Annotated in this window: 43 protein-coding genes; 24 read left to right on the top strand and 19 right to left on the bottom strand. The window is 74.0% G+C overall.

Annotation, left to right across the window (positions count from 1 at the left end; all coding sequences use genetic code 11):
• Nucleotides 1-117 precede the first annotated feature (117 nt).
• The 7 genes from ACWEPF_RS31515 (at nucleotide 118) to ACWEPF_RS31485 (ending at nucleotide 8,870) form a co-directional block, all read left to right on the top strand.
• Nucleotides 118-1,617, top strand: a complete 1,500-nt coding sequence (locus ACWEPF_RS31515; RefSeq protein ID WP_345289530.1) for a hypothetical protein — start codon at nucleotides 118-120, stop codon at nucleotides 1,615-1,617.
• Nucleotides 1,604-2,803 (top strand): DegT/DnrJ/EryC1/StrS family aminotransferase, encoded by a 1,200-nt coding sequence (locus ACWEPF_RS31510; protein ID WP_345289528.1) that lies wholly within the window; start codon nucleotides 1,604-1,606, stop codon nucleotides 2,801-2,803. Before ACWEPF_RS31515 ends, ACWEPF_RS31510 begins: the two co-directional genes overlap by 14 nt.
• A 208-nt stretch (nucleotides 2,804-3,011) precedes the next feature.
• The gene (mscL, locus tag ACWEPF_RS31505; protein WP_452175240.1) at nucleotides 3,012-3,455 is read left to right on the top strand and encodes a large conductance mechanosensitive channel protein MscL; all 444 of its coding nucleotides are present in this window, start codon (nucleotides 3,012-3,014) and stop codon (nucleotides 3,453-3,455) included.
• 246 nt (nucleotides 3,456-3,701) lie between these two features.
• Complete coding sequence (locus ACWEPF_RS31500; protein WP_345289526.1) at nucleotides 3,702-4,328, top strand: DUF6643 family protein; 627 nt, start codon at nucleotides 3,702-3,704, stop codon at nucleotides 4,326-4,328.
• Nucleotides 4,329-4,634: 306 nt separating this feature from the next.
• The gene (locus ACWEPF_RS31495; RefSeq protein WP_452175239.1) at nucleotides 4,635-5,486 is read left to right on the top strand and encodes an MOSC domain-containing protein; all 852 of its coding nucleotides are present in this window, start codon (nucleotides 4,635-4,637) and stop codon (nucleotides 5,484-5,486) included.
• Between the two features lie 140 nt (nucleotides 5,487-5,626).
• On the top strand, nucleotides 5,627-8,035 hold the full coding sequence (locus ACWEPF_RS31490) for a right-handed parallel beta-helix repeat-containing protein (RefSeq protein ID WP_452175238.1): 2,409 nt from the start codon (nucleotides 5,627-5,629) through the stop codon (nucleotides 8,033-8,035).
• 37 nt (nucleotides 8,036-8,072) lie between these two features.
• Nucleotides 8,073-8,870, top strand: coding sequence for a DeoR/GlpR family DNA-binding transcription regulator (locus ACWEPF_RS31485; RefSeq protein ID WP_452175237.1), 798 nt, complete (start codon nucleotides 8,073-8,075; stop codon nucleotides 8,868-8,870).
• Between the two features lie 68 nt (nucleotides 8,871-8,938).
• On the opposite strand, the gene ACWEPF_RS31480 is transcribed toward ACWEPF_RS31485, so the two are convergent.
• The 3 genes from ACWEPF_RS31480 to ACWEPF_RS31470 form a co-directional block, all read right to left on the bottom strand.
• Nucleotides 8,939-9,937, bottom strand: coding sequence for a GNAT family N-acetyltransferase (locus tag ACWEPF_RS31480; RefSeq protein WP_452175236.1), 999 nt, complete (start codon nucleotides 9,935-9,937; stop codon nucleotides 8,939-8,941).
• Between the two features lie 47 nt (nucleotides 9,938-9,984).
• Entirely contained in the window at nucleotides 9,985-11,088 is a 1,104-nt protein-coding gene (locus tag ACWEPF_RS31475) for a PLP-dependent cysteine synthase family protein (RefSeq protein ID WP_452175235.1), read from the bottom strand.
• Between the two features lie 176 nt (nucleotides 11,089-11,264).
• Nucleotides 11,265-14,459 (bottom strand): M28 family peptidase, encoded by a 3,195-nt coding sequence (locus ACWEPF_RS31470; RefSeq protein ID WP_452175234.1) that lies wholly within the window; start codon nucleotides 14,457-14,459, stop codon nucleotides 11,265-11,267.
• 331 nt (nucleotides 14,460-14,790) lie between these two features.
• Between ACWEPF_RS31470 and ACWEPF_RS31465 the strand changes: the two genes are divergently transcribed.
• Nucleotides 14,791-16,380 (top strand): helix-turn-helix domain-containing protein, encoded by a 1,590-nt coding sequence (locus ACWEPF_RS31465; protein ID WP_452175233.1) that lies wholly within the window; start codon nucleotides 14,791-14,793, stop codon nucleotides 16,378-16,380.
• Nucleotides 16,381-16,383: 3 nt separating this feature from the next.
• On the opposite strand, the gene ACWEPF_RS31460 is transcribed toward ACWEPF_RS31465, so the two are convergent.
• The gene (locus ACWEPF_RS31460) at nucleotides 16,384-16,656 is read right to left on the bottom strand and encodes a helix-turn-helix domain-containing protein (RefSeq protein ID WP_452175232.1); all 273 of its coding nucleotides are present in this window, start codon (nucleotides 16,654-16,656) and stop codon (nucleotides 16,384-16,386) included.
• 71 nt (nucleotides 16,657-16,727) lie between these two features.
• Between ACWEPF_RS31460 and map the strand changes: the two genes are divergently transcribed.
• Nucleotides 16,728-17,495 carry a type I methionyl aminopeptidase gene (gene map / locus ACWEPF_RS31455; protein ID WP_452175231.1) on the top strand — a complete coding sequence of 256 codons (768 nt, stop codon included), beginning with the start codon at nucleotides 16,728-16,730 and terminating at the stop codon, nucleotides 17,493-17,495.
• Between the two features lie 29 nt (nucleotides 17,496-17,524).
• Here map and ACWEPF_RS31450 read toward each other — a convergent pair whose 3' ends face one another.
• The 3 genes from ACWEPF_RS31450 to ACWEPF_RS31440 all read right to left on the bottom strand — a co-directional run bounded on the left by ACWEPF_RS31450 (nucleotide 17,525) and on the right by ACWEPF_RS31440 (nucleotide 20,125).
• A complete protein-coding gene (locus ACWEPF_RS31450; protein ID WP_452175230.1) occupies nucleotides 17,525-18,220 on the bottom strand; it encodes a hypothetical protein in 696 nt (231 codons plus the stop codon).
• A gap of 40 nt (nucleotides 18,221-18,260) precedes the next feature.
• Nucleotides 18,261-19,175: an AEC family transporter gene (locus ACWEPF_RS31445; RefSeq protein WP_452175229.1), complete on the bottom strand. Its 915-nt coding sequence runs from the start codon at nucleotides 19,173-19,175 to the stop codon at nucleotides 18,261-18,263.
• Nucleotides 19,176-19,264: 89 nt separating this feature from the next.
• A complete protein-coding gene (locus tag ACWEPF_RS31440; RefSeq protein WP_452175228.1) occupies nucleotides 19,265-20,125 on the bottom strand; it encodes a PhzF family phenazine biosynthesis protein in 861 nt (286 codons plus the stop codon).
• A gap of 164 nt (nucleotides 20,126-20,289) precedes the next feature.
• On the opposite strand from ACWEPF_RS31440, the gene ACWEPF_RS31435 reads away from it, so the two are divergent.
• From ACWEPF_RS31435 to ACWEPF_RS31425, 3 genes are all read left to right on the top strand, one after another.
• On the top strand, nucleotides 20,290-20,616 hold the full coding sequence (locus ACWEPF_RS31435) for a hypothetical protein (protein ID WP_452175227.1): 327 nt from the start codon (nucleotides 20,290-20,292) through the stop codon (nucleotides 20,614-20,616).
• 177 nt (nucleotides 20,617-20,793) lie between these two features.
• Nucleotides 20,794-20,979 (top strand): hypothetical protein, encoded by a 186-nt coding sequence (locus ACWEPF_RS31430; protein WP_452175226.1) that lies wholly within the window; start codon nucleotides 20,794-20,796, stop codon nucleotides 20,977-20,979.
• A 115-nt stretch (nucleotides 20,980-21,094) separates the two neighbouring features.
• Nucleotides 21,095-21,970 (top strand): hypothetical protein, encoded by an 876-nt coding sequence (locus ACWEPF_RS31425; RefSeq protein WP_452175225.1) that lies wholly within the window; start codon nucleotides 21,095-21,097, stop codon nucleotides 21,968-21,970.
• On the opposite strand, the gene ACWEPF_RS31420 is transcribed toward ACWEPF_RS31425, so the two are convergent.
• On the bottom strand, nucleotides 21,937-22,152 hold the full coding sequence (locus ACWEPF_RS31420; RefSeq protein WP_452175224.1) for a hypothetical protein: 216 nt from the start codon (nucleotides 22,150-22,152) through the stop codon (nucleotides 21,937-21,939). The two genes, ACWEPF_RS31425 and ACWEPF_RS31420, sit on opposite strands and share 34 nt — an antisense overlap.
• A gap of 59 nt (nucleotides 22,153-22,211) precedes the next feature.
• Here ACWEPF_RS31420 and ACWEPF_RS31415 point away from each other — a divergent pair, with 59 nt between their 5' ends.
• Together ACWEPF_RS31415 and ACWEPF_RS31410 are read left to right on the top strand one after the other, a co-directional pair.
• A complete protein-coding gene (locus ACWEPF_RS31415) occupies nucleotides 22,212-22,706 on the top strand; it encodes a tetratricopeptide repeat protein (RefSeq protein ID WP_452175223.1) in 495 nt (164 codons plus the stop codon).
• Between the two features lie 90 nt (nucleotides 22,707-22,796).
• The gene (locus tag ACWEPF_RS31410; RefSeq protein WP_452175222.1) at nucleotides 22,797-23,576 is read left to right on the top strand and encodes an NPP1 family protein; all 780 of its coding nucleotides are present in this window, start codon (nucleotides 22,797-22,799) and stop codon (nucleotides 23,574-23,576) included.
• A 99-nt stretch (nucleotides 23,577-23,675) separates the two neighbouring features.
• Here the strand turns inward: ACWEPF_RS31410 and ACWEPF_RS31405 are convergent, their stop codons facing one another.
• Complete coding sequence (locus ACWEPF_RS31405) at nucleotides 23,676-23,975, bottom strand: hypothetical protein (protein ID WP_449798200.1); 300 nt, start codon at nucleotides 23,973-23,975, stop codon at nucleotides 23,676-23,678.
• On the bottom strand, nucleotides 23,972-24,253 hold the full coding sequence (locus ACWEPF_RS31400; RefSeq protein ID WP_449798201.1) for a hypothetical protein: 282 nt from the start codon (nucleotides 24,251-24,253) through the stop codon (nucleotides 23,972-23,974). Before ACWEPF_RS31400 ends, ACWEPF_RS31405 begins: the two co-directional genes overlap by 4 nt.
• Before the next feature lie 157 nt (nucleotides 24,254-24,410).
• Between ACWEPF_RS31400 and ACWEPF_RS31395 the strand changes: the two genes are divergently transcribed.
• Nucleotides 24,411-24,791 (top strand): VOC family protein, encoded by a 381-nt coding sequence (locus ACWEPF_RS31395; RefSeq protein ID WP_452175221.1) that lies wholly within the window; start codon nucleotides 24,411-24,413, stop codon nucleotides 24,789-24,791.
• Between the two features lie 103 nt (nucleotides 24,792-24,894).
• Entirely contained in the window at nucleotides 24,895-25,620 is a 726-nt protein-coding gene (locus tag ACWEPF_RS31390; RefSeq protein ID WP_452175220.1) for an SDR family oxidoreductase, read from the top strand.
• A gap of 6 nt (nucleotides 25,621-25,626) precedes the next feature.
• Here ACWEPF_RS31390 and ACWEPF_RS31385 read toward each other — a convergent pair whose 3' ends face one another.
• From ACWEPF_RS31385 to ACWEPF_RS31375, 3 genes are all read right to left on the bottom strand, one after another.
• The gene (locus ACWEPF_RS31385; protein WP_452175219.1) at nucleotides 25,627-27,063 is read right to left on the bottom strand and encodes an aminotransferase class V-fold PLP-dependent enzyme; all 1,437 of its coding nucleotides are present in this window, start codon (nucleotides 27,061-27,063) and stop codon (nucleotides 25,627-25,629) included.
• A 290-nt stretch (nucleotides 27,064-27,353) separates the two neighbouring features.
• Entirely contained in the window at nucleotides 27,354-27,866 is a 513-nt protein-coding gene (locus ACWEPF_RS31380) for a DUF2199 domain-containing protein (RefSeq protein WP_452175218.1), read from the bottom strand.
• 11 nt (nucleotides 27,867-27,877) lie between these two features.
• Nucleotides 27,878-29,137: an ROK family protein gene (locus tag ACWEPF_RS31375; protein WP_452175241.1), complete on the bottom strand. Its 1,260-nt coding sequence runs from the start codon at nucleotides 29,135-29,137 to the stop codon at nucleotides 27,878-27,880.
• 179 nt (nucleotides 29,138-29,316) lie between these two features.
• On the opposite strand from ACWEPF_RS31375, the gene ACWEPF_RS31370 reads away from it, so the two are divergent.
• Complete coding sequence (locus ACWEPF_RS31370) at nucleotides 29,317-30,543, top strand: MFS transporter (protein ID WP_452175217.1); 1,227 nt, start codon at nucleotides 29,317-29,319, stop codon at nucleotides 30,541-30,543.
• Between the two features lie 214 nt (nucleotides 30,544-30,757).
• Here the strand turns inward: ACWEPF_RS31370 and ACWEPF_RS31365 are convergent, their stop codons facing one another.
• The gene (locus tag ACWEPF_RS31365; RefSeq protein ID WP_452175216.1) at nucleotides 30,758-31,282 is read right to left on the bottom strand and encodes a GNAT family N-acetyltransferase; all 525 of its coding nucleotides are present in this window, start codon (nucleotides 31,280-31,282) and stop codon (nucleotides 30,758-30,760) included.
• A gap of 35 nt (nucleotides 31,283-31,317) precedes the next feature.
• Nucleotides 31,318-32,166, bottom strand: a complete 849-nt coding sequence (locus ACWEPF_RS31360) for an alpha/beta fold hydrolase (RefSeq protein ID WP_452175215.1) — start codon at nucleotides 32,164-32,166, stop codon at nucleotides 31,318-31,320.
• A 168-nt stretch (nucleotides 32,167-32,334) separates the two neighbouring features.
• Here ACWEPF_RS31360 and ACWEPF_RS31355 point away from each other — a divergent pair, with 168 nt between their 5' ends.
• Nucleotides 32,335-32,904, top strand: a complete 570-nt coding sequence (locus tag ACWEPF_RS31355; RefSeq protein WP_452175214.1) for a HutD/Ves family protein — start codon at nucleotides 32,335-32,337, stop codon at nucleotides 32,902-32,904.
• On the opposite strand, the gene ACWEPF_RS31350 is transcribed toward ACWEPF_RS31355, so the two are convergent.
• Nucleotides 32,888-34,114, bottom strand: coding sequence for an alpha/beta hydrolase family protein (locus tag ACWEPF_RS31350; protein WP_452175213.1), 1,227 nt, complete (start codon nucleotides 34,112-34,114; stop codon nucleotides 32,888-32,890). The two genes, ACWEPF_RS31355 and ACWEPF_RS31350, sit on opposite strands and share 17 nt — an antisense overlap.
• A 115-nt stretch (nucleotides 34,115-34,229) precedes the next feature.
• On the opposite strand from ACWEPF_RS31350, the gene ACWEPF_RS31345 reads away from it, so the two are divergent.
• The 4 genes from ACWEPF_RS31345 (at nucleotide 34,230) to ACWEPF_RS31330 (ending at nucleotide 37,669) form a co-directional block, all read left to right on the top strand.
• Nucleotides 34,230-34,829, top strand: a complete 600-nt coding sequence (locus tag ACWEPF_RS31345) for a TetR-like C-terminal domain-containing protein (protein ID WP_452175212.1) — start codon at nucleotides 34,230-34,232, stop codon at nucleotides 34,827-34,829.
• Between the two features lie 53 nt (nucleotides 34,830-34,882).
• Nucleotides 34,883-35,827 carry an AraC family transcriptional regulator gene (locus ACWEPF_RS31340; protein ID WP_452175211.1) on the top strand — a complete coding sequence of 315 codons (945 nt, stop codon included), beginning with the start codon at nucleotides 34,883-34,885 and terminating at the stop codon, nucleotides 35,825-35,827.
• 79 nt (nucleotides 35,828-35,906) lie between these two features.
• Nucleotides 35,907-36,785: a carbohydrate-binding protein gene (locus tag ACWEPF_RS31335; protein WP_345289490.1), complete on the top strand. Its 879-nt coding sequence runs from the start codon at nucleotides 35,907-35,909 to the stop codon at nucleotides 36,783-36,785.
• Between the two features lie 116 nt (nucleotides 36,786-36,901).
• Nucleotides 36,902-37,669 carry a class I SAM-dependent methyltransferase gene (locus ACWEPF_RS31330; protein WP_452175210.1) on the top strand — a complete coding sequence of 256 codons (768 nt, stop codon included), beginning with the start codon at nucleotides 36,902-36,904 and terminating at the stop codon, nucleotides 37,667-37,669.
• A gap of 7 nt (nucleotides 37,670-37,676) precedes the next feature.
• On the opposite strand, the gene ACWEPF_RS31325 is transcribed toward ACWEPF_RS31330, so the two are convergent.
• Complete coding sequence (locus ACWEPF_RS31325; protein ID WP_452175209.1) at nucleotides 37,677-38,438, bottom strand: acyltransferase; 762 nt, start codon at nucleotides 38,436-38,438, stop codon at nucleotides 37,677-37,679.
• Nucleotides 38,439-38,533: 95 nt separating this feature from the next.
• Nucleotides 38,534-39,313, bottom strand: coding sequence for a nucleotidyltransferase domain-containing protein (locus ACWEPF_RS31320; protein ID WP_452175208.1), 780 nt, complete (start codon nucleotides 39,311-39,313; stop codon nucleotides 38,534-38,536).
• 186 nt (nucleotides 39,314-39,499) lie between these two features.
• Here ACWEPF_RS31320 and ACWEPF_RS31315 point away from each other — a divergent pair, with 186 nt between their 5' ends.
• Nucleotides 39,500-39,880 carry a hypothetical protein gene (locus ACWEPF_RS31315; RefSeq protein ID WP_452175207.1) on the top strand — a complete coding sequence of 127 codons (381 nt, stop codon included), beginning with the start codon at nucleotides 39,500-39,502 and terminating at the stop codon, nucleotides 39,878-39,880.
• A gap of 120 nt (nucleotides 39,881-40,000) precedes the next feature.
• Here ACWEPF_RS31315 and ACWEPF_RS31310 read toward each other — a convergent pair whose 3' ends face one another.
• The gene (locus ACWEPF_RS31310) at nucleotides 40,001-40,987 is read right to left on the bottom strand and encodes an ArsR family transcriptional regulator (protein ID WP_452175206.1); all 987 of its coding nucleotides are present in this window, start codon (nucleotides 40,985-40,987) and stop codon (nucleotides 40,001-40,003) included.
• Between the two features lie 79 nt (nucleotides 40,988-41,066).
• Between ACWEPF_RS31310 and ACWEPF_RS31305 the strand changes: the two genes are divergently transcribed.
• Nucleotides 41,067-42,347, top strand: coding sequence for an MFS transporter (locus ACWEPF_RS31305; protein ID WP_452175205.1), 1,281 nt, complete (start codon nucleotides 41,067-41,069; stop codon nucleotides 42,345-42,347).
• Nucleotides 42,348-42,533: the final 186 nt, after the last annotated feature.

Here is a 42,533-nt window from a genome sequence, read left to right as displayed (position 1 = left end):
TTGAGCACCGTGCCTGACACCAAGCAGCTGGCGCTGGCCCGGGCGGGGGTCGACCGGGCCGCCGAGCACCGGTTCGACGAGCCGTGGCTGGCCGCTCGGTGACCTGGAGGTCTTCTGATGCTCCGGCAGGCGCTGCGGTCGCCCGTCGTGCCCTGGTCGACCCTGGTGGCCGGCGGGCTGGTCTGCACCTACGTCACGGTCTTCGTGTTCACCATGGTGCACACCAGCTACGACACCTGGGGGGCGCTGCTGGTGCTGCCCGCCCTGATGGCGATAGGGACCCCGATCCTGGCCCGGGTGGCCGCGAACAACCCGCAGCCCAGGGTGTTCCGGCTGCTGATGCTGGCCATGGCCCTCAAGCTGCTCTGCGCGTTCCCCCGCTACCTGATGGCCTTCGTGCTCTACGGCGGCGCGGCGGACGCCAAGATGTACCACCAGAAGGGCAGCGAGCTCGCCTACTTCCTGGACACCGCGGACTTCTCGGCCGGCATCCACTACGACCTGGGCATGAAGGTGGCCGGCACCGGTTTCATCATCATCGTCACCGGCGTGGTGTACGCGATCACCGGCCCGTCCCTGGTCGGCGGCTTCCTGGTCTTCTCCTGGCTGGGCTTCTGGGGGCTGCTGCTGTTCTGGCGGGCGCTGCAGATCGCCTTCCCGGAGGCGGACACCCGGCGCTACGCCAAGCTGGTCTTCTTCCTGCCCTCGCTGCTGTTCTGGCCGTCCAGCATCGGCAAGGACGCCTGGATGATGTTCTGCCTGGGCCTGACCACCTACGGGGTGGCCAAGCTGCTGAGCCGTCAGTTCGGCGCCTTCGTCTTCATCGGGCTGGGCTCGCTGGGCACCGCGATGGTCCGTCCGCACGTCACCGTGCTGGCCGGCGCCGGGCTCACCGTGGCGTACGTGCTGCGCAAGCGGCCCAAGGAGGTCAGCGCGCTGGGCCCGCTGCGGATGGTGGTCACCGTGGCGGTGCTGGGCGCCATGGTGATGCTGATGCTGCAACAGGTGAACACCTTCTTCGGGACCTCCGGGCAGGGCGGCGGCGACGCCGTCAACCAGGTGCTCTCGGAGACCTCGAGACGCACCTCGCAGGGCAACTCGATGATCAACGCGCCGGCTCCGGAGGACGCCGCACCGGCCTTCAGCCTCAATCCGGCCGGTCTGCCGATGGCCGTGGTGAGCGTGCTGTTCCGCCCGTTCCCGTTCGAGGCCTCCAACATCCAGAGCCTGTTCCAGTCGGTGGAGTGCTTCGCGCTGCTGGTGATGTTCATCCGCGGCTGGCCGCGGATGCGCCAGCTCCCCCGGCTGTTCCTGAAACGCTCGTACATCGCGTACGCGCTGGTCTACACCCTGCTGTTCTGCTGGGCCTTCTCCACCATCAACAACCTGGGCATCCTCTCCCGCGAACGGGTCCAGGTGCTCCCGCTGGTGCTGGTGCTGCTCGCCGTCCCGCTGCCGGAGACCGACCGGGCGGCGCCGCGCCGCCGGGCCCGGGCTCCGGTCTGGCGGGTGCAGCCCGGCCAGTGGGGCACCGTGCCCGTCGCCGCCCCGGCCCGTTCCGAAGCCGCGCCACCACCTCGACCCTGGGGGGATCGAACCGACCATGACCACCACTGACACCGCAGCGCCCGCCTTCCTCGGCGGCACTCCCGCCTTCCCCGACGGCCTGCCGCTGACCCGCGTCCAGGTGCCGGACCGCGAGGGCCTGCTGGCCCGGCTCGGCACGGTGCTGGACAGCGGCATGCTGACCAACGGCCGCACCGTGGCCGAGCTGGAGGAGCGGGCCGCCGAACTCCTGGAGGTGCCGCACGTGGTGGCGGTCTCCAACTGCACGGCCGGCCTGATGCTGGTGCTCCAGGCCGCCGGGGTGGGCGGCGGCCGTCCGGTGCTGATGCCGGGCTTCACCTTCTCGGCCACCGCGCACGCCGCGCACTGGGCGGGCGGCACCCCGCTGTTCGCCGAGGCCCGCGAGCAGGACATCACCCTGGACCCGGCGGACGCCGAGGCCCGGCTGAAGGCGGCGGACGACCCGGCCGCCCTGATGGCCACCCACGTCTACGGCACCCCCTGCCAGACCGAGGAGATCCAGCGGATCGCCGACGCGGCCGGGCTGCCGGTGGTCTACGACGCCGCGCACGGCTTCGGCTCCAAGCGCAAGGGCGTCCCGGTGGGCAACTTCGGCCTGGCCGAGGTGTTCTCGATGAGCCCGACCAAGGTCGCGGTCGCGGGTGAGGGCGGCCTGGTGGCCACCCGGGACGCGGCGCTGGCCAAGACCCTGCGCACCGGCCGGGACTACGGCAACCCCGGTGACTACAACACGCTCTTCCCCGGTCTGAACGCCCGGATGAGCGAGCTGCACGCGGCCGTCGGCCTGACCTGGGTCGCCGGACTGCCCGAGCGGGTGGCCCACCGGGGCGCGCTGGTGGCCGAGTTCGCCCGGGCCACGGCCGGCCTGCCGGGCCTGCGGCTGGCGCTGCCGGAGGAGGGCGACGTCTCCACGTTCAAGGACCTCACCATGATCCTGGACGCCGAGGCCTTCGGTCTGACCGCCCTGCAGCTGGCCGCCGCGCTCAAGGCCGAGGGCATCGACACCCGGCGCTACTTCCACCCGCCGGTGCAGCGCCAGCAGTCCTACGCCCACCTCGGGCAGGCGGACGCGCTGCCGGTCACCGACCGGCTGGCCGACTCGGTGCTGACCGTCCCGCTCTGGACCCACATGGACGCCGCCACCGTGCGCCGCACCGCCGAGGCGGTGGCCCGGATCCAGCCGTATGCGGAGCGCCTGCGCGCCGCCGGGATCTGACCTCCGGTCAGCCCGCCCGTCCACCCGCCCGGGGCCGCCACGGCCCCGGGCGGGTGTGTTTTCGGGCCTCGCACACCGGTGCCCCGGTTACGCGGATCAGGTGAACTGGCTTGGACCACACGGGGGTTGAAGGGTCACAATGGCCAATCGGGCCCGCCGTGCACGGCGCGTGCGCCCCCTCTCCCCCTTCAACGATTTGGAGTTCCCGGTGTTCAAGGGATTCCGCAGCTTCCTGCTGCGCGGAAACGTGGTGGACCTCGCGGTCGGCATCGTGATCGGCGCGGCCTTCACCGCCGTGGTCACCGGCTTCGTCACCGCCTTCCTCACCCCGCTGATCGGCGTCGCCACCGGCGCGGTCGGCGACTACAGCAAGCGCACCTTCGAGGTCGGCGGCACCAGCTTCCCCTACGGCGGCTTCCTGAACGCGCTGATCGGCTTCGTCCTGGTCAGCGCGGTGATCTACTTCGCCGTGGTGGTCCCGGTCGGCAAGCTCCAGCAGCGCTTCGAGCCGGTCAAGGACGTGCCGGTGCCCAAGGCCGACTGCCCGGACTGCCTGAGCTCCATCCCGGCCGCCGCGGTGCGCTGCGCGCACTGCACCTCCGAGCTGGCCGGCCGCCCCGGCTTCCCGATCCAGGCACTCTCCACCCGCTGACGGGGGCTCACGCCACCAGACACGCGCCCCCCGGTTCACCGGGGGGCGCGTGCTGTCGGTCGGCCACGGAGTGTTCGCCCCTCGTTCGACGCTCCGTCAGCTCCCGGAGGTGGCCGGAAAGCGGCGTCGAAATGTCCGATCATCACACTTTCGAGCGAGTTGTTCCGGAGAAGAGTACGTAAACACTGGAACTCCTACGCCTCTCACTCTCCTCAGCAGGCACATTGTGGGCTTACGGTATGCCCCATGACCTCGCCCCGCTCCTACGACGGAGTCGGCTACCCCTCTCCGTCCTTCAGCTCCGGCACGCCCATCTACGACAGCCTGGTCGCAGAGCGCGGTGTCCCGCAGATCGCCCCCATCAATGTGCCGGCCGCCCTGCCGCCGGCCTCGTCGAGCTACGGCTACGGAACCAACTACGGCTCCACGTACGGGAGTACGGGCTTCGACAGCCCGGGCGGCAACCTCCCCGCGCTGCCCCCGGCCCGGCTGGCCCTGGGCCCCGGCCCGAGCAGCAGCGGCCCGGCCACCCAGTACATCCCGGCCCAGCCGACCCCTGCGGTCTACACCTCTCCGCAGCCCCAGGTGCCGGGTTACGGCCAGACCGGACAGCTGCCGCAGCAGCGCCCGGCCGGCGGTCCCAGCCCGGCCTTCCAGCAGTACCAGCCGCAGGGCTACGCGACGGCTCCCCAGATGGCCAATCAGGGGGCGTACGCCGGAGCACCGCAGGGCTTCGCCGGGGCCGCCTCGGTCCCGCAGGGCTTCCCGGACCAGAGCTTCGGCGGCAACCAGTTCCGCCCGGCCGCCCCGGTCCGCCCGGTGGCGCAGCAGCCCCAGTACCCGCAGTCCGGCTACCAGGGGAACGCCTACTGAGCCGTACCGCTCCACCTGCGTCCACGATCCGGGGGGATCGGGACCGAGCAGGGCACGACGGTCGTCCCGAGGGGCCGCCCGGACCACACCGGTCCAGGCGGCCCCTCGGCGTATGCGCGGAGCGCCACCCGCGGAAGCGCCCCGCAGGGGCGCGAGGAACTGCGCGAGTCCGGAAGGCGGAGCGGCGTGAGATCGGGGCATGCGAGCCAGTTGCACGTGTTGCCGTTCCCCAGCGCGCAGTTCCCCGCGCCCCTGCGGGGCGCTCCCGCGCCCAAGGGCGCCGCCGAGCTCTGGCAGGATGGGCGCATGCCTCAGCTGACGGGTCTGCACATCTATCCGATCAAGTCCACGTACCGGCTCAGCCCGGAGAGCGCCCAGGTCGAGCCCTGGGGCCTGACCGGGGACCGTCGGTGGATGCTGGTGGACGAGGGCGGCAAGGCCGTGACCCAGCGGGACGAGCCGACGCTCGGTCAGTTCCGCGCCCTGCCCTCCCCCGACGGCTCGCTGACCGTGACCGCGCCGGACGGCGAGCGGATCGAGATCGCCGCCCCCGCGGGCGAGCCCTCCGTCAAGGCCGAGGTGTTCGGCACCTTCTTCACCACCGCGCTGGCCGCCGAGGAGGCCAACGCCTGGTTCGCCGGGTACTTCCCCGGCGTGCGCCTGGTGCACCTGGACGACCCGCTGGCCCGCCCGGTGAAGCCGGAGCACGCGGGCCCGGGCGACACCGTGACGATGGCCGACGGCTTCCCGCTGCTGCTCACCACCACCGGCTCGCTGGCGGAGCTGAACGCCCGGATCGCCGAGGACCACCCGGAGGACGAGCGCAAGGCGGCCCCGATGCCGATGGAGCGCTTCCGCCCCAACCTGGTGGTGGACGTGGACGAGCCCTGGGCCGAGGACGACTGGCTGCGGGTGCGGGTCGGCGAGGTGACCTTCCGGGTGGCCAAGCCCTGCGGCCGCTGCGTGGTGACCACCACCGACCAGGAGACCGGCGAGCGCCGGGGCCCCGAGCCGCTGCGGGCGCTGGGCCGCCACCACCAGCTGGGCCAGAAGCTGGTCTTCGGCCAGAACCTGATCCCGGAGCGGCCGGAGGGCTTCACCGGCCTGATCGGCACCCTGCACCTGGGCGACCGGTTCACCGTCCTGGAGCGTCGCTGACCACCCGCGCGCAGCGGGCGGAACCCGTGCCGCGCCCGGTCGTTGTACCGGTCGTGGCGGTCCGGCGTCTCCCGGTGCGGCAAGCACGGCAAGCTCCGATACAGACAGCCCGTTGACAGAGGTGGGGATGGCGGATCGTCATGGCTGAGCACAGGGTCCGGGTCACCCAGGACAGCGCCTCGCGCTGGCGGCGCCGGGCCGGCGAGTACCAGACGCTGGCCGAGGCGGTGGCGGCCGCCGAGCCGGGTGACACGCTGACCGTCCGGGCCGGGACGTTCCGGGAGAACGTCGTGCTGGACAAGGCCGTCACCCTGCGCCCGGCGGACGGGCCCGGCACCGTCCGGCTCGACCCGCCCGCCGGGGTGCCGCTCACCCTGGCCGCCGACGCGGTGGTGCAGGGCCTGGTGATCGAGGGCTCGGAGCGCGCGGCCCCGGCCGTGCTGGTCCACGGACCGGGCGTGGCGGCCGAGTTGACCGGCTGCCGGGTGGAGGCCACGGCGGACTCCGGGGTGGAGCTGACCGACGGGGCCGCGCTGACCCTGCGCGGCTGCACCGTGCTCAACCCGGCCGGGCTGGGCGTGCGGCTGCGCGCCGGGGCCGCGCTGGTGGCCGAGTCCACCGAGCTGGCCGGCTCGGCCCAGGTCGGGCTCGCGGTGCTGGACGGATCCACCGCCCGGCTGGAGAACTGCCGGGTGCACCACGCCGGAGGGGCCGGGGTGCTGATCACCGGGGTGGGGAGCAGCGTCGAGCTGACGGGCTGTGAGGTCTACGAGATCAAGGGCAGCGGCGTGCTGGCGGAGAAGCAGGCCGTCGGCCGGCTCTCCGACTGCACCGTGCACCGGGTCTCGGACAACGGGCTGACCCTGGACAGCGGCGCCGAGCTGACCCTGACCGGCTGCCGCCTGTACGAGCTGGCCGAGAACGGCGCCGACCTGCGCGGCCGGGCCAGGCTGACCCTGGAGCACGCCACCGTCCGGGAGTTCGGCCGCGGCGCGCTGGCGGTCTGGGACCCGGGCACCGAGGTCAGCGCGCTCTCCTGCGAGCTGCACTCCAGCACCGGCGACTACCCTGCGGTCTGGGTCAGCGACGGCGCCCGGGCCACCCTCACCGACTGCTCGGTGCACGACGTGCCCGGCGCGCTCTCGGTGCTCGACCGGGACTCGCTGGTGACGGCCAAGGACTGCTCGTTCAGCGCGGTGCGCAGCTCGGCCGTCTCGGTCAGCGGCGGCGCCACCGTCCAGCTGGCGGACTGCCGGGTGCAGCAGGCGGCGACCGGGCTCTGGTTCCGCGACCACGGCAGCGGCGGGCGGCTGACGGGCTGTGAGGTCTCCGAGGTCGGGACGGGGGTGATCGTCACCACCGGCGCCGATCCGGAGCTGTACGAGTGCACGGTGCGGGGCAGCGCCGAGGCGGCCGTCTACGTCTCGGCACAGGGCCGGGGCAGCTTCACCGACTGCCGGGTCTCCCAGGGACAGGGCTTCGGCTTCCACGTGATCGACGGCTGCCGCACGGTGCTGACCCGCTGCCGGGCGGAGCAGAACGCGCGGGCCGGGTTCGAGTTCTCCGAGCCGGGGCCGGTGACGGAGAACTGCGTCTCGGACGACGTGGCCCCGCCGAACAGCCCGGCGGCCCAGCCCCTCGCGCCCGCCGCACCGGCCGTCCCGGCCCCGCGGACGGTCCAACTCACCACCGCCGCCGCCCCGGTGACGGCCTCGATCGCGCCGATCCCGGACTGCCGGCCGGCCGACGAGGCGCTCGCCGAACTGGACGCGCTGATCGGCCTGGCCACCGTGAAGCAGGAGGTGCGCACCCTGATCGACCTGATCTCGGTCGGCCGCCGCCGCCAGCAGGCCGGGCTGAAGGCACCCTCGCTGCGGCGGCACCTGGTCTTCACCGGCTCCCCCGGCACCGGCAAGACCACGGTGGCCCGGCTGTACGGGGAGATCCTGGCCGCGCTCGGGGTGCTCCAGCAGGGCCACCTGGTGGAGGTGGCCCGGGTGGACCTGGTCGGCGAGCACATCGGCTCCACCGCGATCCGCACCCAGGCGGCCTTCGACCGGGCCCGGGGCGGGGTGCTCTTCATCGACGAGGCCTACGCGCTGGCCCCCGAGGACGGTGCCCGGGACTTCGGGCGCGAGGCGATCGACACCCTGGTCAAGCTGATGGAGGACCACCGGGACGAGGTGGTGGTGATCGTGGCCGGCTACACCACCGAGATGGAGCGCTTCCTCTCCGCCAACCCCGGCGTCTCCTCCCGCTTCTCCCGCACCGTCACCTTCCCCGACTACTCGGCCGGGGAGCTGCTGGAGATCGCCCGGGCGCAGTCGGTGGAGCACGAGTACGCGCTGACCGAGGCCGCCGAACGGGCCCTGCTGGACCACTTCTCCCGGCTGGAGCGGGGGCCGGGATTCGGCAACGGCCGGACGGCGCGGCAGGTGTTCGAGACCATGGTGGAGCGGCACGCGATGCGGGTCGCCCAGCTGGCCGACCCGACCACGGAGGAGCTCCAGCTGCTCGTCCCCGAGGACCTGCCGGGTGTGACGATCTGACAGGATGTCGCCAAGGACCGACCCGGAGGGCTGACAGATGGCCGACACCAGCAACCTGCTGGCCGAGCAGCGCCGCGCGCTGATCCTCGACGAGGTGCGGCGGCGCGGCGGCGTCCGGGTCAACGAGCTGACGCAGCGCCTGGGCGTCTCCGACATGACGATCCGTCGGGACCTCGACGCGCTGGCCCGGGCCGGGGCGGTGGAGAAGGTGCACGGCGGGGCGGTGGCGGCCGGCGCGGCCCTGGCGCACGAGCCCGGCTTCGAGGCCAAGTCGGTGCTGGAGCCCTCCGCCAAGGAGCAGATCGCCCGGGCCGCGGCCGCCCTGGTCACCCCGGGCAGCGCGGTCGCGCTCTCCGGCGGCACCACCACCTATGCGCTGGCCCAGCAGCTGGTGGAGGTGGAGCACCTGACGGTGGTCACCAACTCGGTGCCGGTCTCCGAGGTCTTCGAGCGGGCCCGGCGGGCCGGCACCGGGGCGGGCACCACGGTGGTGCTCACCGGCGGGGTCCGCACCCCGTCCGACGCCCTGGTCGGCCCGGTGGCCGACCGGGCCGTCCGCGAGCTCCGCTTCGACCTGCTCTTCCTGGGCGCCCACGGCCTGGACGCGGAGGCCGGCCTGACCACCCCCAACCTGGCCGAGGCCGAGACCAACCGCGCCCTGATCGCCTCCGCCCGCCGCACCGTCGTGGTCGCCGACCACACCAAGTGGGGCGTGGTCGGCCTCTCTGCGATCGCCCCCCTGACGGCCGTGGACACCTGGGTCACCGACGCCGCACTGCCGTCCGCCGAGGCGACGGTGGCCCGGGAGTCGATCCGCGAGCTGCTGCTCGCCTGAGCCCCGCCCTGCGGGCGGCTCCCCCGCGCGTCCTCCGGTCCCGCTCCCCGACGTGGCCCGAGGCGCCGTCAGGCGGAGGCGCCCTTGTTGCCCGTCTCCGTCTTGTAGACCGTCATGCCCCGGGCCAGGTAGTTCCGCAGGGCGTTCGGGTGGTCCTTGGTGCAGGTGTCCAGGACGACCCGGGTGGTGTTCTCCCGGGTGGCCCAGGCGGTGCGCAGCGCGAGCGTCAGGGCGGCGGCGCCGAGCCCCTGACCGACGTGCTCCGGGAGCAGGCCGAAGGCGCCGATCTCGACCGAGCCGTCCGGGTGGGGTTCGGTCTCCACGGTGCCCACCGCCTCGCCGTCCCTAGTGATCGTCCAGAACCGCCGGCCCGGCCGCTCCGCCAGCGACCGCCGCCACTGCTCCTCGGTGCGCCGCGCACTGCTCCAGCCGTACGGGCCGCCGATCCGCTCCCGGGCCTCCCGGTTCTCGGCCGAGGCGCCGTCGACCTCCCGCACCGCGAGCCCCGCCACCTCGGCGCCCGGCCGCAGCGCGTCGAGCGAGGCCAGCTCCAGGTAGGTCACGATCTTGGCGCCGTCGGCCAGTGCGATCTCGAACTGCGGCCCGTCCTCGTCCTCCCGGACGAGCTCGAAGCCGGCCTTGCGCAGCACGTTCTGCGAGGCGTGGTTGTCCGGGTCGGTGTCGGCCCGCAGGGTGACCACCCCTTGGGCGCGGCAGTGTTCGACGATCGCCCGGACGGCCTCGGTGGCGTAGCCCAGGCCCCGGGCGGACTCGGCCAGGCCGTAGCCGATCATCACCGAGCCGGCGGCGTCCGGGTCGCCGTGGAAGCCGATGCCGCCGAGGGCGGCGCCGTCCTCGCGGCGGCGGATCTCGTAGTTGCCGAAGGGGTGCGGGGTGGTGCCGTCCTGACAGCGGTTCAGGAAGTTGCGGGTGGCGCGCTGCTCACCGGGGCCGGGGTAGCCGTCCGTCCAGTGGTCGCCGTCGCCGGGCTCGCCCGCCTCCACCCGGGCGGCGGACTCCGGGGTGAAGGCGTGCAGGAGGAGGCGTTCGGTCCGAAGGTCGTTCATACCGCCTGCCTACCAGCGGAGTCCGTCCGCCCACCACCGGTTTTCGCTCAGCCGAGCGGGCCCTCGTCCTTGAGGAAGAGCTCCAGCTGCTCCTGGTGCGGGGCGATGTCGATGCCCTGGCCGTACAGCCAGTCGTCGGAGTAGTACTTGTCGAGGTAGCGGTCGCCGGGGTCGCAGATCAGGGTGACGACGCTGCCGTGCTGCCCGGCGGCGCGCATCTCGGCGACGATCCGCAGGGCGCTCCACAGCCCGGTGCCGGTGGAGGCGCCCGCCTTCTTGCCGAGCACCCGCTCCAGCACCCGGATCGCGGCGATCGAGGCGGCGTCGGGGACCTTCATCATCCGGTCGACGGCGCCGGGCACGAAGCTGGGCTCCATCCGGGGGCGGCCGATGCCCTCGATCCGGGAGCCGGTGTCGCAGGTGGCCCCGGGGTCGTGGTCGACCCAGCCCTGGAAGAAGCAGGAGTTCTCCGGGTCGGCCACGCAGATGCGGGTGTCGGCCTGGGTGTAGTGGACGTAGCGGGCCAGGGTGGCGGAGGTGCCGCCGGTGCCGGCCGTGGCGACGATCCAGGCCGGCTCGGGGTGGGGCTCCAGCCGGAGCTGGGCGAAGATCGACTCGGCGATGTTGTTGTTGCCGCGCCAGTCGGTGGCCCGCTCGGCGTAGGTGAACTGGTCCATGTAGTGGCCGCCGGTCCGCTCGGCCAGCTCGGCGGCCGCCTCGTAGACCTCGCAGGCGCTGTCCACCAGGTGGCACTCGCCGCCCTGGAACTCGATCAGGTCGATCTTGGCCTGGCTGGTGCTCTTGGCCATCACCGCGATGAACGGCACCCCGATCAGCCCGGCGAAGTACGCCTCGGAGACGGCGGTGGAGCCGCTGGAGGCCTCGATCACCGGACGGCCGGGGCGGATCCAGCCGTTGCAGAGCGCGTAGAGGAAGAGCGAGCGGGCGAGGCGGTGCTTGAGGCTGCCGGTCGGGTGGGTGGACTCGTCCTTCAGGTAGAGGTCGATCCCCCAGTCCAACGGGAGCGGGAAGCGCAGCAGGTGGGTGTCGGCCGAGCGGTTGGCGTCGGCCTGCACCTTGCGGACGGCCTCCTTCAGCCAGGCCCGGTACTCCGGGTCGGTGCGGTCCACGTCCAGGGTCTCGATGGCCATCGCGCTGCGCTCCTCGGTGTGACAACTCCCTTGCCTGCCACCGAGTGTAGTGGATGACTACGATAAGTAATCTTATGGGTGGGTCCAGCTTCCGCTTCTCGCACCCGCGTGCGGACGCGGCTGTGCCGCGACCCGTCCCCCTCGACGGATCGCGGCACAGCCTGTCTTCGGTTGGATCAGATGCGGCCCCACAGGGCGGGGACGTTCGGCGGCTCCCAGCCGACCTGGGCCGTGTGGCCCTGGATGCAGCGGTAGCTGACGCCGTTGTAGGTCACCACGTCACCGGCGGCGTAGGTGGCGCCCGCCGCCCAGGTGCCGGAGGAGGTCCCACTGACCGTCAGGCTGTAGGTGGCGGTGCGGCTGACCGAGCCGGCCGCGGTCACCGTGATGCTGTAGGTGCCCGGGGTGGTGGAGGAGCCGACCGCGACCGTCATGGTCGAGGAGGAGCCGGTCTGCACCGAGGAGGGGCTGAACGAGACCGTGGTGCCGGCCGGGGCGCCCGAGGCGGAGAGGCTCACCGTCTGGGCCGGGTTGCCGCTGACCGAGACCGTCGAGGTCACCGAGTTGCCCGCGGTGGCGGTGCCACTGGCCGGGCTGAGGGTGACGTTCAGGGTCGGGTCCGGGTTGGTGGTGCCGCCGACCGAGGTCTTCCAGATGGTGTAGGCGACGCCGTCCGCCGAGCGGTCCAGCACGGTGGCGCTGATGTTGGCGGTGGTGTCGCAGGAGGAGTGGTAGCAGGAGTCGTACGCCCGACCCGCGGTGCCGCCCCACTTGGTGGCCTGCGCCGAGGTCTTGGTGGCGCTGGCGCCGGCCGCGTAGCCCGAGGTCGGGATGCCGGCCTGCTGGAAGGAGTAGTCGTCCGAGCGGCCCTGGCCCTCGACGTTCTCCTCCGGCTGGAGGTTCAGCGAGTCCCAGTAGGCCTTCATCGGGGCCGAGGTGGCCGAGTTGATGTTGTTGATGAAGTAGCCGCCGTTGGTGGAGCCCACCATGTCGAAGTTGTAGTAGCCCTTGATCGCGGCGCGGGCCGACGAGCTCAGCTGTCCGACGTAGTGGTTGGAGCCCTGCAGGCCCTGCTCCTCACCGGCCCACCAGGCGAAGCGCACGTGCCGGGTGAGGTTCTGCGGGTTGGCCTGGGCGAGCGCCAGCGCGTTCTCCAGCAGGGTGGCCGAGCCGGAGCCGTTGTCGTTGATGCCGGGGCCGGCCGCGACCGAGTCCAGGTGCGCGCCGAGCATGGTGACCTGGTCGGCGGGGCCGCCCGGCCAGTCGGCGATCAGGTTGTTGGAGGTGTAGGTGCAGGAGGTGCAGGTCTGCTCGGAGACGGTGTAGCCCGCCGCCTGCAGCTTGGCCTTCACGTACGCCACCGAGGCGGTGTAACCGGCGCTGCCCGCACGGCGGTTGCCGCCGTTCTGGGAGGCGATGGTGTTCAGCTGGGTCAGGTGCGCCTGCACGTTGGCCACGCTGATGTTGGGGATCTGCGGGTCCGGGTTGCCGCCGCCGTTGACCGTCAGCTGGTACTGCGCGGTGTGGGTCGCGGTGCCGGTGCCGGTCACCGTGACGGTGCCGCTGACCGCCGAGCTGGAGGCGGTGACGGTCATGGTCGAGGACGAACCCGACTGCACGGAGGACGGGCTGAAGGAGACCGAGACGCCGGCCGGGGCGGAGGCGGTCAGGTTGACCGTCTGGGCGCTGCCGGAGGTGGTCTGGGTGCCCACCGTGGCGGTCACCGAGGAACCCTTGTCCACCGAGCCGCTGGTCGGGTTCAGCGTCACCGAGAAGTCGCTGCCCGGCTGGGAGGTGCAGGTGACCTCACCGGTCTGGGCCGGGACGCTGACGGCGTCCCAGGCGGCCTTGGCCCGGTTGTAGAAGTTGCAGGTCGGGTCCAGCGTCTTCGCGGCGGACAGGGTCGCCACGCGGTACTTCTTGTAGGTCATGCTGCTGGTCTTGAGCAGCATGCCGCCGTAGAAGACCTTGCCGGCGTTCTGGATGCCGATGCCGGTCACCGAACTGCTGTTGCAGGTGGGGCTGTTGGGCTTGCCGCCGCCCGGGGCGCTGCCCTCGGCCAGCAGGTAGAACCAGTGGTTCAGCGGGCCCGCCGCCGCGTGCTCCTCGGTGTTGGGGATGGAGGAGGAGTAGCAGTTGGGGTTGTTGCTCACCTGCGAGGGGTTGTACATGTTCCGGATCGGCCCGGAGCCGACCAGGTTGATCATCTCGCCGACCAGGTAGTCGGGGGCGTCGTACGGGGCGCTCTGGTTGGCGTACGCCTCGGTGAGCGCGCCCATGATGTCGCCGGTCGCCTCACCCAGGCCGGCCTCGTTGCTGGCCGCGCCGCCGGGGGTGAACTGGTCGAGGCCGTGGCCGAACTCGTGGCCCACCACGTCGATCGAGGCGATCCACTCATTGGCGTTGTTGTGGCCGATCGAGACCGAGGAGCCGTCCCAGTAGGCGTTGACGTCGTTGAGGCCGACCTTGACCGGCCAGCTGCCGCCGTTGCCGTTGTGCCCGTTGCGACCGAGCCAGTCGCGGAGCATGTCCCATTCCTTCTGCGCCGCGAAGAACACGTCGGCGCAGCCGGTCTCCTTGCTGGTGGAGCTGCCGTTGCCCCAGGTGTCGCTGGACTTGGAGAAGACCTGGCCGGTGGAGTAGTCGGCACAGCTCAGGCCGGGGCGGCTGGGGTCGCGCAGCGAGTAGGTGCTGCCCGAGGCGGTGGTGGTGATGGTCGGCGAGGGGCCGTTCCACTTGCTGTTCGCGGTACCGGCCTTGACGTCGTCGTAGGAGTCGATGACCGCGCCCGTACGGGCGTCGACGAAGACGTGCAGGCGGCTCGGGGCGGTCTGGGTGCGGCCGTTGACCACCGTCTCCCAGGCCAGCGTGGAGACGCCGTCCTTGACCTTGACCACCAGACGGCCGGCCTCGACGCCGGAGACGGAGGCCAGCTTGGCGCGGGAGGTGGCCTCGGCGGCGGCTGCGGTGACCTCGGCCTTGGTCGAGACGCCGATCGCACCGGACTTGGCGTTCTGGCTGCCGTGCACCCGGCCCTGGGCGTCGGCCAGCACGACGGCGTCGCCGCCGACCACCGGCAGGCCCTTGTAGGTGCGCTGGTAGGCGACGGAGTACAGACCGTTGATCCACGGGGTCACCGAGGAGCGCTGGTACGTCTCGTCCGGGCCCTTGGCCAGGGCGTCGAGACCGGCCGTGGCGGCCTGGTCCGCGGCGGCGACGGCGGTGTTCAGTGCGACGAGTGCGGACTGCGCGGACTGCGCTCCCGACGGCACCGGCTGTGGGGCGGCTCCGGCCTGCCCGGCCGCGGTGGCGGCGAGCATCCCGGCCAGGACGGTCAGGGTGGTGCCCGCCGTCAGCAACTTTCGTTTCATCGAGGCTCCTCGAACGTGGGGGTCCTCGACCACGGACGGCGTGCCAAAGGCGCGCCGGGGAGGCCATGTTGGGGCATGGCCATGGGGACGTCCGTGCTCGGGTGCCGGAACACTCACACGTCGTCAGAACGCGGTCAACGGTTGCGGACCGCCCTCGGTGCGGTTGGCAAACTCTGTCAAGCTGCGGGTTCCGCCCAGAGGTCTCGACCACCGGAGGAAGGCAGAGGTCGAGACCACGTTCGTGAAGAGGTTGAGACCATCCGATGTACGCGGCGGGCTGCGGAGGAGTACCGTCCTCGATACGCGCACGGACCCGGGGGGAGAACTGCCAGTGCACCGCAGCCGCGCCGCAGCAAGGCCCCTTGACGCAGCGTCAGCCCTCCCCGCCGACAGCCCGCCCCCGGTCTCCGCGGCCGGCGCCTGGCAGGCCTTCGGCGCCCGCCTGCGGCACTGGCGCCGCCAGGCCGGGCTGACCCAGGCCCAGCTGGCCACCGCGATCGGCTACGACCACACCGCGATCAGCCGCCTGGAGCACGGCACCCGCCGGGCGAATGCCCGACTGGCCCAGCAGTTCGACGAACTCCTGCACACCGGCGGCGAGTTGACCGAGGCCTTCGGCAGGGCCGAGTGCAGCGAACAGCCCGGCCCCGGCCTGCCCCCGGCTCTGGTCCGCCCGCCCCTCCCCCGCGAGGCCCTCGGCGCCCCGGCCCTGCTCCGCAGCGGCACCCGACGACGCGAGGCCGGTGGCAGCACCCAGGGGCGCGAGGAACTGCGCGCAGCGGAAGGCCACAGCCCACTCGCCGGGCTCGGAGGGCCAGTTGCAGGTGATCACCCGCACCCGCTCCTGGCCGCCACCTTCCCCACCGGCCCCGCCCCCGCCCGCCTCCCCGACTACGGCCTGCTCTGCCCGCTGCACGGCGCCGCCGGCTGCACCGTCCCGACCGAGCCCCAACTCTCCGCCCTGCACGCCGAGTTCTGCGCCGACCCGGCAGGCCGCACCGGCCTCGACCCGGACACCGCCCACGCCCTGGCCGGCCTGCTCGCCGCCCACCTCAAGGCCGGAGAGCGGGCCGCCCGCCCCGAGGTGGCCGCCGCCGTCGAACGCACCCTGCGCGCCGTGCTGGACCGCCTGGCCGTCACCCCCGCCGGTCGCCGCCGCCCACTCGTCCGCCTGGCCGCCGAGTACGCCCACGCCGCCGGCGCGATGCGGATGCAGCACGGCCGCTACGCCACCGCGATGGCCTGCTTCGACCGGGCACTCACCTGGTCCGAACTCGCCGACGACCCGGCCACCCAGGTCGCCGCGCTGAGCGACATGAGCACCCTGGCCCGCCTCGACGGCGACGCCGCCACCGCCCTGGGCTACGCCCGGGAGATCACCCGGGCCGCGCCCGGGCGGCACTGGGCCGCCGCGATGGGCCAGGTCGGGCAGGCCCGCGCGTACGCCCTGGCCGGGGACGTCCGGGCCACCGTCCGGCACATAGGCCGGGCCCGGCTGCACCTGGACCACATCGGCGCCCACGACGAGACGGACGCGCCCTGGCTCTCGATCGCCTCCATGCAACTGCGGGTGGAGTCCGGCGCGGCGGCCGCCCTGCGCGACGTGGCCGCCGCCGTCCAGGACCCGCTGCTCGCGCTGCGCGCGGTGGACGCCGCCCAGCACGCCCTGGACCTGCTGGGCGCCGCCCAACTCCCGTCCACCCGGCTGCTGTTCACCGTCCGGATCGCCGACTGCCACTACTGCGCGCACGACCCGCAGACCGCCGTCTCGCTGCTCGCCCCGGCCCTGGAGGCGGCCGGCCCGGAGCGCCCGAGCCTGCCCGCCCTGGTCGGCCACGAGCTGCGCGGCCTGCGCGACCGGATCGCCGACCGGCCCGAACTGGCCGACACCGCCCGCCGCCTGGCCGACCTGGCGGGCTGACCCTCAGGCCGTCAGGGCCTCGCCCTGCCCGGCCGGCTCCGCGCACGCCTCCGCGAGCACGTCCAGCGAGACGCCCAGCGCGTGCGCCAACGCCGCCACCGTGAAGAACGCCGGGGTCGGCGCCCGGCCGGTCTCGATCTTGCGCAGCGTCTCCGCCGACACTCCGGCCGCCGCCGCGACCTCGACCATGCTGCGCTCACCGCGGGCCTCCCGGAGCAGGGATCCGAAGCGCTCGCCGCGGGCCCGCTCCTGCGGGCTGAGGGGGACTCTCACCATGACCGTGATACTAATACCGGTATAAGTATTGGGTCCAGTCGACCCACCGTCCCGGGGAGAGGTACGTCCACATGGTCGAGATCAAGACCGATGCCGCACTGGAGCTGATGCGCGAGGCCGGACGGGTGGTGGCCAACGCGCTGGCCGCCGTCCAGGCCGCCGCCGCGCCCGGCGTCAGCCTGCTGGAACTCGACGAGGCGGCCCGCACCGTGCTCGACGCGGCCGGGGCCCGCTCCCCCTTCCTCGGCTACCGCCCGGCCTTCGCCCCCACCCCCTTCCCCGCCGTGATCTGCGCCTCCGTCAACGACGCCCTGGTGCACGGCATCCCGACCGCCTACCGGCTGCGCGACGGCGACCTGGTCTCCATCGACTGCGGCGCCGAACTCGACGGCTGGAACGGCGACGCCGCCGTCAGCTTCACCGTCGGCACCCCGCGCCCCGCCGACCTCGCCCTGATCGAGACCACCCGCCGCGCTCTGGAGGCCGGCATCGCCGCCGCCACCGTCGGCCACCGCCTCGGCGACGTCTCGCACGCCATCGGCACCGTCGCCCGCGAGGGCGGCTACGGCATGCCCACCGACTTCGGCGGCCACGGCATCGGCCGCCGGATGCACGAGGACCCCCACCTCCCCAACCGCGGCCGCCCCGGCCGGGGCCTCCCGCTGCGCCACGGCCTGGTCCTCGCGATCGAGCCCATGCTGATGGCCGGCGGCCGCGACACCCACCGCACCGACCCCGACGGCTGGACCCTGCGCACCACCGACGGCACCCGCGCCGCCCACATCGAACACACCGTCGCGATCACCGAGGACGGCCCGCGCGTCCTCACCCTGCCCTGAGGGTGCGTCAGCCCCTCCTGACCGACCGGCTACCGCACGACACGGCACTCGACCGCGTCCCGGACGGGGCAGAAGGCGAACGGCTGGTGCCGGCCCCCCGAGAACTCGCCCGTGAACCGGGCCACGGCGAAGGTGACAACCCGTCCGCCGCCCAGCTGCACCGTCCGCGACCGCGCCGGCCAGTACCTGCCGCTCTCGTCGCCCTTGAGCGCGACACCGCCGTCGACCCCGAGGAACGCCGTGAGGTAGGCGGCCCCGTTCTCCTCGAAGGCGAAGAGGTGCGGACGCCCTGCGGCCAGTTCGCGGATCGGCGTGAACAGCGAGGTCTCCTCCAGCCTGCCGTCCCGGCGGCGGACCAGCGCCGCCGCGCAGACGTACACGTCGTCGGCCAGCCACACCGCGTACGCGTACCCATGGCCGTCCGAGTCGAGCACCACCATGTTCGACAGCGAGGGGCGCGGGCACCCGGAGGGTCCACCGTCCTCCAGCTCGTCGAGGATCCAGAGGTCCTCCTGCCCCGCGTGCTCGCGCAGCACCACGCGGTTGCGCGTCGGCGAGGGGGAGGGGGTCGGCGAGGGCGGCCAGACGACAGGACGCCGGGTGGCGGACGGCAGGCCCGGCCCGTCCGGCGCCTCCGCTGCCGTGAACCCGCAACCGCTCGCCGCCAGCAGTGCCAGCGCCCCGAGCCCCGTCATCGCGCGACGCACCGCACGCCTGGTGTCCATCGTGTCCCCCCGGACCGTCTCCGACAATCCAGCGATCTTGTCACAGCACCCAGCTGACCACCGAGAGGGTGGCCATCGAGGTCAGGGTGGACCAGAGGACCGCGTCGCGGGCCAGGACCTTGCCGACGCCGTACTCGCGGGCGTAGGTGTAGACGTTCTGCGCGGTCGGGAGGGCGGAGAACAGGGCCACGGTGCGGAGTTGGCCGGCCGGGAGGTGGAGCAGCCAGTGGCCCACCGCGTAGGCGGCGAGTGGCTGGAGGACGGTCTTGAGGGTGACCAGCACGCCGAGCTCGGCGGGTGGGGTGCGGCCCTCGGCCGGGGGGCGGCCGTGCAGCGAGAGGCCGAGGGCGACCAGGGCGGTCGGGACACCCGCGCCGCCCAACAGCTCGCAGCTGCGGGCCAGTTCGACGGGCAGGTGCCAGTGCAGGGCGGAGACCGCGGCGCCCAGGCCGGCGGCCAGCAGGATGGGGTTGCGCAGCGGGAGGGCGAGCAGGTCGCGGACCCGGCGGCCGGACCGCCCGCCCTCGGCGTCCAGCAGGGTGAGCGCCACCGGGGTGACCACCAGCACCTGGAGCAGCACCACCGGCGCGACGAAGGTCGCGTCGCCGAGCACCTGGAGCGCCACCGGGATGCCGAGGTTGGCGGAGTTGACGTACCCGGCGGCCATCCCGCCGACCGTCCGCTCGCCCCGGCCGCGGCCGAACACCACCCCCGCCAGCACCGCGCCGAGTCCCATCATCAGGGCCGTCCCGGCGGCGAAGGCCAGCACCGAGGAGTTGGCGAAGCGCTCCAGCGGGGTGCGGGCGATCATCGTGAACAGGGCCGCCGGCATGGCGACGTGGAACACGAACCGTCCGAGCACCGTCTCGGCGTGCGGCCCCAGCAGCCCGCGCCGGGCGACCAGGTAGCCGACCCCGGTGAGGGCCCAGATCGGGGCGAACGCGGAGAACAGCACGGGACCTCGCTGGTCGGGGTGGCCGGAGCGGTACGCGCGCAGTCAACCAGCCGCCCCGACGCCCCCGACCGGCGGGGTCCCGCCAGGGGCTACTCCGCGTCCGGAATCCGGACCGCCGCGCCCGTGACCCGGATCCGGGCGTCGTCCGCGCTCAGGCCGACCCGGAGCAGACCGGGGCGGCCGAGGTCGTAGCCCTGGTGGAGCGTCAGCTCGGCGTCCGGGGCGGCCTCGCCGACCTCCCGCAGGTACGCGCCGAAGGCGGCGGCCGCCGCGCCGGTGGCCGGGTCCTCGACCACGCCGCCGACCGGGAACGGGTCCCGGACGTGGAAGACGGTCTTGGACTCGCGCCAGACCAGCTGGAGGGTGACCAGCTCACGCTCCGTCATGAAGCGGGCCAGGCCGTCGAAGTCGTAGTCCAGCGCGGCCAGCCGCTCCCGGGTGGTCACCGCGAGCACCAGGTGCCGGGCCCCGGCGTAGCCGATCCGCGGCGGCAGCGCCGCGTCCAGGTCGCCGCGGGCCCAACCGAGCAGGGCGAGGGCCTCGTCGACCTCTTCGTCCGTCACCGGCAGCACGTGCGGCTCGACGCTGGTGAGCGTCGCCACCAGCCCGTCCGGCCCTTCGGTCACCGAGACCGGCACCTCGCCGGCGCCGGTGTGCAGCAGCAGCTCGCCGGGGCCGATCCGCTCGGCCAGCGCGACCGCCGTGGCCACGGTGGCGTGGCCGCAGAACGGGACCTCCATCAGCGGGCTGAAGTACCGCACCCGGTACTCCCGCTCGCCCTCGCCGCGGAGCAGGAAGGCGGTCTCCGAGTAGCCGAGCTCGGCGGCGATGCCCAGCTGGGTGGCGTCGTCCAGCCCGGTGGCGTCCAGCACCACGCCGGCCGGGTTCCCCCCGGTCGGGTCGGTGGTGAACGCGCTGTATCGGAGCACCTCGGGTGCGGTTTCGGTCATGCCCGTCCGAACGCCCGGCACCGCACCCCTGTTCCCGCGCCCGGACCGGAAATCACAACTGTTGCGCCACCCGGGCGATCTGACGCCTGACCGGCCCGCCCGGGGGAATCGTTCGTGCACCGCGCCCCGTCCCGGGCCCGGCCCGCGCACGCCAGAGGAGAACCATGCAGTTCCGCCGGACCGTCGTCGCCGCCCTCGGCGCCCTCACCCTCCTGATCGCCGTCCCGACCTCGGCCCACGGCGCCACCGGGGAGTTCCTCTACAAGGTCCACCAAGGGCTCCCCAGCGGCCTGACCGACCCCACGAGCGGCGTCTGCATCAACGCCCCCGGTGCCACCGAGGACGAAGCCGCCTACTCGCCGCAGAACTTCACCACCTCCACCGCCACGGTGTTCCTCGAGCTCGACTGCGACGGGGACACCTACTTCACCATGGCGCCCGGCAAGAAGCTCGGCAAGCGCCTCCACTTCCGCTCGGTGGTCTTCTCCTAGTCATCCCGACCACCGGCCCCGGGCAGGGTGCGCCCGGGGCCGGTCACCCCCGCGTAACCGGAACGCCCCGACCCGGCACCGGGCCGAGATCCACCGGCAAAGCCCCCGTCATGACGGCGGGTCAGGCTGGAGCCACTCCACACGGACTCCCCGGACTCCCCGGAAGGGAACCCCGCCATGAGCGACCTCACCCTGCTCGCCGCCGCCCTCACCGACCTCTACGTCGGCAGCCCCGCCCGCGACACCGGCTCCGGCGCCCCGGCCCGCGTCCCCGGCCACGAGGCCGACCGCCTGGCCGCCCTGCCCCGCAACGAGCGGCGCTTCCGCCGCACCCCGCGCCGCTCCGTCTTCCGCCGCGCCTGACCGTCCGCGCCCGGCACCCGCCGTTCGGCGGTGTTCCGCGGGCGCACCGACGCTGGCAGGATCACCCCGGGGGCGTGCGAGAGCCGCGCGGCCACCCACCCGGGGGTTTGCCGCGATGGATACCGAACCAGACACCGAACCAGACACCGAACCAGCACCCGAACGACCCGCCGAGCACAGCGCCGACCGGCTCCGCACCGAGCTGCTCGCCGTCGCCGCCGTCCTGGCCACCGGGCCGCCGCCGCTGACGGTCCGTGAGTGGACCGACACCCAGGAACTGCACGACCAGCCGGTCGGACAGCGGTACTTCGCCCTGGTCGCGGTCGAACGCGGGCTCGGCACCGAGCAGTTCGATGACGTGACCACCGCCTTCACCGCGGCGGGCTGGAAGGCCCACCGCTGGACCGGCCACACCGAGGGCACCGCCTGGGCCAGCGCCAAGCGGGACGGCATCGAGGTGACGGCCCATCAGGGCCGCGGCACGGGCGTGATCACCCTCTCCGCCCACACCCCGGTGGTCTTCGTCGCCGGCCGGGAGGGCCTGCGCCAGCCGCTGCACACCCTGAGCACCGGCACCGGCCTGCTCTGCTCCGACTGCCAGGGCTGGGGCATCTGCCTGATCTGCGAGGGCACCGGCCGCCACCACACCCCAGGACGGATGACCTACGGCCGCTGCCAGTGCTGGGGCGGCCAGGCCGGACCGGGCCGCTGCGTCGACTGCGCGGGCCAGGGCCGGACCGAGCCACCCGTCCCGCCGCCGTGGAGGCGCCAGGAGCGCGCCCCCGCCGACCCCCCGGCAGCGGTCGAGGCGGTCCCCGCCTCCGCCCTCGACGCCCTGGCCGAGGCCGCCGGACGGCCCTGCCCCTGCGGCAGCCTCTCCTGCCACTGGCAACTCGCCCGCACCCGGACCGAGTTGCGCGTCTCCGCCCCCTGCCAGTCCTGCGCCCGTCCTCGCAGCTACACCTTCCCGCTCCCCGCCGCCGCCCGCTGACGGCGCCGCCCCTGCCGCACCTCCAGCACCAGCCACAGGACGGCCACCAGCAGCACTCCGGCGGCCAGCACGGTCCACCCGACCGCCCCGCCCTCGCCCTGCGCCCGAACGGCGGTGATCAGGAGCAGCGCCCCGCACACCACCCCGACAACCGCCACCACCATGTTCGCCCGGTAGATCATCCGACCATCATCGACCACCACCCCGCCCCGCCGTCACCCGCCCCTGCCACACTCCGTCCGTGGACCACCTCATCACCCTCGACCCCGGCGGCCGCATGGTCCCCACCGACCGCCCGGCCCTGGAGCAGCACCTCACCGCCCTCCTCGCCACCGCGCCGACCGGCGCCCGCGAGCTGCGACAGGCAGGCGTCGCCCTCCTCGCCCTCGGCCGACTCCCGGACGCCACCGCCCTGTTGGAGCGGGCCCTCGCCGCGGCCGAAGGCCCGACCCGGGTCGCGGTCCGGATCAACCTCGGCGACGCCCACCGCTACGCCGGCGCCCTCGACGCGGCCGAGCCGCACTACCGCGAGGCCCTCCGCCTGGCCCGCGCCGACCACCCCGGCCTGGTGCACTTCTGCCTCCAGCACCTCGGCAAGCACCGCACCGACCAGGGCCGCCTCGCCGAGGCCCGGACCCTGCTCACCGAAGCCCTGACCCTGCGCCAACTCCTCGGCGACGCCTCCCTGGTGGCCTCCACCGAGGCCGCCCTGCGCGCGGCCGCCGGGCCGGGCTGAGATTCGCCGGCCGGACCGCCGGATTTCACCCGGAGAGCGCTCCCTGGCCCTAAGCTCCTCCGTCAGTGTCCACGACAAGAGGAGCACCGCATGGCCCACCGCACAGCCCGCCGCACCGGCACCCTGCTCGGCGCCGGCGTCCTCCTGCTCGGGCTCTCCACCGCCACCGCCCGGGCCGACTCCCTCCCCAACCTCCCGCAGCGGGCCGGGGGTTACGAGGCCTCCTTCTCCCCCGCGTACGACTACGACACCGACGGCTGCTACGCCGTCGCGGCCATCGCGCCCGACGGCACCCTCAACCCCGGCCTCAAGACCAGCGGCGCGGTGAACGGCAGCTGCCACGACCAGTCCGACCTGGACCGCTCGCAGACCTACGCCCGCTCGAAGTGCAACAACGGCTGGTGCGCGATCGTCTACGCCAGCTACTTCGAGAAGGACCAGACGGTGAGCGGCTGTTGCGGCCACCGCCACGACTGGGAGCACGTCATCTCCTGGGTGAACCAGGCCTCCAACCAGGTCGAGTACCTGACGGTCACCCAGCACAGCGGCCAGTCCACCTACCCGCGCTCCGCGGTCCGCTTCGACGGCACCCACCCCAAGGTGGTCTACCACAAGGACGGCCTCCCGGCCCTGACCCACCTCTTCCGCCTCGCCAACGCCAACGACGAGCCCCCGGAGAACCACTACCACTCCTGGCGCCAGCCCCCGATCGTGGACTGGAACGGCTGGCCCAGCACCGAACTCCGCGACCGCCTCAACAACGCCGACTTCGGCGCCGCCACCATCAAGACCACCGACAAGGACGACCGCTTCCGCAACCTGCTGAACGCCTCCAAGCCCGCCGGCATCCCCTTCGACCCCTGGTCCTGAGTCCGGCCCCGGCGGGGACCCCGGCATTCGACTCCCGATGATGACGAGGGTGCGTCAGTCTCGCGGGTGCGCACGCTCCGCGGGACTGACGAGGGCCGGTCAGTCCGCCCGCAGGATCCGGGAGATGTAGATCGTCGGCGGTTCGGTGTTCTCGTTCACCGCGTACTCCACCAGGCCCAGGTCGTGCCGCAGCGGCGCCGAGTGCATACCCGGCCGGCCCGGCACCGGCATGCTCAGGTGCGGGAAGGGGTTCTCCCGCAGGTCCACCAGGAAGGCGACCATCGCGGAGAACACCTCCGCCGGGGTCTTCGGGTCACCCAACACCTCCTCCGCCGCCGGGGAGAGGGTGATCGGGTCGTCCTCGTCGTGTTCGGGCCCGTCGAACCCGAAATCGCTCACCGCTCTCCCAGCCGACGAAGGACTGCGGAGGCGGACGTTCCCGGAGCGGTGCCGGCCTGGACGGCGGCATGGATGCGGTCGCCCTCCGGGTCGCGGTAGAGCTCTGCACGCAGCCACCATCGGCGCAGGACCCCGCCGATCTCCTCGTCGGTGGCCTCGCCCATCTCGCGGTAGAACTCCATCCGCTGTGCCGGGGGGAGGGCAGCGGCGACGGCGTCCTGGGTGCGGGGGATCGGCTGCTTCCCGTCCTGGTGGCCGTGCAGGGGTGCGGCGCTCACCGTGCCTCCGGTACTCGTGGGTGCGGGCATGTCCAGTCTCCCCCATCGGAGACCTGGTCCGCGACGATCCAGCGGCAAGCGACGAAGCCGGGCCCTGTGGTTAAGATCCACTGACGGGGCGTCAGCAAGGGCACCCCGCTCCGAGACGGGGGTTGTCATGCGCGTGAAGGGTTTCGACCACCTGGTGCTGAACGTCGGGGACGTGGAGCGTTCGCTGGCGTTCTACACGGAGACGCTCGGCCTGGAGGGCGTGCGGGTGGAGGAGTGGCGGGCCGGGAAGGTGTCGTTCCCGTCCGTCCGGGTCTCCGAGGGCACGATCATCGACCTGTTCGCCCGCCCGCGGGAGGCATCCAACGTGGACCACTTCTGTCTGGTGGTCGACCCGCTGGACTGGCAGGAGGTGATCGACTCCGGCGCCCTCGACGTGATCGACGGCCCGGACGGCCGTTTCGGTGCCCGGGGCGACGCCCAGTCGGTCTACCTGAAGGACCCGGACGGCAACACCGTCGAGCTGCGCTGGTACCCGCAGGACGTCTGACCTCCGGGGCCTGACCCGGACGCGGCGCTGCCGTGGCGGCCCGGCGCGGGCGGTGGTCTGCTGAATCCCGGCAGACCACCACCCGGCCCGAGAGGATCCCGCCGTGCCCTCCGCTCCCCTGATCGTGATCACCGGCGCCAGCTCCGGCATCGGCGCGGCCACCGCCCGCCGGATGTCCGCCCTGGGCCACCCGCTGCTCCTGCTGGCCCGCCGGCTGGACCGGCTGGAGTCGCTCGGCCTGCCGGACGCCCTCTGCCGCAAGGTGGACGTCACGGACCGTCAGGCCGTGGCGGCGGCCGTCCGCGAGGCCGAGGAGGCGTACGGCCCGGCCGACGCGATCGTCAACAACGCCGGGGCGATGCTGCTCGGCCGGATCGCCGACCAGGACCCGGACGAGTGGGAGCGGATGATCGACCTCAACGTGAAGGGCGTGCTGTACGGCATCCACGCCGTGCTGCCGGGCATGGTGGCCCGGGGCCGCGGCACGATCGTCAACATCAGCTCGGTCGCCGGCCGCAAGACCTTCCCGAACCACACCGCGTACGTGGGCACCAAGTTCGCGGTGCACGCCATGTCGGAGAACCTGCGCGAGGAGCTGGCCCCCAGCGGGGTCCGGGTGGTGGTGATCGCCCCCGGCGCGGTCGAGACGGAGCTGCTCTCGCACACCACCGACGACCGGATCAAGCAGGACTACCAGGCCTGGAAGGAGTCGGCCGGCGGGGCGCTCGACCCGGAGGCGGTGGCCCAGGCGGTCGCGTACGCGTACGGGCAGCCGCCGCAGGTGACGGTACGGGAGATCGTGCTCGCCGCCACCGGCCAGCAGGGCTGAACCCGCTCAGCACCCGGTCCGGGGATCGCTCGGATCCGGCTGCTGACGCTCCACCAGGTCCTGGCAGACCGTCAGCAGCCGGTCGACGTCCGCCGCCGCCGTGGCCGCCCCGACCGAGGCCCGCACCGCCCCCTGCGCCCGGACCGGGAGCAGCCGCAGGTAGTCGTCCACGTCCGCCAGGTCCGCCGGGCCCGCGCCCGCCAGTACGGCGCCGACCAGCTCGGGCGTCAGCTCGTTGTACTGCTCGGCCACCCCGGGGTTGCAGAAGCACCCCGTGCGGATGCTCACCCCGGCGGCCGAGGCGGCCCGCTGGCAGAGCCGCTCGTCCATCTCGCTGCCGTCCGGCCGGAGCAGGTTGAAGGTGACCGTGGGACCTCGGGCCTCGGTGTCGGCAGGCCCGAGCAGGTGGACGGCCGGGGCGCCGTCGGGGTGCCGCAGCCCGGTCAGGCCGTCGAGCAGCCGCACGGTCAGCCGGCCGGTGTGCTCGCGCAGCGCCGGGTAGCCGAGGGCGGTGTGCCAGCGGGCGGCGGCGGTGACGTCGGGGAGGGAGAGGAAGGCCAGCGTGCCGTCCTCCAGGCCCTCGGGCGCCGGGGCGGGCAGGTGCCAGTCGGTGTGCGAGGAGGAGGCGAGCACGGTGCCCCCGGCGAACCACGGCCGCCGCAGCACCTCCAGCGACTCCCGACGGGCGATCAGACAGCCGACGCCGCTCGGATAGCCGGTGATCTTGTACCAGGAGAGCGCCACGTAGTCGGCGGGCACCGCAGTCAGGTCGAGCGGGCCGGTCGGGAGGTAGGCCGCCGCGTCCAGCAGCACCTGCCAGCCCCGGGCCCGGGCCAGCTCCACCCACTCCAGCGGGTGCCGCACCCCGGTCGCGTTGGACTGCGCGGGGAAGGCGAACAGCCCGGGCCCGCCGTTCAGCTCCGCCTCCGCGAGGCCGTCGAGCAGGTCGGCGGTGCCGGTCCGCAGCTGCGGACCGGGCGCGACCACGGTGACCGGCGCTCCGGCCGGGCGGGCGTAACGGCGGATCCCCAGCACCGAGTTGTGGTCGTCACCGAGCATCAGCAGCCCGCGCTCCGGCCCGAACGGGTACGCCTCCGCCACCAGGCGCAGCGCCCCGGTCGCGTTCGGCGTGAAGACCACCACGTACTCCTCGGCCGGGGCCCCGCAGAACTCCAGCACCGCCCGCCGCGCCTCCTCGGCCAGCCGGGTGGAGAGCCCGGAGGAGGGGCTGGCCGAGTGCGGGTTCCCGTACACCGCCGAGGCCAGCCGCTCGGCGTGGCCGCGCACGAGGGAGAGCGGCGGCAGCGCGGCGCCCGTGTAGTCGAGGTACGCCTGCCCGGAGGCGTCCAGGTAGGGGAAGTCCGCCGCCCGCAGCGCCGCGAAGTCCCGCTCGCCCCCGGCCCCCTTCGCTCCCCCGCTCGCACCCCCGTTGGAGCCGGCCATGGCCACTACTCCCTGCCGCGTCCCCGCCCCGGAGTGCCACCAACGGCCGGACCTCCGGGTCACCTGACTGGTGTGCTGCCATCCTCCGGCCAATGCCGGACTGCTGCCACTCCAGCTGCTCGGATTCCCCAACCCCCTTTGTCGAAAGAGGACTTCGGGTCAGCCGTAGCTGCCCTTCCCCAGCCGCCGGCGCGTCGTCGCGGCGCGTCCTCCTGCCCGGGCAGCGCCTCGGTGATCACGACCCGCTCCGCCCGGCCCAGCACCTCCCGCAGCCGTGCGGTGCCGGGAGGCTACCGGTCCGCGACCTGCGGGCCCATCAGGATTTCGGCGAACGCGCGGACCCGGGCCGTGGTGATGCCCTCGCGCTGCTCGACCGCCAGCGGGTGGTCGGTGGGTTCGAGCTCGATCAGCGGACGGGTGCCGACGGCCTGGGTGTGGACGTGGGTCTTGAGCAGCAGCGTGGACTCGTCGTACGGCAGCTCGGTGCAGAGCCAGCCGAAGTACGGCGGCTCCTCGGTCCGGGCCGGGTCCTCCCAGCGGTCGCGCATCCGGTCGAAGCTGTCCCGGCTGAGGGAGACCCAGACGCCCCAGTCGAAGTCCTCCTCGGCGTCGGTCACCGGCAGCCGGACCACGCCGCGCACGTAGAAGTGCTCGCCCTTGATCACGCACTGCTCCCCCGACAGGAAGCTGTCCCGCCGGAAGCGGTAGGAGCGCTTCCAGCCGGGCGGGTCGGTGGGGGCATACGCCATCGGCGGGCCGTCGTGGTGCTCGCCGCAGCAGGCGCAGTCGTGTGCGTGGGACATGGGCGGTGAGCTTACGCACCACCCGCCGGCAGCACCGACTGGGGGTCGTGGAGGTACGGGGCCCAGGCCAGTTCGGCGGCGCCGACCAGCCCGGCGTGGGTGACCTCGGCCGGGACGATGGGGACCCGGCCGCTGCGTCCCCAGAGGCAGCGTTCGGCGACCACCGAGGCGAGGCGCTCGGGGGCGGCGGCGAGCAGGTCGAGGTGGAGGCCGCTGAGCACGATGCGGTCGGGGTTGAGGATGTTGACCAGCCCGGCCAGGCCGAGGCCGAGGCGGTCGACCACGTGGTGGACGGCGGGCAGGGCCGAGGGGTCCGCGGCGAGCTCGCGGGCCTGGGCGAGCAGGGGCCGGGCCGGGTCGGGGGTGCGTCCGGCCGCGGCGAAGAGCGCCTCGGGGTCGGTCTCGGAGTTGAGGCAGCCCTGGTTGCCGCAGAGGCAGCGGCGGCCCTGCGGATCGACCGTCAGGTGGCCGACCTCCAGGGCCAGTCCGGCACTGCCGGTGTGCAGCCGTCCGTCGATCACCAGTGCCCCGCCGACGCCCCGGTGGCCGGAGGTGACCAGCAGGACGTGGCGGGCGCCCCGGCCCGCGCCGTGCCGGTGCTCGGCCAGGGCGGCCAGGTTGGCGTCGTTGGCGACGGCGCTCGGGAAGGGGCTGAGCGCGCGCGGTCCGTGGTCGGCCTTGCGGACCTCCTCGGCGTACAGGTCGGCCACGGGGGTGCCGCTGGGCCAGGAGAAGTGCAGCGCCGCGAGCGCCGTGCCGTCCGGCTCGGTGACGGGGTTGGGCAGCGCGAGAGCGGCCCCGAGGCAGCGGCGGGAGGAGGCCCGGGCCAGCGCGGCCCCGGCCTCGGCGACGGCGCGCAGCAGCCGGACCGGGTCGGTGGCGGCGGGCAGCGGCAGGTGGACGGGCGGCTCCAACTGCCCGCCCAACCCGGCCAGCGCCACGCTGATGCCGTCCGCGTGCAGCTGAGCCGCCGTCACCACCGGGCCGGAGGGGTCGATGGAGAGCCGGTGCGAGGGGCGGCCGCGGCCGCCGCCGGCGGGGCTGGAGTCGACGGTGATCAGCCCGAGCGCCTCCAGCTCGGCGCTGACCGCGCCGGCGGTGGCCCGGGTCACCTCCAGCGCGCCGGTGAGCACCGACCGGGTCGGCGCCTGGCCGGTGTGCACCAGCGCGAGCGCGGGGCCGAGCAGCGTACGACCCCGGTCGGGCGCGGCCCGGCGCCCCTGCGTGCCGGAGCCCTCGGCGGCGGCGAGGCGCGGGAGGGCGGCGGCCAGGGCTCCGGCGGTCTGACGCACCGTCGGGTGGTCCGGCTGACGCTCCACCGGGCGGTCGGTCTGACGCTCCCTCGGGCGCTCCCTCGGGCGCTCCGTCGAGTGCTCCGTCGGGCGGGGGCCCGTGCTGCCGGGCGGGTTCGGGCTTGAAGGCGTGTGCGGCACTCGTCTATTGTGCTTTTGTGCCGCTACTGAACAAAACACGCGCCCGTTCCGCAGCCCACCTTCACCCGGCCGGCCCCGTCCGCTCCCGCTCCTGGCCCGCCGCCCGCACCGCCCTCACCGCGTTCTTCGCCGTGGACGGCTTCCTGTTCGCCTCCTGGGTGGTCCGCATCCCGGACGTCCGGGCCCAGGTCAACGCTTCGCACAGCGCCCTCGGGCTGGCCCTGCTCTGCATCTCCGCCGGCGCGGTGGCCACCATGGCCCTGGTCGGGCGGCTCTGCGTGCGCTACGGCAGCCGCCCCGTGACGGTCGGCTCGCTGGCCCTGCTCAGCCTGGCCGTGGTGCTCCCCGCCCACACCTCCTCGGTCGGCGTGCTCGGCGGCGTCCTGCTGCTCTTCGGGGCCGGCTACGGTGCGGCCAACGTCGCGATGAACAGCGCCGCCGTCGACCTGGTCGAGGAACTCCGACGGCCCGTCATGCCGAGCTTCCACGCGGGCTACAGCCTCGGCGGCCTGCTCGGCGCGGCGGCCGGCGGCCTGCTCTCCGGCTCGCTCTCCACCGCCTGGGCGCTGGCCCTCGGCGGAGCACTCGGCCTGCTCGTCACCGCCGTCGCCGGAGCGGTGCTGCTGCGCGCCCCGCAGCCGGCCCCCCGCAAGCCCGACGCTCCCTCCACCGCCTCCGCCGCTCCCCGGCCCGCCCGGCACGGCCGCCTCCTGGTCGTCCTGCTCGGCCTGACCGCGCTCTTCACCGCCTACGGCGAGGGCGCGCTCGCGGACTGGGCCACCCTGCACCTCACCGACGACGTCAAGGTGGGCGCCGGAGCGGCGGCCACCGGCTACGCCGCCTTCGCCTTCGCGATGACGGCCGGACGGCTCGGCGGCACCTGGCTGGCCGTCAGGCTCGGGCAGACCCGGGTGGTCCTGGGCGGCGGCCTGACCGCCTGCGCCGGGATGCTGCTCGCGGCCTTCGCCCCGACCCTGACCGCGGCCCTGGCCGGCTTCGTCCTGGTCGGCCTCGGCCTGGCCAACGTCTTCCCCCTCGCCATCGCCCAGGCCGGAGCCATCGGCGGCCCCCGGGGCGTGGCCACCGCCTCGACCCTCGGCTACGCGGGCATGCTCGTCGGCCCCCCGGTGATCGGCTTCCTCGCCGACGCCACCAGCCTCCCGCTGGCCCTCACCACCGTCGCGGCGGCCGCCGCCCTGGCCGGAGCCCTCGCCCTGGCCACCCGCCCCCGCCGCGCGGCCTGACGGCCCGTCGCCCCGAAGGGCAGCGCCCTCGGGGCCGAAGGCCCCAGGGGCGCGAGGAACTGCGCGCAGGGGAACAGCAGCACCTGCAACTGGCTGACGGTGCATGAGGTGCAGGCGAGCCGCCTCCGAACCGCGCCGTTCCTCGCGCCCCCGGGGTAACCACGTACGCACCCACCGGGGCTGCCGCGTACGCTCCGCGCTCCCGTAGCGATCGCTACGAAGCGTCAGGCCGCCCGATCCGGAAGGCCTCCAGCTCGACGCCGTACCAGCGCGAGGTGCGCCCCTGGGCGCTCATGCCGAGGCGGCGGCAGACGGCCATGGACGGCTCGTTGCCCGGGTACACGACCGCGTGGATCTCCGTCAGGCCCTCCGCGAAGCCCTTGGCCAGGGCGCCCCGGGCGGCCTCGGTGGCGAAGCCGTTCCCCCAGCTGTCGGGGTGGAGGTGCCAGCCGACCTCCACCTCGCCGTCGCCGCCCGGCAGCGGCACCAGCAGCACGGAGCCCGCCACCACCCCCGTGTCCCGCCGTTCGAGCGCCCAGACCCCGTGGCGGGGATCCGCCGAGCGGATCCGGCAGCGCTCCAGGAAGGCCTCCGCGTCCGCCCGTCCCTCCCAGGCCCGGGGCGTGGCGCCCAGCCAGCGCGCCACCTCCCAGCGCGAGTAGGTGTCGAGGGCCCGCTCCAGGTCCCCCTCCTCCCACTGCCGCACGACCAACCGCTCCGTCTCGAAGACCGCCGCCACCGCTACCGCCTCTCACCGCAGGGATCCGAACGGCGTCATGCTGCCCGAACCAGCCCCCGCTCCGCCCGCGCATTTCCGTCACCCGTGGCCGAGCCCAGGAAGTCCTCCACCAGGGCGACGAACTCGTCCTCCCGCTCGAAGAAGAGCACGTGCCCGGCGTCCACCTCGGCGTACCGCGCCGAGGGGAGCGCGGCCGCCAGCTCCCGGCTGTGCTCCACCGGGACGGTGGCGTCCTGGGTGCCGCCGATCACCAGCGTCCGCGCGGTGACGCGGGGCAGCAGCGCACGGATGTCGACGGCCAGGTCGAGGTCGACGTGCCGCAGGGTGCCGGGGGTGGGCGGCAGGTTGGGGACCAGCTGCTCGACCTGCTCGCGGCCGATGGCGTTGAGGAAGCCGCGGCTGAAGCCGGTCATGGTGACGTGGCGGCCGAAGGCGTCCGAGTCGGGGAGCAGGCGGCCGACGGTCCGCCAGACGGTGAACAGGTTGCGCAGGTGCTCGTCGCCGTCGGTGTGGGCCCAACCGGCCACCAGGACCAGGCGGTTGACCAGGTCGGGCCGCAGGGCGGCGACGGCCGCCGAGACCGGGGCACCCATCGAGAAGCCCAGCAGGTCCACCGGGCCGCGTCCGGCGTGCTCGATCACGGCGATCACCTGGGCGGCCAGACCCTCGACGGTGAGCGGACCGCCCGCGTCGGTGGTGCGCTCGGTGCCGGAGAGGTCGGGGGTCAGGACGGTGCGGGAGGCGGCGAAGCGCGGGGCGGTCCGGCCCCAGGTGACGGCGGCTCCGGCGGAGCCGGTGCCGTGCACCAGGAGCAGCGGGACGCCGGGGGCGTCGCCGGTGACGTCGTACTGGACCTGGGCATCGGCGACGGGGACGACGGGCATGGTGACGGCTCCTCATGTGCGGCCCCACTGGGGCTCTCTCCTGCTGACGGGAGAGACTCTGCCGGGCCGCCGGGAGCGGGAGGAGAGCAGCGCTTACCCTGGGATCGGCGGTCCCAGGCTCCGTGCGGGGGCGGCCGGCACCGGCACCAGCGGCAGTGAGGCGAGAAGATGACGACGGTTCAGGTCCAGGTGCTCCCGGCCGGGCAGCGCGCCGCCACCCCCTGGCTGAACGGCGGCGGCATCACCCGCGAGGTGGCCGGCCACCCGTCCGGGGCGGGACTGGCGGACTTCCACTGGCGGGTCAGCCTCGCGGACGTGGCGCAGGGCGGCCCGTTCTCCCGCTTCGAGCAGGTGGACCGGGTGATCACGGTGGTCGAGGGCGCCGGGATGGCGCTCACCGTGGACGGCACCGAGCACCGGATCGCCGAGCCGTACCGGCCGTTCGCCTTCCCCGGCGACGCCACGACCGACTGCGTGCTGCTCGGCGGCCCGGTGGTGGACTTCAACGTGATGACCCGTCGGGGCAAGGCCTCCGCCGAGGTGGAGATCGCCGACTTCCAGCGGGACGTGACCGTCCCGCCGGGCGCCGCCGTCCTGCTGGTCTGCCTCGCGGGCACCGCCGAACTCGGCTCTGCCGACGTCTCCCTGGGGCGGTACGACGCCGCGCTGCTGACCGGCGAGGGCGAGGACCGGCTGCGGGTGGACGGCGTGGTCGCGGTGGTCACCCTGCGGGGGTGAGAGGCCCGGGCCGGAGGGCCGGCACCGTGTCCAGCCAGTCGAAGGTGACCTGCTGGAAGCGGGCCATCGCCCCCATGTGGCAGTGCTCGCCCGCGCCGTCCTCCTCCCGCAGCGTCACCAGCTCGTGCGGGCAGGTGAGGGCGTCCGCGACCCGCTGCGGCTGGCCGCGGAAGAAGTGGTCGTCCTCGGCGTCCAGGACCAGGGTCGGGCAGTCGATGAGCCCGGCGACGCCGTCCAGGGTGTAGGCGGCGGTGCGTCGGACGTAGTCGCAGGGCGAGGACGCGCCGAAGGTCCACATCCCGTTCCGCATCGCCCAGTTGACCTGGGTGCTGGTCCGCATCACCAGGTCCAGCACGGGCCCGGCGACGTCGTCCCGGCCGGCCGTCACCCACTCCGCGAGGAACGGCGGCATCCCGGTCAGGTGCGGCTCGTGGTAGCTGTACAGGCCGTCGTCGAGCACCAGCGCGGCGAGCCGGTGCTCGAACGCGGCGGCCCGGGCCGCCAGGTGTCCGCCGAGGCTGTAGCCGAACAGCACCAGCCGGTCGGGGTCGATCTCGGGGTGGGTCAGCGCGTGGTCGATCACGGGCGTGACCACCGCCTCCCAGTCGGGTCGGAAGACCAGGCCCTGGAGGCGCAGCGCGGCGCCCTGGCCGGGGCCGTCGTAGGCGAGCACGTGGTAGCCGCGGCGCAGGGCGGCGGCGGCGATGACGAAGTAGGACTCCTCCAGGGTGGAGTCGAAGCCGCTGGTGAAGACGATGGTGGGCCGCGGGGTGCCCGAGTCGTCCACCAGGAACAGGTACCCCGGCAGGCCGGTGCCCTCGTACGGGACGGTGACCGCCCGGACCGGACGGTCCATCAGCTCGGCCGCGGCGGCGAAGGTCTCCCGGGAGAGGGCCGAGAGCCGCTGGACCTCGGGGTCGTGGGCCGGGTCCTCGCGGCGGAAGAACTCGGCGGTGCGGTAGTAGTTCGAAGCGCGCAGCAGCGCCTCCCGCGCGCTGACCCGGGCCCCGGCGGCCAGGGCGCGGTCGCCGGTGCCGTGCACGCGCTCGGCGGTCGCCGTCCACTCCCGCAGCCAGGCGTCCTCGTCGCCCTCGGCGATCCGGCCGGCGGTGGCCACCACCTCGCCCACGTCGGCGCCCGCGTCGCCGGCGAAGCCGGCCGCCCGGAGGGTCTCGAAGGAGAACGACTCGTTCTCGAACAGGAACTTCATGGTGCGCACACCTCCGTCGGCGCCGAGACGGAACGGTTCCGTCTCGGCTACGACTCCGACGGTACGCCGCCGCCAGCCGAGACGCAACCGTTCCGTATCGCGTAGGATCGCGGCCATGGCAGGCACCCCCACCACTCCGCGCCCGGCCGGCGGCCCCGTGCTCCAGGACTCCGTGACGGCCGCGATCACCGAGGCCTTCTTCGTCGAGCTGGCCGCGACCGGCTACGCCAGGCTCTCCCTGGAGGCGGTGGCCAAGCGGGCCGGCGCGGGCAAGGCGGCCATCTACCGGCGCTGGTCCTCCAAGCAGGACATGACCCTCGCCCTCCTCTCGGAGCTGGTCACGGCCACCCCCGAGCCGGTCGACACCGGCACCCTCCGGGGCGACCTGGCGGCCTTCCTGGCCGAAATGGCCGAGGGACTGGGCCATCCGCTCGTGCTGCGGATCCTCCCCGACCTGATCGCCGAGGGCGGCCGCAACCACGAACTGGGCGAGGCCCTGCTCAGCACCGTGCGGGACCCGCGCCGGGCCCGCGCCACCCGGATGCTGGACCGCGCCGTCGACCGGGGCGAACTGCCGGCCGGGCTCGACCTGACGGCCGCCCTCGACCTGCTCGCCGGGCCGCTCTACTGGCACCTCGCGGTCGTCCGGGCCCCCGCGACGCCCGAGTACCTGGACCGGCTGACCGCGATGCTGCACGCCGCCCTGCGGGCCTGACCGATCGCACGCTGGTCTGGACCACTGACGGCCCCCGGCGGCAGACTCCACGGATGACCGTCGAGTTCCCCGTCCACCGGTTACAGGTGCCCGAGCCCCAGGTGCTGCCGTTCGCCATCGGCTCCTTCGACACCATCGGAGCGCTGTCCAGGGCCGACTTCCCGCACCGGCACACCTTCTACGAGATCGTCCACGTCACCGGCGGCCGCGGCACCCACGTGGTGGACCTGGCGCACTGGCCGCTGGAGCCGCCGCAGCTCTACGTGGTGACCCCCGGCCAGCTGCACCACTGGGAGGCGGCGGACGGCCTGACCGGCCAAGTCCTGCTGTTCGACGAGGACTTCCTGCTCTCCCATCCGGAGGACGTCACCGCGCTGCGCGCCCTGGCCACCCGCCCCTGGCGCGACCTCGGCCCGGCCGCCGGCGAAGTGGCCGCGCTGTTCCGCGAATTGGACCGCGAGTACCGCACCCTGGCGGAGGGGTACGCGGGGATGCTCCGCTCCTACCTGCACATCCTGGTCGTCCGCGCGCTGCGCGCCGCCTCCGCCGCCACCCCGGACGGCGGTGCCGCCGCGCCCGGCCGGGCCGCCGAACTGGCCTCCGCCTTCGGCCGGTTGATCGCCGAGCCGGGGCGCTCGGTGGCGGACTGCGCCCGCGAGCTGGGCGTCTCCCCCGGCCACCTGCACGAGCTGGTGAAGCAGGCCACCGGCCGCACGCCCGGCCGGCTGATCCGCCAGCGGCAGACCATGCGGGCCAAGCTGCTGCTCGCCCGCACCTCCCTGACGGTCCGTCAGGTCGCCAGGGAGAGCGGCTTCGAGGACCCGGCGTACTTCTGCCGCTTCTTCCGGAGGGAGACCGGAATGAGCCCCGGCGAGTTCCGCGGCCGGGCCGCCGAACCGGGCGGCTGGGCCGCCGAGCGGGGCGGTGAGCGGGGCGTCGGAGAAATTCACCACGATCCCCGGCTGCCGTCCATCGCGAGCCTCCCCGACGGCCCGTAGGTTCACTGCTGCCCGCCCGTCGGCTGTCATGACCGCGCCCCCACAGTGGTCATGCCCCCACACCGGAGGTTCCACCGCCATGTCCGCACAGCACGACCCCGAGCTGCCCGGCACCGAGGCCGAGCCCGGCCAACGCCGGTTCAGCCGCAAGACCATGCTCAAGGGCCTCGCCGTGGCCGGCGCCGCCCCGCTGCTGATCGGCACCGGCCGCGCCCTGGCCCGCGACCAGCGGGGCACCGGCGCAGACCTGGAGCCCACGCCGTTCTGCGACGACCACGACGACCCGACGATCCCGCAGACCGAGGGCCCGTACTTCAAGCCCAACTCCCCGCTGCGCAGCTCGCTGATCACCGACAGCACCCCGGGCACCCGGCTGACCGTCAGCGGCTACGTCTTCGGCTCGGCCTGCCTGCCGATCGCCGGCGCCCTGCTGGACTTCTGGCAGGCCGACGTGAACGGCGCCTACGACAACACCGGCTTCACCTTCCGCGGCCACCAGTTCACCAACGCCCAGGGCGCGTTCAGCCTCACCACGATCGTGCCCGGCCTCTACCCGGGGCGCACCCGCCACATCCACGTCAAGGTGCAGGCCCCGAACCGGCCGATCCTCACCACCCAGCTGTACTTCCCGAACGAGCCCCGCAACAGCACCGACACCATCTTCGACGCCCGGCTGCTGATGAACGTCCGTCAGATCGGCTCGGCGAAGGAGGGCACGTACGACTTCGTGCTGAACGTGCCGCAGACCCCGTCCCCCTCGCCGTCGCCGTCCTCGCCCGGAACGCCGAGCCCGTCCCCCAGCCCGACCGGTGGCACCACCACCTGGAAGGCCGGCGCGAGCTACAAGGCGGGCGACCAGGTCACCTACAACGGCGTCACCTACCGCTGCCTGCAGGCCCACACCGCCTACCCCGGCTGGGAGCCGCCGAACGTCCCGGCGCTCTGGCAGCGCCTCTGACCGAGGCCCCTCCGGCTCCACCTCCCCCAGTACCCGGGGCCGAACAGGGGGGACCCCGGGCGGACCGGCGGCGAATTCATTTGCCGCCGGTCCGTTTCGCACGCGATGATCCCGTTATGTCACGTACCTTCGAGGACCTCGTCGCCGAGGCCGAGTCCGTCTCCGTCGACGGCTGGGACTTCTCCTGGCTGGACGGCCGTGCCACCGAGCAGCGCCCCTCCTGGGGGTACCAGCGCACGCTCCGGGCCCGGCTGGCCCGGCCCGAAGTGCGGGCCGCGCTGGACCTGCAGACCGGAGGCGGCGAGGTGCTCGCCGGCGCCGCCCCGTTCCCCTCCCTGATGGTGGCCACCGAGTCCTGGCCGCCGAACGTCGCCAAGGCCACCGCCCTGCTGCACCCGCTGGGCGTCGCGGTGGTGGCCGACCAGGACGAGCCGCCGCTGCCCTTCGCGGACGCCGCCTTCGACCTGGTGACCAGCCGTCACCCGGTGCGCCCCTGGTGGGAGGAGATCCACCGGGTGCTCCGCCCGGGCGGCAGCTACCTCGCCCAGCACGTCGGCCCGGCCAGCGTCTTCGAGCTGGTGGAGTACTTCCTCGGGCCGCTCCCGGACGAGGTGCGCCGGGCCCGCCACCCCGAGGACGAGGCCGAGCAGGCCCGGGCGGCCGGGCTGGAGGTGGTCGACCTGCGGCCGGAGCGGCTGCGCACCGAGTTCCTGGACGTCGGCGCGGTGGTCTACTTCCTGCGCAAGGTGGTCTGGATGGTGCCGGGCTTCACCGTGGAGAAGTACCGCGACCGGCTGCGCGAGCTGCACGAGCGGATCGAGGCGGAGGGCCCGTTCGTCGCCCACTCCGCCCGCTTCCTGATCGAGGCCCGCCGACCGGCCTGACGCCGGGTCAGGAGGCCCGGCCCTCCCCCGGCAGCCGCAGGTCCCAGCCGATCAGCGCCCGCAGCTGCTCGGCGGTGACCCCCTCCGGGATCGCCGTCGGCGGCTCGTGCCGCAGCGGCGGCTGCCAGCCGTCCAGCTCGGACCAGCTGCGCACCACCTTGGCCGGCGCCCCGGCCACCACCGCGTGGTCGGGCACCTCCCCGTTGACCACCGATCCGGCCGCCACCACCACGTTGCGCCCCAGCCGGGCGCCCGGCAGGATCACCGCCCCGGTGCCGATCCACGACCCGGAGCCGATCTCCACCGGCGCGTTGCGCGGCCACTGCTTGCCGATCGGCAGGTCGGTGTCGTGGTACGAGTGCGCGGTGTCGGTGATGTAGACGTACGGGCCGGTCCAGACGTCGTCCCCGAGGGTGATCGACTCGTGGCCGACGACGTGGCTGCCCCGGCCGATCACGCAGCCCCCGCCGATCCGCACGATCGGCTCCGGCCCGAGGTCCAGCCCGGGCAGGAAGCCCGCCGAGATGGTGACCCGCTCGCCGATGATCGAGAACGGGCCGATGGTGATCCACTGCTCGTTGAAGACCGCCCCGAGCGGGAAGGCCAGCTTGGTCCCGTCCCCCAACTCCCGGAAGCGGTAGGGCCCGGGGTTCCGGTTGGAGACCGCACCGAGCTTCTGCACCAGCCCCCAGCCGCGGTGCACCAGCCACCCGGCGGCACGGCGGCCTCGGTCGCGGACGGCGGTGAGCAGCGAGCTGGAGTTCGACATGCGCCCCACGCTATCGGTCCGCTCCGCCGCCGGGCAGGGCGGAGGGAGCAAGGTCACACCAGGTGGGAGCGGTCGGCCGCGGAGCGTGCGGACCGTCAGGGCCGGGGCGCCTTGGTGCCGTGCACGGCGGTGTACTCGGCGGCCAGCCAGGGGCCGAGCTCCTCGGTGACCAGCCGTCGGACCTCCCCGCCGGGGGCCGGCTCCAGCGCGGCCAGCGCCACGGCGCGCAGCTGGTCGGCACGCCCGGGGTAGTACGACCCGGCGATCTCGGCGGAGCGCAGCAGGTCGCTGGTCCAGCCTCCCCAGCGCGGCATGACCAGGGTGAAGGCGCTCCTGACGGTCACTCGGCAGATGCCGCGCACCGTCCCCTCCCCGGACCGCCAGCGGGCCAGGTGGAGCGGGTAGTCGCCGTTGGTCTCCCGGGCGAGCAGCGAGCTCGGCCGGTAGCGGGGCAGGGCGGCGGCCAGGTCGGGGCCGAGCAGCGGGGTGCACAGACAGGCCAGGAACCAGCCGAGGTCGTACCGCTCCAGGTCGCTGAGCAGGGTGGCGGTGTCGAACAGCAGCACCCCGACGCCGTCCACCTCCGGATGCGCGGCGTCCAGCCGCGCGGCCATCCGGTCCGCGTCGGCGCGGTCGGCCTCGGTGGGCGGGCGGTGCAGGGCGAGCAGCAGGTCGAGGTCGGAGCGGCCGGGCCGGGCGGTGCCGCGCGGGACGGAGCCGTAGAGGTAGCCGCTGTGCAGCCGGTCCGGACCGTACGTCTCCACGATCGCGGCTCGGGCCGCGTCGACCAGCCCGGCGAACTCCGGCCGCACCCGGTCGAGCGAGCCCTCCCTGACGAAGTGTCCGTCGGCGTCCAGGCCCTTGTCGTTCTCCATCCGCGCCACGCTACCGGCCGTACGCCCACCGGGTGCGGGGCCGGGCGGTGGGCGGATGGTTCGTGGGCCCGTGCTTCCGGTTCGCCCTGGGGTGGGGTTTGGCTCAACTCCCATGCGGCGGAAGGCCGATGTGCTTGGTGGTGCGAGTCCGAACCGATCGGCTCGCCGCTCGGAAGGGGATCAGAGATGCTGCGGAACAAGCGAGCGTTCGGGGCGGGTCTGCTGGCGGTGGCGCTGACCGTCGGGATGGGCATGGCCGCCCAGGCCGGGGCCGAGGAGCGGGCGGGCGCGGAGCAGCGGGCCGAGCCGGCCGCCGCCGTCCGGGCCGTGGACGGCATCCAGCTGGTGACGCTGCCGAACGCCAACGTGCCCAACTTCCAGCGCCGTACGGTCCTCTGCCCGGCCGGCAAGCGGGCCCTCGGCGGCGGGGCCGAGGCGCGCGGCAACGACGCCACCCTGGTCGGCAGCTTCCCGACCGACGACGGGCGGGGCTGGATCGGCCTGGGCCGCCAGGGGAACACCAACTCGGTCGGCATCAGCGTCTTCGTGATCTGCGCGAACGCCTGACCACCGGCCCCGACCCGACGCCGGGCGGCGCGGCTGAGGGCCGCTCCGCCCGGCGTCGGCGTCCCGCACGGGAGACGCGCGCGGGACGGACGAGGTGGTCGGGGGGATCCTGAGCGGGCGTCAGCCGAGGAGTTCGTCCGCCAGCGGGCTCCGGCTGTAGAGGACGAGGCGGCCGCTGCGGGTGCGGGTGACCAGGCGGGTGGCGTGCAGGACCGAGAGGTGCTGGCTGACCGCGCCGGGGGTGACGCCGAGGCGGGCGGCGAGTTCGGTGGTGGAGGCCGGTTCGGCGAGCAGGGCGAGCAGGCGGGCCTTGGGGGCGCCGAGGAGGAGTTCGAGGGCGGCCGGGGCCGGCGGTGCCTGCGGGGTGGGGGACATCGCGCCCTGGCCCCGGGCGGGGTAGACGATCGACGGCGGGTAGTCGTGGCTGATCGAGGTGATGGCGCCCCGGGCGAAGCAGGTCGGGGTGAAGACCAGCCCCCGCGCGGCCACCGTGATGTCGGTGTCCGCGTCGCCCCAGTCCCGATGGATCGTCAGGACGCCGTCCGCCCACTCCAGCCGCTGGTCCAGGTCCGCGAAGAGCGCCGCCGCGCCGCGTTCGGCGAAGATCCGGGAGCGGTGCACCAGGTCCGCCTGGAGCACCGGCCGGGCCCGGGGCCACCAGAGCGGGGCGAGGCAGTCCTCCCAGTACTGCGCCAGCGCGTCGGCGATCCGGGCGAGGAGTTCCGCCGGGTCGCGCGCGAGGCCCTCGGCCAGCAGCGGCGGCAGCGGCTGCTCGTGCGGCAGGTGGGCGGCGCGCAGCTCCACCGCCAGCCGCTCGGGCGGCAGGGCGCGGACCACCGCCAGCTCGGCGTGGAAGTCGGGCTGCGGGGTGGACGGACGGGGCGTCAGGAAGTCCGGCACGTACCGGTTGCGGCCCACCAGGGAGAGCAGCAGCGGCGCGCCCGGCAGCCGTTCGAAGGCGGGGCGGAGCACCTGGGCCCAGGGTGCCTGCACGGGGTAACGGCCGGGGTGGGTCCACATCCGCAGGCCGAGCGCGGTCTCCTGGAGCGGGGAGAGGGCGAAGGAGGCGTTGGCCAACGCCTCGGTGCTGAGCCGGAACCGGTGCATTTCCCCCACCAACGGGCCGACGAATCAGCCATACCCTAAATCAGTTACGCGCCCGGCCCGCAGGCGGTGGGATCGGTGCATGACCTCCACCACCCTCGGGCCCCGGCCCTCCCCTGCCCGCGAGCGCCTCCGGGACCGCCTGCTCCACCCGGACCGGACGATCCGCCGGCTCTCCGGCATCACCCTGGTCAACTGCCTCGGCAACGGGCTGTCCATGGCCCTCGGGGTCCTCTACTTCACCCGGGTGCTCGGCTTCGGCCCCGCCCGGGTCGGCCTCGCGCTCACCCTGGCGGGGATCTGCGGGGTGCTGGCCGGCATCCCGGCGGGGCGGGCCGCCGACCGGTGGGGCGTCAGGCCGGTGCTGATCGGGCTGGTCGCCGTGGAGGCGGTCGCCATGGTGGGCTACGCGGTGGTCCGCGACTACGCGCTCTTCCTGCCGCTGGCCTGCGTGGTGGCCACCGCCGACCGCGGCTCGGCCGCCGTCCGCAGCGCGCTCTACGCCGAGGTGCTGCCGCCCGAGCGGCGGGTGGTCGGGCGGGCGTACCTGCGGGTGGTCACCAACGTGGGCATCGGCCTCGGCACGGCCGCCGCCGCGCTGGTGCTGCACGTGGACACCCCGGGCGCCTACGTGACCGCGATCCTGGCCGACGCGGCGAGCTTCGCGGTCGTGGCGGTGCTCTACGCGCTGGCCGTCCCGCCGGTGGAGCGCGGTGCCGGGGCCGGCCCGGCGGAGGCGGGGCCGGGCGGGCGCAACCCGGCGCTGCGGGACCGGACCTTCCTGGCCGTCACCCTGCTCAACGCGGTGCTCTGCCTTCAGTTCCCCCTGCTGGAGGTGGGCGTGCCGCTCTGGATCGTCGACCACACCGAGGCGCCCCGGGTGCTGGTGGCCGGCTCACTGATCGTCAACACCCTGATGGTGGTGCTGCTCCAGGTGCGGGCCGCCCGGGGCACCGGGACCGTCGCGGGGGCGGGCCGGGTCTTCCGGTACGGGGGTCTGCTGGTCGGGCTCTGCTGGGTGGTGCTCGGCCTGGCCCACGGGCTGCCCGGCTGGGCCGCCGCGCTGCTGGTGGTCGGCGCGGTGCTGCTCCAGGGGCTGGGGGAGGTCACCACCCAGGCGGCGGCGTGGGCGCTCAGCTACGAGCTCGCGCAGGAGGGGCGGCACGGCGTCTACCAGGGCGTCTTCAACTCCGGGCAGGCGGCGGCGCTGATGCTCGGTCCGGTGCTGGTCACCACGCTGGTGCTGCCGCTCGGGCTGGCCGGATGGATGATGACCGGGGCGGTCTTCGCGGTGGCGGCGCTGGCCATGCCGGTGGTGGTGCGGCGGGCGACGGCGGGTGTGACGGGAGCCACGGTGACGTGATCGCCGTGGTGCTCTGGCCGGGGGCGGGGTGGGCGTGTCAGAGTCCTGTCACCGGCCGGGTGGGCCCGGGCCCACCCCCCCCCCCCCGCCCGCGGGGGAAAAAAACAAACTGACCAACAACCAAACGAAGAAAAGAGGGAACGCGCCAAATAACCGCACGGTGCGCTAGGGCGCGGGACACCCCCC

The sequence above is a fragment of the Kitasatospora sp. NPDC004289 genome (assembly GCF_053602875.1).
The sequence above is the reverse complement of the archived record's forward strand: the minus strand, read 5'-3'. Positions and strand labels throughout refer to the sequence as shown.

Excerpts from the sequence above, each read along its gene's own strand:
- ACWEPF_RS31515 (WP_345289530.1), top strand. The coding sequence starts at position 118 with ATGCTCCGGCAGGCGCTGCGGTCGCCCGTCGTGCCCTGGTCGACCCTG.
- ACWEPF_RS31510 (WP_345289528.1), top strand. The coding sequence starts at position 1,604 with ATGACCACCACTGACACCGCAGCGCCCGCCTTCCTCGGCGGCACTCCC.
- ACWEPF_RS31500 (WP_345289526.1), top strand. The coding sequence starts at position 3,702 with ATGACCTCGCCCCGCTCCTACGACGGAGTCGGCTACCCCTCTCCGTCC.
- ACWEPF_RS31495 (WP_452175239.1), top strand. The coding sequence starts at position 4,635 with ATGCCTCAGCTGACGGGTCTGCACATCTATCCGATCAAGTCCACGTAC.
- ACWEPF_RS31490 (WP_452175238.1), top strand. The coding sequence starts at position 5,627 with ATGGCTGAGCACAGGGTCCGGGTCACCCAGGACAGCGCCTCGCGCTGG.
- ACWEPF_RS31485 (WP_452175237.1), top strand. The coding sequence starts at position 8,073 with ATGGCCGACACCAGCAACCTGCTGGCCGAGCAGCGCCGCGCGCTGATC.
- ACWEPF_RS31480 (WP_452175236.1), bottom strand. The coding sequence starts at position 9,937 with ATGAACGACCTTCGGACCGAACGCCTCCTCCTGCACGCCTTCACCCCG.
- ACWEPF_RS31475 (WP_452175235.1), bottom strand. The coding sequence starts at position 11,088 with ATGGCCATCGAGACCCTGGACGTGGACCGCACCGACCCGGAGTACCGG.
- ACWEPF_RS31470 (WP_452175234.1), bottom strand. The coding sequence starts at position 14,459 with ATGAAACGAAAGTTGCTGACGGCGGGCACCACCCTGACCGTCCTGGCC.
- ACWEPF_RS31460 (WP_452175232.1), bottom strand. The coding sequence starts at position 16,656 with ATGGTGAGAGTCCCCCTCAGCCCGCAGGAGCGGGCCCGCGGCGAGCGC.
- map (WP_452175231.1), top strand. The coding sequence starts at position 16,728 with ATGGTCGAGATCAAGACCGATGCCGCACTGGAGCTGATGCGCGAGGCC.
- ACWEPF_RS31450 (WP_452175230.1), bottom strand. The coding sequence starts at position 18,220 with ATGGACACCAGGCGTGCGGTGCGTCGCGCGATGACGGGGCTCGGGGCG.
- ACWEPF_RS31440 (WP_452175228.1), bottom strand. The coding sequence starts at position 20,125 with ATGACCGAAACCGCACCCGAGGTGCTCCGATACAGCGCGTTCACCACC.
- ACWEPF_RS31435 (WP_452175227.1), top strand. The coding sequence starts at position 20,290 with ATGCAGTTCCGCCGGACCGTCGTCGCCGCCCTCGGCGCCCTCACCCTC.
- ACWEPF_RS31430 (WP_452175226.1), top strand. The coding sequence starts at position 20,794 with ATGAGCGACCTCACCCTGCTCGCCGCCGCCCTCACCGACCTCTACGTC.
- ACWEPF_RS31425 (WP_452175225.1), top strand. The coding sequence starts at position 21,095 with ATGGATACCGAACCAGACACCGAACCAGACACCGAACCAGCACCCGAA.
- ACWEPF_RS31420 (WP_452175224.1), bottom strand. The coding sequence starts at position 22,152 with ATGATCTACCGGGCGAACATGGTGGTGGCGGTTGTCGGGGTGGTGTGC.
- ACWEPF_RS31410 (WP_452175222.1), top strand. The coding sequence starts at position 22,797 with ATGGCCCACCGCACAGCCCGCCGCACCGGCACCCTGCTCGGCGCCGGC.
- ACWEPF_RS31395 (WP_452175221.1), top strand. The coding sequence starts at position 24,411 with ATGCGCGTGAAGGGTTTCGACCACCTGGTGCTGAACGTCGGGGACGTG.
- ACWEPF_RS31385 (WP_452175219.1), bottom strand. The coding sequence starts at position 27,063 with ATGGCCGGCTCCAACGGGGGTGCGAGCGGGGGAGCGAAGGGGGCCGGG.
- ACWEPF_RS31380 (WP_452175218.1), bottom strand. The coding sequence starts at position 27,866 with ATGTCCCACGCACACGACTGCGCCTGCTGCGGCGAGCACCACGACGGC.
- ACWEPF_RS31360 (WP_452175215.1), bottom strand. The coding sequence starts at position 32,166 with ATGCCCGTCGTCCCCGTCGCCGATGCCCAGGTCCAGTACGACGTCACC.
- ACWEPF_RS31355 (WP_452175214.1), top strand. The coding sequence starts at position 32,335 with ATGACGACGGTTCAGGTCCAGGTGCTCCCGGCCGGGCAGCGCGCCGCC.
- ACWEPF_RS31350 (WP_452175213.1), bottom strand. The coding sequence starts at position 34,114 with ATGAAGTTCCTGTTCGAGAACGAGTCGTTCTCCTTCGAGACCCTCCGG.
- ACWEPF_RS31345 (WP_452175212.1), top strand. The coding sequence starts at position 34,230 with ATGGCAGGCACCCCCACCACTCCGCGCCCGGCCGGCGGCCCCGTGCTC.
- ACWEPF_RS31340 (WP_452175211.1), top strand. The coding sequence starts at position 34,883 with ATGACCGTCGAGTTCCCCGTCCACCGGTTACAGGTGCCCGAGCCCCAG.
- ACWEPF_RS31335 (WP_345289490.1), top strand. The coding sequence starts at position 35,907 with ATGTCCGCACAGCACGACCCCGAGCTGCCCGGCACCGAGGCCGAGCCC.
- ACWEPF_RS31330 (WP_452175210.1), top strand. The coding sequence starts at position 36,902 with ATGTCACGTACCTTCGAGGACCTCGTCGCCGAGGCCGAGTCCGTCTCC.
- ACWEPF_RS31325 (WP_452175209.1), bottom strand. The coding sequence starts at position 38,438 with ATGTCGAACTCCAGCTCGCTGCTCACCGCCGTCCGCGACCGAGGCCGC.
- ACWEPF_RS31320 (WP_452175208.1), bottom strand. The coding sequence starts at position 39,313 with ATGGAGAACGACAAGGGCCTGGACGCCGACGGACACTTCGTCAGGGAG.
- ACWEPF_RS31315 (WP_452175207.1), top strand. The coding sequence starts at position 39,500 with ATGCTGCGGAACAAGCGAGCGTTCGGGGCGGGTCTGCTGGCGGTGGCG.
- ACWEPF_RS31310 (WP_452175206.1), bottom strand. The coding sequence starts at position 40,987 with ATGCACCGGTTCCGGCTCAGCACCGAGGCGTTGGCCAACGCCTCCTTC.
- ACWEPF_RS31305 (WP_452175205.1), top strand. The coding sequence starts at position 41,067 with ATGACCTCCACCACCCTCGGGCCCCGGCCCTCCCCTGCCCGCGAGCGC.